Here is a 54986-nt window from a genome sequence, read left to right on the forward strand (position 1 = left end):
GCCGGGCGGTGGATGTGGCGGACGGGGGCGCGTCGTTCGGCCGCGCCCTGGCGGTCGCCGTGCGCGGTGTCGAAGGCCTGCGGGGTCGCGCCGGCCAGTCCGTAACGGCTCTGCCGCGCGGGCCCCGACCAGCGGCCGGGCACGGCGGCCGGGCTCACGGGAGTCCCGCCGGGGACGGCCGGACGGCGGGCGGTGCGCCGTCCGCGTTCCCGGGCCAGGCGTTCCAGGGCCGCCGACGCGAGCGACTGCCAGTGCGCCGTGCCCAGTTGCTCGAAGGCGGCGAGCGCCGCGCGCAGCCGGGCGGTCGCCTGGTCCCAGCGCCGCTCGTTGAGGTCGAGGACGCCCAGCGAGTGCAGCAGCGCCGCCTCGCCCAGCCGGTCACGGGTGCGGCGGACCGCCCACAGCGCGGTGGCGTGGCTCTCCCGCCAGTCCTCCCAGCGGTGTTGGGGTTCCGCGAGCGCCCCGATGGCGAGCGCCAGGTGCCAGCAGTGCGCGGTCTCGCCCGCCTCGGCGGCCTCGCGTACCGCGCCGGTCAGCGCCTTGCGCTCCTGTACGTACCAGCCCGCGGGATCGGTGGCGACCTCGTCGACCACCGAACGCTCCAGGCGTGAGCGGGTCGGGTCGCCGTGCTCGGCGAGCGGGACGCCGCCCAGCCGCAGCACCGCCTCGTCCGCCAGCGTCAGCCAGGCGCCGAGCATCCGCCGCCTTGCCTCGGGCCACGCCTCGCGCGCCTGCTCCGCCAGGCGTTCGGCCGCGAACAGCCGTACCAGGCCGCGCAGTCGGTAGCGCGCGGGACCCCGCTCGCCGTCGGCCACGTCCACCAGCCGGGCGTCCACCAGCGCCTCCAGCACGTCGCAGGCGGTGGCCGGGTCGACGTCCAGCAGCGGTGCGGCCGTCCACGCGGCGAAGTCCGCCTCGGGAAGCCCGCTGAGCCGGGCGAACAACACCCGTGCCAGGGACGGCAGCCGGTCGTGGGCGGCAGCGAGGGTGGCGCGGATGTCCAAGCCCTCGCAGGACAGTTCGTCCAGGCGCCGCGCCTCGTCGCGCAGCCGGTCGGTCAGCCGGCCCACGCTCCAGTGCGGCCGTGCCGACAGCCGCGCCGCCGCGATGCGCAGCGCCAGCGGCAGCCCGTCGCACAGCTCGACCAGGTCGATCGCCTCGCTCGGCTCGGCCGCGATCCGTTCCGCGCCCGCCATCGCGGCCAGCATCTCCACGCCCTCGTGGGCGCTGGGCACGTCCAACTCGACCACGGCGGTGCCCGAGGGACCCGACAGCCTGGCGCGGCTGGTCACCAGCAGGCGGCAGGTGGGCGTGCCCGGCACCAGCGCCCGCAGCTGACCCGCGTCGGCCACGTTCTCGACCACGATCAGGGTGCGGCGCTTGGCGATGGCGCTGCGGTAGAGCGCCGCCCTGCTGTCCAGGCCCTCGGGGATCGCGGCGGCCGTGAAGCCCAGCGCCCGCAGGAACCGCTCCAGCACCTCCGCGACCGGCTCGGGACCGGTCGCCCCGTGCGGCAGCTCCGCGTACAGCTGGCCGTCGGGGAAGGCGGCGGCCAGTTCGTGCGCGGTCTCGGCCGCGAACACCGACTTGCCCACCCCGGCCCGGCCGCTCACCACGGCGACCTGCATCGGCTCTCCGGACTCCACGTGGCCCGCCGGGTCCCCGGTGACCGTGCCCGCGAGGCTGCGGCACAGCCGCTCCAACGCGGCGTGGTCACCGGTGAAGTGCGCGACCCGTCCCGGCAGCATGCGCGGCACCGGCATCGGCGCCAGGGCCGTGGGGGCGGCGGGCGCCGCGGCCGGTTCGAGATCGGCGGAGCCGTTGAGGATCGCCAGGTGCAACCGGTGCAGCGCGGGCGAGGGTTCGAGCCCCAGCTCCTCCACGAACGTCCGGCGCACCGTGCGGTACGCGGCGAGCGCCTCCGCCTGCCGCCCGCACCGGTACAGCGCCAGCATCAACTGCCCGGCCGGACGCTCACGCAACGGGAACTCCGAGACCAGGGCCTTGATCTCGCCCAGCACCTCGTGGTGGAGCCCGAGCCGCAGTTCCGCGTCCAGGCACTCCTCCAGCACCTCGAAGCGGCGCTCGGCGGCCCCGACCAGCTTGGCCTGCACGACGTCGCTGTCCGCTCCCGACAGCGGCTCGCCGCTCCACAGCGCCAGCGCCTCGCGGAACGCGGCCCTGGCACCGGCCGCACGCCCGTCGGCCAGCGCCTGGCGGCCTCGTGCCACCAGGTCGTCGAAGTGGTGCAGGTCCAGCTCCCCGTGGGCCAGGTCGATGGTGTAGCCGAGCCCCTGCATGCGGATGCGATGACCGAGCCCGGCCCGCTCCAGACCGCGCCGCAGCGCGGAGACGGCTGTCTGGATCTGCGCCCGGGCGGTGGTCGGGGGAGTGCTGCCCCACACCGCGTGCACCATCGTCTCCAGCGGCACCGGGTGGTTGTCGCCGAGCAGCAGCAGCGCGAGCACGATCTGCTGGCGGCGGGCGGTCACGGCCACCGGTCTCGGCCCGCGTACCTCCAGCGCCCCGAGCACGCGGAACAGCGGGAGGCCGCCGGTCCGTTCGGGATCCGCACCCGGAGGGGTTCTTCGCGTGGCGTCGGGAGAAGCCGGGCCGGAGGAGGCCGGGTCCGGGAAGGCGGGGTCCGGGGAAGCGGTGCGCTCCGCGTCGCCGTTCCCTTCGCCCGCGGGCGCGCCGGGGCCCCCGGGGGGCGGTGCGGTGTGGGTCGCCATGTGCGTTCACCTTCCTGCTGTGTCGTGCCGGGGGACGCCGCGTTCACGGGCGGGGAGAGGGTGCGGTGCGGGGCAGGCGTGTTCAACGGATGCGGGCGGGCGGCGTCAGGGGCCGCCGTGCCCGCGTCAGACCAGGAGTTCGCGGGGTGCGGGATGGCCGAGGAACGCGGTCGGGCTGGCAGTGAGCCCGTACGCCCCGGCCTGGAAGACCGCGATGAGGTCGCCGACCCGCGCGGACGGCAGCTCGACCGCCTTGCCCAGCAGGTCCAGCGGGGTGCACAGGCAGCCGACGACGTCGACCGTCTCGGTCTCGGGTGGCGCGCCCGGTGCGCGGTGGGCGACGGCCATCGGGTAGTTGCGGCGGATGGCGCTACCGAAGTTGCCGGTGGCGGCGAGCTGGTGGTGCAGTCCGCCGTCGACCACGAGGAACGTGGTGCCGCGCGACTCCTTGCGGTCCACGACGCGGGTCAGGTACACGCCCGCCTCGCCGACGAGATGGCGGCCGAGTTCGATCACCACGCGGGCTTGCGGCAGGCGCGGGCGGATCGAGGTCTCCAGCAGTTCGGCCAGGTTCTCGCCGATCGGCGCCAGGTCCAGCGCCCGGTCGCGGCGCGCGTAGGGGATGCCGAAGCCGCCGCCGAGGTTGAGGTAGCGCACCGGGGCGGGCGCGAACCCGGCCAGCTTCAGCACCAGTTCGACGGTGGCCCGCTGGGCGGCGCGGATGCTGTCGGCGTCGAGGTTCTGGGAGCCGGCGAAGACGTGGAAGCCCAGGAAGTCCACCTCGGCGGTGGGGATCCGGCCCAGTAGTTCGGGCACCTGCTCGGAGTCCACGCCGAACTGCTGCGGTCCGCCGCCCAGCCGCATCCCCGAACCCCGCACCGCGAACGGCGGGTTGACGCGCAGCGCGACCCGGGCCCGTACGCCGAGCCGTCCCGCCACCTCCCGTACCCGTTCCAGCTCCAGGGCCGACTCCAGCTCGACGGTGACGCCCGCCGCGATCGCCTGTGTCAGCTCACCGGTCGTCTTGCCGGGTCCGGCGAAGCTGATGCGGGAGGCGGGCACGGTGGTGTCGAGCGCCCGCAGCAACTCGCCGCCGGACGCCACGTCCAGGCCGTCCATCAGCCCGGCCAGATGCGCCAGCAGGGCGGGCAGGGGATTGGCCTTCACCGCGTAACTCAGCTCCACGCCCTCCGGCAGCCCCGCCCGCACCCGCGCCACCCGGCGGGAGACCAGCGTGCGGTCGTAGACGAAGAACGGGGTGGACCCGGCGCGCGCCGCCAGCAGATCGGCCCGCACACCACCGATCGTGAGCGTGTCGCCGTCGAAGGGGAACGCGGTGGGATCGGGGTGCGGGAACGCCGTCCCGGTGACCGGGGCCACGACGCCCGCGACGCTAGTCGCACGCGCCGCCATCAGGCTTCCTCCCGTGTCCGGCATCAGCCCTCCTCCAGCGTCCGGCGCAGCCCGGCCCGGTCGAACTTGCCGTTCACCGACCGCGGCAGCCGGTCCAGCACCACCGTGCGCCGCGGCAGCATGAACGCGGGCAGGTCGGCGGCGAGCGCCCGTTGCAGCGTCGCGGTGTCGCAGGGACCGGACACCACCAGGACGACGTGCTGGCCGAGCCGTTCGTCCGGCAGGCCCAGCGCCACCGCCTCCGTCACCAGACCGGTGGCGTACACCGCCTCCTCGACGTCGGTGGGGCTGATCCGGTAGCCGGAGGACTTGATCATCTCGTCGGAGCGCCCGACGAAGTACAGGTAACCCTCCTCGTCGCGGTAGACGGTGTCCCCCGACCACACCGCGATCTCGCGCGGCGACCCGCCCCACGCCGCGTCCACGCCCGGCGGGCGGTGCTCCGCGGCGGCCGGGACCGGGCGGAAGCGCTCGGCCGTGCGCTCCGGGTCGTTCCAGTACCCCAGCGACACCAGCGCCCCGCGGTGCACCAGCTCACCGTGCTCGCCCGGCCCGCACGGGGTGCCGTCGGGGCGGACCACCAGCACCTCCGCGTTCGGGATCGCCCGGCCGATCGAATCCGGCCTGCGGTCGACCTGACCCGGGTCGAGATAGGTGGAGCGGAACGCCTCCGTCAGCCCGTACATCAGATACGGCGCCGCCTTCGGGAACAGCTCCCGCAACCGCTCCAGGGTGGCCCCCGGCATGCGGCCCCCGGTGTTGGCGAAGTACCGCAGCCGCGCGGCCGCCTCCGCCGGCCACTGCTGGCCGGCCAACTGCATCCACAGCGGCGGCACGCAGGTCAGCCCCGTCACCTGATGGCGTGCGCACAACCGCACCACGTCGGCCGGTACCAGGTAGTTGGTGAGCACCACGTGGGCGCCCGCCGCCAGCGCCGTCGTCAACTGGCTGAAACCGGCGTCGAAGCTGAGCGGCAACGCGGCCAGGATCGTGTCGTCCGCGGTGTGCCCCAGATAGCCCGCCACGCTGTCGGCCCCCGCGACCAGGTTGCGGTGCGAGAGCATCACGCCCTTGGGCGCGCCGGTGCTGCCGGAGGTGTAGAAGACGGCCGCCAGATCCGCGTCGACCACCGCCTCCGCCCCGGGCACCGGGCCGCAGCCGCCGCCGGTCAGCGTCTCCCAGCCGACCGTCCGCCACGGCAGGCCCGCCGAGGCCACCGTGCCGGTGTCACCGGCGACCACCACGTCCCGTACCGACGTCGTGGCGGGCAGCGCGGCGCGCACGGTCTCGTACCGCTCCGCCGTGGTCACCACCGTGACGGCCGCGCAGTCCGCCGTCACGTGTGCCAACTGCCGTGCCTTGAACAGCGGGTTGACGGGAACGAAGACTGCACCGGCCGCCGAGGCGGCGAGCATCGCGACGACGGTCTCGACGCGTTTCTCCGCGTAGACCGCGATCCGGTCGCCGCGCCGCACCCCGAGCCGGTGCAGCCCGGTCGCCGCCGCGGCCACCTCCTCGGCCAGCGCCGCGTAGCCCACGGTCCGGGACCTGAAGGTGAGCGCGGGCCGGTCCGGGGCGCCGCGCAGCACCAGCCGGTCCACCCTGGGGGCGAGCGCCTCCCGCGCCGGGCCGGGATCGCGGGTCAGGTCGCTGCCCGCGGCGCTCGCCCCTGCGCTCGGCGGGGCGCCGACCACCACGTCAGTCATTCAGGGCCACCTGCGGCGTCACGAACTCCTCGACCGCCGCCCACAGCGCGCCCACGGTGGAGAAGGTCTCCTCGGTCAGCAACTCGTCCGACAGCTCCACCCCGAAACCGTCCTCCAGGTCGGCGAGCAACTGCACGACGCCCATCGAGTCCAGGCCCAGGGCGGCCAGGTCGTCGTCCGCCCGCAGCTCGCCCCCCTCGGCGTACGGCAGATGGGGCAGCAGGGCGTCCTGGAAGGAGCGCGGTATGTCCATGGTCATCTCGTGAGTCCCTGTCCGTCGCGTCGGGTCGGCGCGAACCGGCCACCGGGGGCGACCGTCGCACCGGCCGTCCCGAGTCCTTCCGGAACGGCTCGCTGTCGGCTACGAATTCACAACCTCGCGCTCTCAACGCACCATCGTCACGCCATCGCCCTGCCCCGGCCGGGCCGTCCGCACCGGCCGCCCGGTCGCTTCCGGCCGCTCCACCGGGACGCGAGCGGGGCCCGTCGATAGCGCATCGATAGCGGCGCGGCCACCGGGCCGTCGGACCGGACAGCGCGACGGGCTCGCGGTGATGGCGGGCCCCAGCACGATGGGCCGTGTTCGCACCACGGCAGCTTGGTATTCCACAGGGGAGGCAGCCCATGACCAGCGCGAGCGCGCCGGTGCCGCAGGAGGCACGGGACTTCGGGGCGGCGACGATCGACGGCGGCCCGGACGACGGACCCGTCGCCGCCGTCTACCGGTACGCGGCCCGGCGGGGAGCACTGGACACCGCCGCTTTCGGCATCGTGGCCGAGGAGTTGGGCCTGACCGTGCCGGAGGTCTTCTGCGCGGCCACCCGGCTGGTCGAGCTCCATCTGCTGCGCACCCAGGAGGGCCAGGACGACGGCGGGGTGCTGCTCCCGCTGGACTCGCGCTCGGCCGCGGCCCTGCTGGTCTCCCCGATCGAACGGGCCATCTTCCAGCAGCGCGAACTCGCCGACCGGCTGCGGGACCGGATCGCGTCCATCGCGGGAACGCCCGAGGGCGCGCCCGGCGCGGCCGACGCCGTCGAGGGGGTGGCCGAGATCCGCGGCATGCTGAAGCTGGCCGCCGGAGCCTGCCGCACCGAGGCCGCGATGCTGCGCCCTGGACACGGGGACGACCCGGTGGTGGACGAGTTGTTCGACGCCTGCCACGGCTCGCTGGACCCCAGGGTGGGCGTACGGGTCGTCGCGCCGCACCGCGACCGGGCCGACTTCGGCTCGCGGGCCCGCGTGAAGCGGACCGCCGAGAGCGGCGCGTGGGTGCGCACCCTGCAACGCGTGCCGCAGACCGCCGTGGTCTTCGACCGCTCCCTCGCGGTGCTGGTCACGCTGCCGGAGGACGACGGGGTGCCGACCGCCCGTCAGGTGACCGACCCCGGTGTGGTGGCCTTCGTGATGGACGTCTTCGAGCTGCTGTGGGAGGGCGCGACCCCGTTCAGCGCCGAGGAGCACGGGTACGACGAGGGCATCGCCGACGACGTCCAGCAGTCGATCGCCCGGCTGATGGCACAGGGGCTGACCGACGAGGTGGTGGCCCGGCGGCTGGGCATGTCGGTGCGCACCTGCCGCCGCCACATCGCGGCGCTGCTGCGCAACCTCGACTCCGTCAGCCGCTTCCAGGCCGGCGTGCAGGCGGCGCAGCGGCTGGTGGCGGTGGTGGCCTGAGGCGCTCCGGCGCGCGGGACACGGCGAGAGGGTGCCGGGCGAGCCGCCCGGCACCCTCTCGCCGTCGTCCCGGGACCGGCTCATCCCACCGGGACCATCCGCCGGGCCAGCGCCGCCAGCGGCCGGGCACCGGTGAAGTCGGACACCTCCAGTCCCGTCCAGCCCGCGGCACGCAGTTCCGCCGCCACCCGCGGCAGCCGCAGCACCCGGCCGCCCGCTCCGGTGTATCCGCGTCCCGCGTCCACCGACGCCAGTCCGTTGACCCGGGCGACGACACCGGTGAGCGCGGTCAGGGAGGCGGGGTCGTCCGGGCGCTCGGGGGGATCGGCCGGCGCCCCGCCACGATCCGGTACGGGCGGGAACCCGGGCAGCGCCGTCATCGCGGCGAAGTCGAGGTCCGCCGTCCCGTCCCGGTGCGCCTGGAGCAGCCGCGCGTAGCCGCGCAGGAAGCGTTCGGCGTCGGACGCCTCCATCACCTCGGCCAGGCAGTCCAGCGCCACGGTCACGCCGTCGTCCCACTCGTGGACGCGCAGGTACGCGTCGGTCGCCGACCGCGCCCACGCCACCGGTTCCGCGTTGCGCACCAGCCGCTCCCTGCGGCTGCCGCACGAACGTCCGGCGTGCGTGAGGAAGTTGACCTCGGGTGCCGCCCGCAGCGTACGGCCGCGCCGCTCACCCTCCAGGGCCAGCGCCTCGATCACCTCGTCGTACGCGGCGTAGGCGTGCTGCTGGGCGAGGCGGGCCCGTTCGGCGACCCGGCGCACCACCTCGGAGAAGCGCGGCGTGCCGCCCAGGTCGACGCACACGAGCGCGGGGGAGAACATGCAGGTCAGCGCCGACGTCCTGGGCCCGGCGCCGCGATGGCTGGTCAGCTGGCGCAGCGCGATCCGCTCCTCGCCGCAGTACGCCGCCATGGTGACCGCGTACGCCGCCAGGTGCACCGCGGACGGCCACACGGCATGCCGCGCGGCGATCTCCCGTACCACGGGCAGCAGTTCGGGCGAGGTCAGCGAGACGCCGTACGCCACCGGCCCGCCGGAATCCACCTGCCCACCGGGCTCCGCGGGCCCGCACGACTGCGCAGGCCCACCGGAAGCAGTGGGCCGCTCTCCCGCGCCGCGAGGAACACGGCGGCGGGCGAACTGGTCGGCCGGGACCCGGGCGGCCTCCTCGCGCCAGTGCCGCAGCGCCGCTTCGCGTTCCGCCGCCGGGCGAGCCGCCTCCAGGGCCGCGAGGTCCGTGGGCTGGTGGGCGACCGCGGGCAGTCGCGCGGGACGGCCCGCGACGGCGGCGGTCAGCAGCTCCTCGAACTCGCCCTTGAAGACCTCCAGGCTGCCGTCGTCGAACGCGACGTGGTTGAAGACCACGACCAGCCGCACCGGCACGCCCCCGGTCGTCACCGCGCACGCCCGCATCGGCCACTCGGTCGCCATGTCGAACTCGGTGCCGGCCAGCTCGGCCACCACCGCGGCGGGCCCGGCGGTGCCGTCCGCATCGGTGCTCGCCACCCGCAGTGGCAACGGGCCCGGCGGCTGCACCCGTTGGCGCGGCCAGGGCAGCGCGTCGGCGTCGTAGACCGTGCGCAGCGTCTCGTGCCGCAGCACCAGGTGGTCCAGGACCGCCCGCAGCCGGGACAGCGACAGCCCCTCCGGCAACGGGCAGTTGGCGACGATGTGCGCGTCGTGCCGGGCCCCGGGCGGCACCTGGTGGTAGCGCAGCCAGTGGTAGCGCTGCCCCCAGCACAGCTCGGAACTCCTCACCTCGGGCATCCCGCCCCTCCCTCCGGTCCGCGGTCAGGTACGAGCATCCCGCCGGAACGGAAAAAGGCGCAGCGTTGCGCGATGGCACAATCCGGGCGGTCAAAAGCTGACACCGGGAAGGGCTCCGTAAAACCGCGCACCGGGTTGACGCGGCATTCCCCGATCCGTGAATCTCCTGGTGTCGGAGAAATTCGGGTCCGACTCCCGCGACTCCGGCCGGAGTTCGGGACATCTTTCGATGACCAGGAGTGGTTCATGTCGAAGATCGCCGCCAAGGAAGCCAGCAAGATCGCGTCCAAGGTCGCCGCCAAGTCGGCGAGCAAGTCCGCCTCGAAGGTGGCCTCGAAGGCCGCGAGCAAGGCCGCCAGCAAGGTGGCGTCCAAGGTGGCCGTGAAGGAGGCCAGCAAGGTCGCGTCGAAGGCCGCGTCCAAGGCTGCCTCCAAGGCCGCGTCGAAGGTGGCCTCCAAGGTCGCCGCCAAGTCGGCCTCCAAGGTCGCGTCGAAGGTCGCCGCCAAGAGCGCGTCCAAGGTCGCCTCGAAGGTCGCCTGATTCACCGTCGGTGTGGCGCCGGACCGCGCACGCGGAAAAACGCGGCCGGCGCCACGCCGAAATCCGGAATTCACCAGGAAGGACCATCCGATGGAACGCGCGGAAGTCATCGAGCACCTGCGGAACTCGCTTTCCGTGGTGCTGGACCGGCCGCTGCCGGAGTTCAATGCGGAAACGCGGATCCTGGAGGACCTGGGGCTGGACTCCATGCGTTTCATCGAACTCCTCATGAGCCTCGAGGACACGATCGGCCTGGAAGTGGACCCGGAATCCCTCGAACCCGAGGTGTTCCGCGACGCCGGCTCCCTCGCCGACTACATCAGGACCCGGCTGGACCCGGCCCACGCCTCCGCCTGAGGCGCCGGGACCGCGTCACGCTCCCTCACCAAGGACGGAACCGACCATGCGCGACACGATCGCACGATGCGAGACGACCGCCCACGCGGAAGGACTCGCGGCCGGTCTGACGCAGGCGCTCGCCGCCGCGCGGGACGGCTTCAGCCCCCCGGGCCGCGTCGCCGCGCTGCCCGCCGACCGGGTCCCGCCCGGCGCCGCGGCGGTGCGCAACCGGCTCGCCGAGCGCGAGGGCATCGGCTGCTTCGTCTGGCCCGGCCGCGAGGCGGAACGACCCCATCACGTCCGGCCCGGCCACGAGACCGAACGACCGCATCACGACGGCGCGTCGGACGACACGACGACGGAGTTCGCCGTGCTGCTCGGCGCGGTCCGGCTCGGCGCGACCCGGCGACTGCTCGAACACGCCGTCACCCACCTGTCCGGCCGCACCGTCGGCGGCGAACCGACGCTGCGCAAGCAACTCGTCCTGGGCACCGTCGCCGACGTGATGACCGGTGTCGAGGCCGCCCGCCACGCCCTGCTGACCGGCGCGAGCGTGCCGGACGCGGTGGCCGACACCCACGAACGGCTCACGGAACTCGACTGGGAGACCACCAAACTGCTCGGCGCCAGCGGCTATCTGGCCGACGGCCCGGCCCGCACGGCCCACGTCTCCCGCCTGCTGGCCGACTGCTGGGTGGCCGCGCCGGGAGGCACCCCGTGACCGGCACCGTACTGCGAGGAGCACCGATGACCGAGCTCGACGCCCCTTTGCGGGAGTTGCGGGGCATGTGCCGCGAGGCGGCGCGCGACCTGCGCACCCGGGCCCTGGCCGTCGACGCCGACCCCGCCGACGTCGAACGCCACCTCGACTCGCCCACGCTCACCCTGATCCGGGTGGCCAGCACGCCCAAGCGCTTCCGGGCCGACGGCTCGGTGGACGACGGCGGATACTCCGGCAGCTGTCTGGCCCGGGTGATCGCCGGGGTCGAACTCGCCCGTGGCGACGCCGGGTTGATCTGCGCCAACACCGGCCCGTCGCTGGCCGGAGTGGCCGTCGACGCGCTCGGCAGCGAGGCGCAGCAGGAGGCGTTCTACGACGCCATCGCCGACGGCCGCACCTGGACCTTCTTCGGCATGACGGAACCGGACCGCGGCAGCGACGCCACCGCTATGGAGACCCGGCTGGAGGCGGCCCCCGACCCGGCCGACGGCATGCTGCTGACCGGCGCCAAGCGCTACGTCGGCAACGCCTCACGCGGCCGGATCGGCGTGGTCTTCGCCCGCACCGGCCGCACCGCGCTGTCCGTCCGCGGCGCCGTCGTCCGCATACCCGCCGCGGGGTACGAGGCCACGCCGCTGGACATGATCGGGCTGCGCGGCGCCCGGATCTGCGCGATCGACCTGAACGGGGTACGGGTGCCCCGCGAGGACGTGCTCGGCGCCCACCTGCCCGCCTCCCGGCGCGGCCTGTGGGGCATCGGCCGCACCTTCAACGTCATGCGCACCCAGATCGCCTCCATGGCCCTGGGCGTCGCCCTCGCCGCCCGCGACCTCGTGCGCGAGGAGCGCCCCGGGTGGAGCGGCCACGAACGGGTCTCCGCCCGACTGGATGCGGCGCTCGCCCTGCTCCACGACGCAGCCGTCCAGGTCGACCACGACCCCGACGCCCGGCGCCCGCCGTCCGTCGCCAAGCTGCACATCACCGACCTCGCGGTGCGCACCACCCGCTGGGCCGCGCACGCCCTCGGGCCCGGCGCGATGCTGGAGCACCCACTGCTGGAGAAGTGGTGTCGTGACGTCGCCGCGTTCGAGTTCATGGACGGCACCAGCAACATCCAGCGCCTCCACATCACCCACGACGTCGCCACCCGCGCGACGGCACCACGGCCGTCGGCCGGCCGCGTGACGACCCCGACCGCCGACCGCGTGACGGCACCTCAGGGGGCGGCATGACCGCCGCCGCCGCACCCTCGTGCCGCCGGGTCGAGGCGCGCGAGTCGTGGCCGCACTCCTGGGCGGCCCGCCCGCCGCGCGACGAGGACCACGCCGCGCTGCTCGCCCTGTTCACCGAGCCGGACTTCCACTTCCGCACCCATCAGCCGGACCTGCTGCCCGAGTGGCAGGTGCTGGAGCTGATCGCCGAGGACCGCACCCACGTGCTGCTGGACGGCGGCGAGGTGGTGGGCCTCTACGCCTTCGAGGAGATGGGCGGCGACCACGCCGGACACGACCTGCTCCACCTGCGCCTGACCGCGCGGCTGCCGCTGACCGCGTGGACCTCCGCGTTCGAGGCGATCGTCGCGGGTGAGCTGTTCCACCGCGAACTGGTGCGACTGGAGCTGCGCGTGGGGCAGTTCGACGCCCGCGGACTCGACGCCGCCCGCACCTTCGGCCTCACCGAGGAAGGCACCCTCGCCCACCTCGTCGTCCACGACGGCGAGCGCGCCGGGTACGTCTTCTTCTCGCGGATCTGGGAGCCGTCATGAGACTGCGTGGATACCGCGGCGACGACCTGCCGCTGCTGAGCGGCCCGTGGCTGCCCGGCGAACTGCTGGGCCTGCCCGCCCCCGGCCGCCCCGCCCTGGCCCCCGAGGCCCGCTTCGCACCGCCCGCCGACACCTCCGTCGACCTGTGCGTGGCGCCGGAGGCCGGCTGCGTGCGCTACACCGAGCTGGACTGGGTCAACCGCCGCGCCCGGCTGGAGATCGGCGTACGGCCGGACGCCACCGACTCCGCCGCCGAACTGCTGCACGCCGCCCTCGTCCACGGCTTCCGCACGCTCAACCTGCACCGCGTCTACGGCTGGGTGACCCCGTACGCCGAGGACCGCACCGGACTGCTGGAGCACGCCGGGCTGCGCCTGGAGGCCGAACTCCCGCAGGCGCTCTGGCTCGACGGGCGCCCGGCGACCCGGCAGATCTGGGGGAGGGTCCACCATGGCTGACATCGCACGGCTGAGCCTGCCGCAGGCCGCCCGGTTGCTGGCGGCGACCGACCCGGCCGCCGCCCGCGGCTTCCTCGGCCTCGACCCCGTCACGCAGAACGGCGCCCTGCTGGTTAAGGAGATGACGCTGCGTCAGATCTCGGTGCACCAGGTCGGTGACGCGCTGTACGGCCACGCGCCCAACCCGCACCAGCCGCGCCAGGCGTTCGTGGCCGCCACCGAGGCCGATCCCACGGCGCTGCGCGCCTTCCTCGGCTACCTCGCCGCCTACCGACGCCACACCTCCTACGTGGCGCTGCTGCCCGAGGGATCCCCGGTCACCGCCGGGTTCGAGGCCGGCGGCTTCGTCCGCTCCGGCACCCTGCCCGACCACGCCTACCGCTCCGGCCGGTACGGCGACGTCGCGGTCTACTACGCGGCACGGGAGGACTGATGTCGTTCGTCACCGTCAGGCACTTCACCGAGGACGACGTGCCGACCCGCATCGCACTGCTGCGCGAGTCCCGCTTCCAGGCGAACCTCACCGACTTCGCCGTCGTCAGCTCCGACGACGACCTGACGGCAGGTCAGTTTCGGACCATCGCGGAGGAGCACGACACCAAGCGCATCCTCACCCTGTGCGCCCCCGGCGGCGAGACGGTCGGGTTCGCCTGGATCACCTCCATCGACTGGCGCGCCCAGACCTGCGAGCTGTCCTTCGGCGTCCTGCCGCGCTACCGCGGCGCGTTCGGCGCCAAGGCGGTCATCGCCGCCCACACCCACATCCGCCGCGAACTCAACATGCGCGTCGTCATCAACCAGGTGCTGGAGCACAACACCATGCTGGTCTCCGCCGGCGACCTCACCGACCGCCGCCGCGTGCGCTGCGCCTACGACTCGTACACCGTGGGGGAGTGGCGCACCGCCTGCTACTGGACCGAGACCCAGGAGGAGGCGCAGCGCACCCTGGACGCCCTCGACGAGCGTCGCCGCGAGATCGCCGAGCGCATCCGGGCCACGTCGGCGAAGGCGTCCGCGTCATGACCGGGCCCGCCGCGTCCGGCGGCTACCTGCGCCACCCCACCCTGCGGGGCGACACCGTCGTCTTCTGCTGCGAGGACGACCTGTGGACGGTGTCCGCCGACGGCGGCGCCGCGAGCCGCCTGACCGCCGACGGCGTCCCCGTCAGCCACCCGAGGCTCTCCCTGGACGGCACCCTGATCGCCTACGTCGGCACCCGCGAGGGCCCGCACGAGGTGTACGTGGTCCCGCTCGCGGGCGGCCCCGCGCGGCGGCTCACCCACCAGGCGGCCCGCTGCGCGGTCACCGGATGGCACCCGGTCACCGGCGAGATCGTCTACGCGAGCACTGCCGGGCAGCCCGAGGGCTTCGGCCACCGGCTCTTCGCGGTCGCCCCGGACGGAGGACCGCCCCGACTGCTGTACGAAGGCCCGGGCGCGGCACTGTCGTTCGGCCCGGGCGGCGGCGTGGTGTTGGGCCGCAGCATGGCCGACCCGGCCCGCCGCAAGCGCTATCTCGGCGGCGCGGCAGGCCAGTTGTGGACCGACACGGCGGGCAGCGGAGTCTTCGAACGCCTGCCGCTGCCCGGCGGCAACCCGGCCGATCCCTGCTGGGTGGGCGACCGGATCCACTTCACCGGCGACCACGAGGGCAACGGCGAGGTGTACTCCTGCCGCTCCGACGGCACCGACCTCGTCCGCCACACCGACCACGGCGACGCCTACGTGCGCGCGCTGTCCACCGACGGCAGACGGCTCGTCTACCAGTGCGCCGGCGCCCTCCACCTGCTCGACCCGGCGCTCGGCACCCCGCGCCGCGTCCCGGTGCGCCTCGCGGTCTCCGGCGCGCAGCACCGCCGCAGGATCGTCACCGCCGCGGGCTTCCTCGACCACGCGCGCCTGAGCCCCGACGCCGACCGGCTCGCGGTCGTGGCGCGCGGCAAGGCGTTCACCATGGCGCCGTGGTCCGGCCCGGTGCGGCGGCACGGTGTCGCGGAGGGCACCCGCTACCGGCTGCTGGAATGGCTGTCCGACGCCCGTCGCCTGGTCGCCGTCGCCGCGGACGAAGGCCCGGACGAGCGACTGGCGCTGCTGTCCGCCGAGGGCGGCGCCGAAGTGGCCGTGCTTCCGCTCGGCGGGCACGGCGTCGTCACCGCGCTGGCCGCCGCACCCGTCGGCGGGCGCATCGCCTTCACCACCAGCCGCCAGCAGTTGTGGCTGGTCGACGCCGACGACGCGGGCAGCGACCGCGCCGACGGCTGGCGCACGCCCCGGCTGCTGGACGCCAGCGCCCACGAACGCATCGAGGACCTCGCCTGGTCCCCGGACGGCCGCTGGCTCGCCTACGCCTTCCCCGGCACCGCCCGCACCACCGCCATCAAGGTCGCGGAAGCCGCCACGGGCCGCACCTTCCCCGTCACCGCACCGGTCCTGCGCGACACCCTGCCCGCCTTCGACCCGGCCGGCCGCTACCTGTACTTCGTCGGACAGCGCGACCTGACCCCCGAGCACGACCAGGTCGAGTTCGAGGTGGGCTTCCCGTTCGGCGCCCGCCCGTACGCCATCACCCTGCGCGCGGACGAACCCCCGCCGTTCACCGGCGCGTTCGGCCCCGAGCGCGAACCGGGGCCGGACGGCCGCGTCCAGGTGGAGATCGACGCCGAGGGCATCGAACGCCGCGTGGTGCCGTTTCCGGTCCGCGAGGGCCGCTACGCCGCCGTCGTCGGACTGCCCGAATCCGTCCTGCTGCTGACCGTGCCGGTCGCCGCGCCGGACCCGGCCAGACCGCGCGCCGTCCCCGAGGGCACCGTGGCGACGGTGGAACTCGACACCGGCGAGGTGACCGACGAATACCTGGGCCCGGTCGACGAGTTGAGCACCGACCCGGACGGCGAGCTGCTGCTCTACCGTCACGACCACCGGCTGCGCGTGGTCCGCGCCGGGGCACCCGCCGAGGCGCTGGCCGAGTACGACCACCCGCAGGCGCCGCCCGGACGCCAGACCGGCTGGATCGACCTGGAGCGGGTCACCGTGCCGTTCCGCCCGGCCGCCGAGTGGCGGCAGATGTTCCGGGAGGCGTGGCGGCTCCAGCGCGAGGGCTTCTGGAACGCGGCCATGTCCGGCGTCGACTGGCCGGCCGTGCACGACCGCTACCTGCCGGTGCTCGACCTGGTGGCCACCCGCTCCGAACTGTCCGACCTGCTCTGGGAGATGCAGGGCGAACTCGCCACCTCGCACGCCTACGAACGCGGCGGCGACTACGGGCTGCCCGAAGGCCACCAGCAGGGCTTCCTCGGCGTGGACTGGGACCCGGCGCAGGACGCGGACGACCACTGGCGCGTCGCCCGCGTCCTGCGCGGTGACCCGTGGGACCCCCGGGCCACCTCCCCGTTGGACCGTCCGGGCGTGTGCGTGCTGCCCGGCGACCGCATCGTCGCGGTCGACGGCCGCCCGGTCGGCGCCGCGGGCCCCGGCGAGCTGCTCACCGGTCTCGCCGACCGTGAGGTGGAGCTGACGGTACGGCGCGACGGCGCGGCCCCGCGCCGGATCGTGGTCCGGGCCGCCCGCGACGAGGCCCGCGCCCGCTATCTCGACTGGCTCGCCGCCAACGCCGCCCACGTCCACGACGCCTCGCACGGACGGCTCGGCTACCTCCACGTGCCCGACATGTTCCGCACCGGATACGCCGACTTCGTACGGCAGTTCCTCGCCGGACTCGACCGCGAGGGACTGGTGGTCGACGTGCGGTTCAACGGCGGCGGGCACGTCTCCCCGCTGCTGCTCGACCGGCTCGCCCGGCGCCGCGTCGGCGAGGAGCACGGCCGCTGGAGCGGCGCGCTGCCCTACCCGCTGGAGTCGCCGCGCGGACCGATGGCCGTACTCGTCAACGACCAGACCGGGTCCGACGGCGAGATCTTCGCCCACGCCTTCCGCGCCCGCCGCCTCGGCGCGCTCGTCGGGACCCGCACCTGGGGCGGCACGATCGCCACCTGGCCACGGCACGAACTCGTCGACGGCACGGTCACCACCCAGCCGGAGTTCTGCTACTCCTTCCGTGACGTCGGCGCGGGCCTGGAGAACCGTGGCGTCGAGCCCGACATCGAGGTCGACGTCCCTCCAGTGCGGTCCGGTCCCGGCGAGGACCCCCAACTCGCCGCAGCGGTCGCCCACTTGCTCGGTGTCCTCGCCACCCGCGACGAACCGGCGGCGGTCCCCCTCACCGTGGGCAGCCCCGGATGACGCCGACCACGGCCCCCGCGCCGCCGCTGGCGCGCCCGCGCCCGGGGGAGTGCCACGTGTGGACGCTCCCGGTGCGCCACCGCCCCGAATGGCTCGACGTGCTGACCGCCGCCGAACGCGCCCGTCTCGACACCCTCGGCGACGGCCCGGCCGCCGCGACCCACCTCACCTCGCGCGCGGTCCAGCGCCTGATCGGATCGGGCTACCTGGGCGTGCCGCCCGCCGAGATACGCATCGGCCGCCGGTGCGAACACTGCGGGGCCGGACACGGCCGCCCGCGCTGGACGGGCTCCACGCTCGACTACTCCGTCTCGCACGCCCGCGAATGGCTGGTGATGGCGGTCGTGGGCGACGGACGCGTAGGCGTCGACATCGACCGGCTCGACCCCGGCCAGAACCCCACCGCGCTGGCCGCGCACACCCTCACCGCCGCCGAGGCCCGCGACTTCGCGGCGCTGCCCGCCCACCGCAGGCCGCAGGCGTTCCTGACCGCGTGGACCCGCAAGGAGGCCGCGATGAAACTCACCGGCCACGGCCTGGCCGCGCCCCCGTCCCGCATCGACGTCACCGGCCCCACCGCGCACGCCCCCGCCGTCCCCGCCTGGCCCCGCGACCCCGTCCACCTGCGCCCCCTGCCCGCACCGCCCGGACACACGGCGGCCCTGGCGACCACGCACCCGGTCACGTCGATCAGCCCGTCGGGCCTGCCCTGGGCATGAAGGCGCGCGGACGCCCGCGCCCGGTAGATGGCCTCAGCCGGTCGGGCAACGCGGCGGCCACACCGAATTCGCCTGGCGGAGGCCGCCGTTGTCAGTGCCCTGCGGCAGGATCGGCGACGACACGGGGACGTACCCCGTGCGCGGCCGACCACTGGAGATCCTGATGACGTCGTACCCGACGCTGCCCGCCACCGCTCACGACGAGGTCGTGCTCGTCTGCGTGTGCTACGAGGACCACGCGCCCAAGTGGGGCGGTGTCCTGGAGCGCCTCGGCGCCGGGCCCGAGGACGCGACGATACCCCTGGACGGCGGCGTGACCCTGCGCGTCGCCCACGACGTGGCCTGGGACCAGGTGCCCGGCGGCGCCCTGCCCGCGCTGCTGCCCGTCGGGACCACCGCCGCGCCCGTCGTCGCCGTCGCGGACATCTCCGCCGTCTACGGCGATTCGGGCCTGTTGCTGGTCGACGCGCGGGACATGCCGGGCCGTGGCGTGCGGGTGGCCGACGGGCGGCTCGCCTCCGTGCTGCGTCAACTCGTCGAAGGCAAGCTGGAGTTCGCGGACCTCGTGCGCGGCATGGACCGGTGGGGTACGTACGAGGGCGACGGCGGGGACCAGGCCACGCCGACGCCGACCGACGTGGTGCGCACCGGCTTCCCGCCCCTTCCGGCCGCCGAGGACCTGACGTTGCTGGTGCGCACCGACTTCCACGACGAGGAGGGCTGGCGGGCGGTCCTGGACTCGGTCGCGGCCTACGACGACGAAGGAATCGACGACGAAGGGGACGAGGAGGAGGACGTCATCGCGCTGCGCGCCGTGGTCGTGGACGACCGCGCCTACGAAGGGCTGATGCCCGGTCAGGTGCCCGCGCTGGTGCCGGCGGGGCCCTCGACCGTCATGGTGGCCCTCGCCGACGCCGTCACGATGAGCGAACCCGACCGCCCGCTGTACGCCGTGGACCTGCACGACACCCCGGGCCAGGCGGCGCGCGTCGCTCTGGACGAGGCCGGCTCGATGGCGGCCAACCTGGAGATCGCCAACATGGACTTCGCCGACTTCGCCTGATCGCCGCCGGTCCCGGGCCCGCGGCGGACCTCACTTCTCGACGCCGACGCAGATCCCGTCGCAGTCGTAGAGCCAGTAGCTTCCGCAACCACCGTTGGTCACCGTGCAGTTGTCGTACTTGAAAGAGCACGGATTCCAGTTGTCGCACCAGTTGCTCTCGGTCGTGCAGGTGCACGTCTCGTCGGGGCTCACGGTGCCCTCGGTGCGGTCCGCGGGGCCGAGGGTGGCGAACAGGGCGCCGGCCTTCGCGGGACCGAAGGCGGCCAGCGCCTTCCGGTGGAACGCTTCGAGCCGTGCGCTCACGGCCGGGGTGCGCGGGATCGCGAGGACGGCCGGTGTCGACAGCATCGCCTTCGCCGAGTCCAGCACGGCCCGCTGGTCGCCCGTCACGTCGCGGGGCCGGTTGCGCTCCAGGTGTTCGGTCCAGCACTGGGCCCTGGCGTTCGTGGGCAGTTGGGCGTAGACGGCCCTGCGGTAGGCCATGGGGTAGGTGATGATGTCGTCGTAGCGTTGCGGCAGGTGGTCCTTGTTGCGGGCGGCCCAGGCGGCCGCGGTGGCGCAGCGTTGTTCGGCGATGGCCGGGGTACGGCCCAGCAGGACGACGCCCGCCGCGACCCCGGCGCCGACCGCCAGCTGGAGGAACCGGCCACGACCCAGGCCATCAACCGCCTCTCGTGAGACGGCTGTCGGAACGCGTCGGGCTTCCTGCCGCAGCCGCCCGAGCGCGCGCAGCACCCGCACACCGGTCCGCGCGCCCAGCCGCCGGGACAGCGGAACGAGCATCGCCGTCCCGTGCCAGGCCCGGACCTGATCCCCCGTCACCCGCAGCAGCGTCGGCGCCCACGGCGGCCGTGGCCCGAGGGCCTCTTCGCGCCACTCCCGCACCTGATGGTGGCTGAGCGGCAGAGCCTCCAGCCTGCCCGCACAGGCCCGGGTCACCGTGGCCGAGATCTCCCGGCAGGTGGCACACGAGGCGTCGAAGGACAGGACCCAGCGGTCCCCTGACTCATCCGGCATGGCAATCGTCCCTTCCGTCGTCGCGCAGTCGTCCCGTCATCGCGCAGCCGTCGCGGACCGTGTCCCGGACCGGACCGGCTACGAGTTCCAGCACAGCCCGTCACACGACTTGCTCCAGAACGATCCGCACCCGCTGCTCAGTGGGGAACAGGGGTGGTACTCGCACTGCGTCGCGTTGTCGCACCAGGAGTCGGCCACGCTGCACGTGCAGGTGTTCCGCGGGCTCACGACGCCGTCGGTCCCCTCGGCGGGGCCGAGGGTCGCGAACAGCGCCCCCGCTCGTGCCGCGCCGAAAGCGGCGACGGCCTCCCGGTGGAACGCCTCCAGCCTCGCGTCGGTGCGCGCCGCGCCGCCGTCGCCGTCGCCGAGAAACGCCGGTGCCGCGAGGATCGCCGCGGCCGAACCCATGACCGCACGCTGACGCGACGTCAACTCCGTTGTCCGGTAGCGCTTCAGGTGTTCGGTCCAGCACTGGGCCCTGGCGTTCGTGGGCAGTTGGGCGTAGACGGCCCTGCGGTAGGCCATGGGGTAGGTGATGATGTCGTCGTAGCGTTGCGGCAGGCGGTCCTTGTTGCGGGCGGCCCAGGCGGCCGCGGTGGCGCAGCGTTGTTCGGCGATGGCCGGGGTACGGCCCAGCAGCACCACGCCCGCCGCCACTCCGGCACCGGCCGCCAGCTGGAGGAACCGCCCGCGCCCCACTCCTGAGGCCGCCCGCCGGGATTCCTCGAACGGCACGCGTTTCGCGTCCTGACGGAGACGGCCGAGCGCCCGCAGGACGCTCACGCTGCGGCGCACCCCCAGTCGGCGGGCCAGCGGCGCGGCCATCCGCACACCCGTCCGCACCCGGGCGTCCGTGCCGCCGACCCGTAGCAGGGCCGGTCGGGACGGCTCCCCGTCCTTCTGTCGTCCCGCGAGCGTCCCGCGCACCTCGGGGTGCGACAGCGGCAGGGTCTCCAGGCGTCCCCCGCACGCCTCGGAGACGGCTGCGGAGATCTCCCCGCACGTCGCGCACGAACTGTCGAAGGCCAGAATCCAGCGCTCTTCCACGGCAACCTCCCGTACGTGCCGATGGCGTCGACCTGCTCTGGGCCGGCCGCTCCCAACGCGATTGTGGGAGGCCGCCGCCCCGGCCGCCTAGTAAAAATGCGAACAGGAACGACATTCCGCACGGGGGGTGTTGGGCGGTGCGGGCCCACCACGCGGCGGCTCGCGGTTCGATCCGGGCGGTGCGACGCGGCCGGGAACACGTGCTCTCGATCACGGCACCGTTTCCCGGTGTCGTGCGCGGGCAGCCGTACCGACGCCCCCCCGTTGACCGATCACACGACACGCGAACCCGCACGATGCCGGAAGAACACGACGCCAGAAGAAGGGGAGATCCATGCTGTTCCTCATGGTCGCGTTCCTGTTGCTGGGAGTGCTGCTCGGCGCCGTGACGCACCTGCCGCTCCCGGTGACGGCCGTCACCGCGGTCGTCATCCTCGGATGGCTCGCCGTCTACGGAGTACGCCACCGGCGGCACGCGGACGACCGGCGCTGAACCGACCCCCGCGCGGCGCGTGACGACCTCCGCGGCGCGCGTCCCGTCCGATGCGGTACGCGCATCCCATCCGACGCGTACGCGTCCCGTCCGACCCAAGGAGAGGAAGATGACGACCACCACCGCCCGACGAGGTGCCCGTGAGCGGGCCGCCCGCGACGCCTACGGCATGGCCGCCGCGTCGTTCATCCTCGGGCTCGTCGGCCTCCTGGTCTTCAACGTGTTCCTGGGCCCCGCCGCGGTGATCCTGGCCGCCCTCGCGCTCCACCGCGGTACCAGCCACCGCAACCGCGCCTACCTCGGCATGGCGCTGGGCGTCGCCGACGTGATCGTCTTCCTCGTCCTGACCGGCGCGCAGCACAACGTCACCTGGTCCTTCTGAACGAGGGGACCGGGACAGGAAGGGACTGCGCCGGACCCACCGTGGGCACATTGGGTGCATGAACGACAGCCGGGACACGGATGCCCACCAGACCGCGCCGGACCACCCCACGTCCGAGGCCGACCCCCGACCTCCCGCCCGCGCCTTCGTGCTCGGCGGAGGCGGTGCCCTCGGGGCACACCAGGTCGGCATGCTGAAGGCACTGCTGGAGGCCGGGATCCGGCCCGAACTGGTGGTGGGCACGTCCGTCGGAGCGATCAACGGCGTCGTGGTGGCCGCCGATCCCGCACCCTCCAGCGTCGCCCGGCTCGCCGATCTGTGGTCGGGCCTGGGCGACGCGGGCGTCTTCTCCGGCTCGCTGCTGGGACGGATCGGCACCGCCGTGCGCAGCGGAACGCACATCCACTCCGCCGAGCCATTGCGCACCCTGCTCACCTCCCACCTGCCCGTCGACCGCATCGAGGACCTGAGCGTGCCGTTCCAGTGCGTGGCGGCGAGCATCGAACGGGCCGCCGAGCACTGGTTCACCGAAGGGCCCGTCGCCGACGCCGTGCTCGCCTCCAGCGCGGTGCCGGGACTGCTTCCGCCGGTACGGGTGGACGAGGAACACTTCGTGGACGGCGGCCTCGTCAACAGCATCCCGGTCAGCCGCGCGGTGGCGCTCGGGGCACGGGAGATCTACGTGCTCCAGGTCGGCCGCATCGAGTCCCCGCTGAGCCCGCCGAGGCTGCCGTGGCAGGTCGCCATGGTCTCGTTCGAGATCGCCCGGCGCCACCGCTTCGCCCGCGACATGGCCGACCTGCCGCCCGAGGTGACGGTGCACGTGCTCCCGAGCGGCGCCCCGGCCGCCGAGGTCAACGGGACGTTGCAGCAACTGCGGTACAAGACGTTCGGCCAGACCGCCGAACGCATCGAACGCGCCTACGAGGCGTCGGCGCGCTACCTCGCCGGCCTCGGCCAGGACGGCGGCACGCGGTGACCGGGACCCGGGGCGACGGCATCGGCAGAGCCGTGGCCGCCGCGGTCCTCACCGGCATACGAAGGATCGTGACCGTCGCGGTGGAGCTGGCACTGATCCCGGTGGCGGCCGCCCTGCTGGTCGTGGTCACCGTGCTCACCGCACCGTTCTCCGCGCTGCGCGGCGGACGGTGGCGGCTGGTCAGGGTCTTCGCCTTCGCGGCGCTGTACCTCGTCGTGGACTTCGGCGGCTTCGTGAGGGCCGGACTGATCTGGCTGAGGTATCCGCCGCTCGCCCCCGAGGCCGTCGCCCGGCGCACGAACGCCACCTACGCCTTGCTGGACGGTTTGCTGCGGTTGCTGGTGGGCGTCTCCGAGCGGTTGTTCGGGCTGTCGTTGCGGGTGACACCTCCGGTGCGGGCCGTACCGGACGGCACCGCGCCCCTGATCGTCCTGGCCCGCCACGCCGGGCCCGGCGACTCGTTCCTCCTCGTCCATGTGCTGCTGTCGCGGGCCGAGACGCTGCCGCGGATCGTCCTGAAGCGGGTGCTGCGGCTGGACCCGTGCCTCGACGTGATCATGGGCAGGCTGCCCCACTGCTTCGTGCCCGCCCGCCGGGGAAGGACGACGGAGGACGCGATGGCCGACCTCGCCCGTGACATGCGCCCGGGCGACGCGCTCGTGATCTTCCCCGAAGGGGCCAACTACACCGAACGGCGGCACCGCCGGGCCATAGCGTCGCTGCGTCGCAGGAACGAAGCCCGTGCCGCCGCCCGGGCGGAGCGCCTTCACCACGTGCTGCCGCCGCACGCCACCGGCACGCTGGCGGCACTGGCGGCGGCGCCCGGGGCGGACGTGGTGTTCGTCGCCCACACGGGTCTCGACGCGATCGACTCGGTAAGCACGGCGTGGTCGGGCGTACCGCTGCGCGAACAGGTGCGGGCGCGGTGGTGGCGCGTTCCGGCGGCCGAGGTGCCACGGGACGACGAGGCGCGCAAGGAATGGCTCACGGCACAGTGGTCCCGCGTCGACAGGTGGATCGAGGGGCATTGAGCGAGGAGGCGCCGGGCACTCTCCCCGGCAACGCGCTGCGGCTGGGGGTCGACGACCCCCAGCCGCAGCAGTGCGTCACGGTCAGCGCTTGAGGGCGTCCTTGACGTGTTCGGCCGCCTGCTTCAGATCACCCCTGGCCTGTTCCGCCTTGCCCTCGACCTCCAACTCCTCGTCTCCGACCGCCTTGCCCGCGACCTCCTTGGCCTTGCCCTTCGCCTTGTCGACGCTGTTCTTCGTCTTGTCCCGACCGCTCAACGCAACCGTCTCCTCGTCAGACGCCAGGCCACCGGTCCGCGGGTCCGTCCAGGTTCGTGCCCGAACCCGTCATCCGCCCGCGGACGTTCACACAGGACGCGTACCCGGCGGAACCGCTGCCACGCGCGGCGTCACCGACCGATGCCGCCCGTCAGCGGGCCAACGACACCGCGAACGGCCGCAGGCCGTGTTGGCGTACGACGTGGGGGACCAGGAGGATCAGCGCCTCCGTGGCCCCGGCCGTGGTGACGTCGCCGAGGTCCTCGATCCACTCCTCGCGCCAGCCGAGGTCGCCGAGGAGCGACGCCACCGTCCTCTTGGCCTCCGTGTCGTCGCCGGACAGGAACGCGGTGGGCGGCGTGGTGAGCGCGCCGGGGTCGGTCACGACGGTGAAGAGCATGGTGTTGAGGGTCTTGACCACGTGGGTGCCGGGCAGCGCCCGCTGAAGGTGTTCCGCGAGGCTGGCGTCGGTGTGGAGCGGCCGCATCGTCGGTGCACCGGTCGTGGCGTTGGCGATGTCGACCAGGACCTTGCCTCTCAACTCTGCGCTCAATTCAGCCAGTTGGTCCAGCGCGACGTGGCCGGGGAGCGCGCTGATGACGATGTCGGACGTCCGGGCGGCGTCGCGCGGGCCGGTGTAGGTCGCCCCCGGAACGGCGTCGCGAGCGCCCGCCGCCGATTCCGGGGTGCGGGAGCCGATGACGACGGTGTGGCCGGCGGCGACGAGGGCGCGGCCGAGATCGCTGCCGACGCGCCCGGTGCCGAGGATGCCGATGGCTGCCATGGTGGGTCTCCTTCTGCGCGGTGACGGAACGGTTCGCTGGGGCGTGGGATTCAGGCGATCGACGCGAGCACGGCGGACGCCCGCGCGTGGAGTCCGGGCGCGCAGGCGACGAAGTCCGCGCGGCCGGGCGTCCAGGGCTCGCCGCCGTCCGCCCCGACCACGCCCTGGCCACCGGGCGCGTGACCCCGGAGCGCTACGCGGCGGCGCACCATGTCACCACCTCCCGGCGCGGACGCCTCAGCGACCCGGTCGACGCCGTCCTCGCGGCCCTGCCCCTCCCGTTCGGCCCGCGTGCCACCCACCTGTACCTCACTGGCACCACCGCTTCGACAACGACCGGGCCCACACGTGGCTGCGCGACCAGGCGTGCACAGAGGCCGCCAAGCTCTTCGCCGCGACGTAAGCCGGCAGGGGCAAGCGCCACACCTGTCACCGCGGGCAAGATCGTAAATCACTTGCCACCCCACGAATCGTGCCTCTACCGTGCCCGGGCCGCCCAAGCCGTGTCCCATGGCGAACCGTCACGCACCCTGAGGAACGACCGTGCCCGTACCGTTCGACGCCGAACTGCTCGCCGCCCACCGCGCCGCCGTCCAGGCAGACCCGGCGCCGATGAGCCTCGAACGGCTGGCGGAAGTCCGTGCCGAGGATGCCGCCGAGGTGCCGCACCTCGACGCACTCGGGCGTGGTGGCCGGTTCGCCGTCACCGAGCAGGCGGTGCCCGGCCCCGGCGGCGCCCCCGGTGCCACCCTGCTGATCTGCGTTCCCGTCGACGTGCCCGGACCACGGCCGACGCTGTACTACACGCACGGCGGTGGCATGTTCAGCGGCGACCACCGCGTCGGCCTCGACCCGCTGCTCGACATGGCGGAACGGTTCGGGGCCGCGCTGGTCTCGGTCGGCTACCGGCTCGCCCCCGAACACCCGCACCCCGCACCGATCGACGACGTCCACGCCGGTCTGCTGTGGATCACCGATCACGCGGCCGACCTCGGCCTCGACCCCGAACGGATCGTCGTCGCCGGTACGAGCGCCGGCGGCGGCCTCACCGCCGCGCTCGCGCTGACCGTACGCGACCAGGGCGGCCCCCGACTCCTCGGCCAGCTGCTCATGTGCCCGATGCTCGACGACCGCAACGACAGCGCGTCGTCGTGGCAGATGGACGGCCACGACATCTGGGACCGCGGCTGGAACGGCTTCGGCTGGAACGCCCTGCTCGGTGCCGCCCGAGGAGGCCCGGACGTGCCGCCCTACGCTGCGCCCGCCCGCGCCACCGACCTGTCCGGCCTGCCGCCCGCCTTCATCGACGTGGGTTCCGCCGAGTCCCTGCGCGACGAGGCCGTCGACTACGCCAACCGCGTCTGGCAGGCCGACGGCGAAGCCGAACTGCACGTCTGGTCAGGCGGATTCCACTGCTTCGACGTCATCGCCGCCGACGCCCGGATCAGCCGCGCCGCCCGCGAGGCCCGCGACTCCTGGCTCAACCGCCTGCTCACCACCGGCCGACCCGCCTGAGCGGAGGTGGCGGCACGAACCCTCAGTGCCGCCACCGGAAGGCGGGCCGATCCCGGTCGCGCGCCCGTCCCTTGAGGGGTGTCCCTTCAAGCCTTGAGGGGTGTCCCTTCAGGGGCACCCCTGTGGGGGCCGAGAGGCCGTTCGATTCCCGTTCGCGTCCGCCCGTTCCCTCGCCCTGCGGCTGGGCATGATGAGGGTGTGGAAGACCTGTATCGCGACGGATGGATCACGTGCACCGAGAGCGGCGTCGTGATCCGCTGGTACTACCTGTGGGGGAGCCGGACGATTCCCTACGCGACGATCCGCTCCGCCCGGCGCGTCCGGCTGACGCCGCTTCACGGCAGGGCGCGCGTCTGGGGCACGGCCAATCCCCGGTACTGGGCGAGCCTCGATCCCGGCAGGCCGCGCAAGGACACCGCGCTCATCCTGGACGTGGGCAAAGCCGTGCACCCGTTCATCACGCCGCAGGAAGTGCCGGAGGTCGAGCGGATCATCAGGGAACGGGCCGGACTGCCGGAGGCCACGGGGCCGGAGGTCGGACCCATCATCTGAGGCCGGGCGCGCCTCTCGAAGGACGAGCGGGCAGCCGCACCGAGGAGAGGGGGCAGGCCCTTGGGCCTTGCCCCTTCGATCCAGCAGTGACCGTGTGTCTACGGGTGCACCGTGGTATCTACGGGTGCACCGTGCCCTCACCCTTCTCCCGCGCCGCCTTCAGCGCGTCACCCTTGACCTCCTCGGCGCCCCGCTCCTGCGGCGTGGACTCGTCCTCGTCCGCCGTGCCCGCGGCCTCCTCAGCGGCGCGCACGGCCCGTTCGGAACCCGCCCGGGCCTTCCGTTCGGCACTCATCGCGCTCTCCCTTCCCTGCGGTCCGTGACGCGGGAACGCCTTGCCCCGTGCCTCGCCGCCAAACTCCCGGGGTGGGGCCGACCAGGGTGCGTCGAAGTTCACTCGTCCGTGCGATGCACACGGATTCGAACACGTGCTCTAATCAGGACATGGCCCCGTACACCTTTCCCGACGACCTCCTCCAAGCGCAGCGCGACTGGTACGCCGCCTACCGGGAGCTGGCCGGAGACCAGTCCTCCTCGCAGACCACGGTGCTGAGGCGGCGGCTCCAGCGCCTGTCGGTGCGGATCACCACGCACCCCTACTGGGCGAGCGCTCCCGGAAGCGTTCCGGCCGCGCGGGTGGCGCTCAAGGAGGCGGCGTGGAGTGAGGAGGTCGACTGCTGACGTCCACCGCTCGCCCCCCCGGGGATGACGTCCACCGGTTGCCCGCGGAAGCGGCCCGGACCGGCCGTCGCCCTCAGTCTGCGTACTCGTCGAGGTGTCCGGTTCCCGCCCATTCGGTGAGCGACAGGTGGTGGCCGTCGCCGTGCCAGCGGGTGACGGAGGCGTTGGGGACGGGCGGCAGGTCGTCCGGGACGGGCGCGCCGATCCCGGCCGTCACGTGCTGTACCGCGACGGCGATCGCGTCGTGCGCGACGAGCAGGATCCTCCGGCCCACCGCTGCCCGGTCCAGGTGGTGGAGGAGGTCGCGCACGCGCAGGACCACGTCGGCCAGCGACTCGCCGCCCGGGGGCCGGTAGAACCACTCGCCGAGCCGGGCGCGGCGTGCGGCCTCCTCGGGGGCGCGGGCGGCGATGGCGGCCGGCGGGTGCAGTTCGAACACGCCCATCTCGCGGTCGCGCAGACGCTGGTCGACCACGGCGTGCGGGAGGTCGCCGCCGCCGGTGCCGCTCGCGGCGGCCATCCGTTCCCAGGTCCGGCGAGCGCGTGCGTAGGGCGAGCAGACGACGAGTTGCGGCCGTTCGCCGGGATCCAGGCCGCCGAGCCAGCGGCCGAGCGCGTCCGCCTGCGTCAGGCCGAGGCCGGACAGCGGCACGTCCGCGTCGCGCCCTTCGAGCGGGGTCTGTTCCGTGCGAGTGCGTGCGGCGTCGGCGAAGGCGGCGTTCGCGGTGCTCTGGCCGTGGCGGACGACCGTCAGCCGGGTCAGGGTGAACGGAGCGGTCAACCCCGAAGCGGGGGTCGGCGGTCCGGCGGCGGGTTCCTGCATGGGCTGATCATCGCGGATGCACGGGCGGTTGCCCGGCAAGGTCCGGGGGCGGACGCCATGGACGAGCCCCGGCCCCCGCGTCGCCGCGCGCCCTCCCTCGGCAGGGCCGTTCCGGCCCATCACCTGCGCGGAACACGCCGACGTTCATAGTTGTCGTTTGACAACAGTAGCCGTCAGGCAAGAAAGTGGCTACGTGTGAACAAGTAGAGGAAGGGTTGGGGATGTTCCTGTCAGTGGGGTCGGCCCGTCGCGTCGCTCCACGTACGGAGCCGGACGTGCCGAGCGTGGGGCGTGCCGGTCAGGCGGAACGCGAGTCGGAGGACTGGTCTTCGTGGATGCGTGCCGCCGCGGTCCAGCAGAACGCCTCCAGTCCTTCCAGCAGTACGGAGCGCTTGTGGGCCGGCATCCGTGCGAAGAGCGCGGTGAGTTCCCGCTCGCGGCGGGCCCGCACCTCGGCGAGGAAGGCGCGGCCCGGCTTCGTGAGGTACAGGTGCACCTCGCGGCGGCTGTTGGGGCTGGGGGCGCGCTCCAGGAACCCGACGGCCTGGAGCCGGTCGCACAGCCTGCTGGCCGACGGAGGGGTGGAACCGAGGGTGTCGGCGAGGGTGCGCAGGTTGATGCCCTCGTTGTGCTCGAGGACGAAGAGCACGGGCAGCTGGGACGGCGACACCGGAGCGGTCGGGGTCTGTCCCCACACGGCCTCGAGCAGTTCGGCCGCCCGGGCCGTCAGGCGTGCCACCTCGTCGGGCTCGTGAGGCGGGGGCGAGGAGGTCACCGTCCCACTCTCGCAGGCTTCTCGGGTGATGTCAGCACGCGGTGTGGTGTCCGCGGTGCGGCACCCGGTTCGGACATGACCCGTTCGGTGGGCGAAGCATCGTCCCGCAAGCGTGATGCCTTCCTGGCAGAAGAAATGGCGTACCAAGTTCGTGAACAGATTCGTGCCCGCTGAGCGGGCCCTTCGGACCGCGGCTCCCGACCAGTTGCTCCAGGCGATCCGCGTCGTGCTGGCCCGGCAGTACGCGGCGAGCTCCGTGGAACTGTTCATGGCGGACTACGGGATGACCGTACTCCAACCGGTGCCGGTGCCGCCGTACGCGGCGGAGCCGCTGCCGATACACGGCACCCCGGCAGGCCGGGCCTTCGGGGCGCAGGAGCCGTTCGCCGAACCGGCCGACGGCGACGTGGAACGCCTCCACCTGCCGGTCACGGTGCGCGGTGACCGCCTCGGCGTGCTCACCGTGACGCTGCCCGCCGACCACGCGCGGCAGTCACTGGCCGAACTCGCCGAGATCGCCCAGATCCTCGCCCACGAGCTGGTCGTCGCCGGACGGCACACGGACGTCTACCTCCAGGCCCGGCGTCTGCACCGGCTCACCCTCGCGGCCGAGATGCAGTGGCAGCTGCTGCCGGGGCACTCGTGTGCGCAGCCGGAGTACGAGATCGGTGCCCAGCTGGAACCGGCGTACGCGATCTTCGGCGACAGCTTCGACTGGTCGTCCACGGCCGACCGCCTGCTGCTCTACGTCACCAACGGCATGGGGGAGGGCACCGAGGCGTCGCTGCTGACCAACCTGGCCGTCAACGCGCTGCGCAACGCGCGCCGCGCCGGCATCCCCCTCGCCGACCAGGCAGCCCTGGCCGACCAGGCGGTCTACGCGCACTACCAGGGCGCCGCCTATCTGTCCGTCCTCATGCTGGAGTTCGACCTGGCCACCGGACGGGTGCAGGCGGTCGACGCGGGCTCGCCGCGCATGCTGCGGCTGCGACGCGGCGGCGCGGTGGAACCGGTTTCCTTCGAAGCGCAGTTGCCGCTGGGCATGTTCGAGGAGACCGACTACGTCGCCCAGGAGTTCCAGGTGCACCCGGGGGACCGGCTGGTCGTCGTGAGCGACGGCGTCCACGAGGCGGCCTCCCCCGGCGGCGAACGCTACGGGGACCGGGCGCTCGCCCGGGCGATCACCGCGACCCGGCTGCTGCCCGCCGCCCAGGTGCCGCACGCGGTGCTGCGCCAACTCACCGGCCACCGCAGCAAGGTCGCTCCCGACGACGACGCGCTGGTGGTGTGCCTCGACTGGAACGGGCGCACTTCGTCAGGAAGTTGATGTCCTGTCAATTGTCAGCCCTCTTCGGCGCATTGTCGACGTGGCACCCCCACGCCGCGCCGCGTGTCGTCGCGGGATGGCGGCGCAGGGCGGTCTCGATGAGCGCGGGCGGAACGTAGGCCATGTCGAGTGCCCCCACGTCGGTGCCGGGGCGACGCCTGACCGTGACCGCGGGGGACGCCTGATCCGCGTTCCTCCGCACAGGTCGACCACGGCTTCCGGTGCGGCGCTCAACCGCTGGTGGCGAAGTCCTGGAGGCCGACCACCCGCAGCAGCCGCAGCCGCTCGTGACTCTCGCTCCCCGGGCGGGCGGTGAGCACCACCAGCCGTTGGGCGTGGTCGTCGCTGAGCAGCACTTCGCAGTCCAACTCCAGCAGCCCGACGACCGGATGGACGAACCGCTTGGTCGCGCGTCGCCGTACGGCCACCTCGTGCTCGTCCCACACCGCGACGAACTCCGGGCTTCGCTCGCGCAGTCGGCGCACCAGCGCGGTCACCCTCGGGTCGTCGGGCCGGGCCGCCGCGACCGCCCGCAGGTTGGCGACGTGCGCGCGGACGTGGTCGGCGCGGTCCTCGGGCGGCACGGCGTCGAGCGCTGCGGGATCGGTGAACAGGCGTACGAGCAGGTTGCGTTGGTGCGGCGGGCGGGACGCCGCGTCACCGGACAGCGCGACCGACATGGCGTTCTGCGCGAGGACGTCACCGGTGTCGCTGACCACCATGGCGGGCGTGTCGTCCAGCCGGTCGAGGATCAGCAGGAGCCCGGGTCGCACGTGATCCGTCGTCCGCCGGTCGCGGGGCGGTTCCTGTCCGGCCAGGTGGAACAGGTGGTCGCGTTCGTCGTCGGTGAGCCGCAGCCCGCGGGCCAGCGAGCCGAGGATCTGCCGGGACGGATACGGGCCGCGGGCCTGCTCCAGGCGGGTGTAGTAGTCCGCCGACATGTCCGCGAGCCGGGCCACCTCCTCGCGACGCAGTCCGGGCGTGCGCCGCCGGGGACCGCTGCTCAGGCCCACGTCCGCCGGGGCGAGGCGTTCGCGGCTGCGCCGCAGGAAGTCGGCGAGTCCGGCACGGTCGAGATCCACACCTCCAGCATGCGCCCGGGCGCGGACCGTATCCAGGGTCTGCCGATCCCTGGATCGCCCGGTCTCTCCCGCCGTGGCGGAGGCGGCCGCACGGTGGTGGTGAACGGGACCGGGACGATAAAGGAGCGACCGATGGTGATCCTGGTGACGGGTGCGACGGGACAGGTGGGCAGCCGGTTCGTGCCCCGGCTGCTGGACCGCGTGCCGGACGGCACGACCGTACGGGTGCTGGTGCGGGACGAGCGGCGGGCGGAACCGTTCGCCGCGCGGGGCGCCCAGGTCGCGGTGGGCGAGATGCGGGACCCCGCCGTGGTGCGCGCGGCGCTGAAGGGCGTGGACGCCGTGGTCAACATCGCGGCCGCCTTCCGCGGCGTGCCGGAGGAGGAGGCGTGGGAGGTGAACGCGCACGCCGCGCTCGCACTCGGCGAGGCCGCGGCCGAGGCGGGGGTGGGCCGGTTCGTCCAGGTCAGCACCAACCTCGTCTACGGTCTCGGCCGCGGCCGACCGCACGAGGAGGACGACGCCTCGCAGCCGGGCGGGCCGCTGTGGGGCGCCTACCCCGCGTCCAAGGCGGAGGCCGAACGGACCCTGCTCGCGCTGCACCGCGAGCGCGGACTCGACGTGCGCGTCGGGCGACTGGCGTTCGTCTACGGGGACGGCGACCCGCACCTGTCGCAGTCCACCCGCCTCGCCCAGCGGTGGCCGGGCTGCCGACGGCTCCAGATGGTGCACCACGCCGACGTGGCCCAGGGGTTGCTGCGGCTGCTGTTCACCGAGGGCATCGCGGGCCGGGCGTACAACATCGCCGACGAGGCGCCGTGCACCCTGGTCGAGTTGCACCAGCTCAACCACACGCCGGTACCGGACGGCCTCGGCACGCAGCTCGACGACGACCCGTGGTCCGGCATCGTCTCGGTCGAACGAGCGCGCCGCGAGCTGGGGTTCAGGCCGGTGTACCCGACGGTGTGGACGGCGCGCGAGGCGGGAGCGCTGTGAAAGCGGGGCCTGAGCCGAGCACACGGTACGCCGGAAAACCGGCCCCCGGGGTCTAGCGTGCGGTGTCGGCGAGCACCGCGGCCACTGACCGTTCGAGGTCCGCGGTGTGCGGCGGTGCGTGTTCCTTGCCGGCCAGCAGCAGGTGGGCCGCGCCGATCAGGGTCGGCGCGAGCGCGTCGGTGTCGGCGTCGGCCGCGAGCCGGCCCAGGTCCCGTTCGGCGACGAGGTAGGAGCGCACCATCCCGGTCGCCTCCGTCAGCACCGGGAGGCCGCCTCCGGTCGCCTCGCGGAGCCTGGTGCGCACCGCGTCGCGGGAGATCACCAGGCCGACCATGCCCAGCGTCACGGGCTCGAACAGGTCAGCCAAGGCGTGAGTGAGGTTGCCGACGACGCTGCCGGTGCCGGCGGACTCGCGCAGGACGGCGGCCCGGGCCTCGATCCCGGTGACGCGCGCCGCCACGAACTCGGTGAGGAAGCCGTCGAAGTCCGGGAAGTGCCGGTGCAGCAGGCCCTTGGACACTCCGGCCTCGGTGGTGACCGCCCGGCTGGTCAGCCCGTTCGCCCCGTCCCGCAGCAGGACCCGCTCCGCGGCGGCGAAGAGCTGCTCACGCGCGTCGCGCATGGCGATCCCGGTCGGCACCGCCCACCTCCCCCTCTGACCCCTCTGGCAAGGAACACGCGCACCCGTTGTAGAGTGGGCGACCGCCCATTTAGAGTGGGCGTATGCCCACTCTACCGTCGGCGCACGACGGGCGCCTCACCGGAACCGCACCCCACGCACTGCGTGCCGTGGCCGAGTCGTACGGCGCGGACACCGAACGGTACGACCGCACCCGGCCTCGCTACCCCGACGCCGTCGTACAGCGCGTCGTCGCCACCAGTCCGGGCCGCGACGTCCTCGACGTCGGGGCGGGCACCGGCATCGCCGGGCTGGCGTTCCAGGCCGCCGGATGCGCCGTGCTCGGGATCGAACCCGACGCGCGCATGGCCGAGTTCGCCCGCCGCAAGGGACTCGACGTCGAGGTCGCCAAGTTCGAGGACTGGGACCCGGCCGGTCGCACCTACGACGCGCTGATCTCCGGGACGGCCTGGCACTGGATCGACCCGGTGGCCGGAGCGGCCCGGGCGGCCGGGGTGCTGCGGCCGGGCGGTCGCCTGGCGGTGTTCTGGAACGCGTTCCGGCCCGCCCCCGAAGTCGCCGAGGCCTTCGCCGCCGTCTACGCCCGCGTACTGCCCGAATCGCCCCTCTACCGGCGCGGCATGGCGGGCCCCGGCGCCTACGCGAGTCTGATCACCCGGGCGTCCGACGGGCTCGGCCGGTCCGGCGCGTTCGGCGAGCCCGAGCAGTGGGAAGTCGCGTGGGACCGCGACTACACCCGCGAGGAGTGGCTCGACCAACTGCCCACGTTCGGCGGCCACGGCACGCTGCCGCCCGAGGACCTGGACGCGCTCCTCACCGGCATCGGCGAAGCCGTCGACGCGATGGGCGGACGCTTCACCATGCGCTATGCGACGGTGGTCCTGACGAGCACGCGCGCTTCCTGAACAGCGTCGGGCGGGCATGAAGGCGGTGACGGGAACGGCACGGGCGCGAGCCTCGATCGCTACGCCGCCGGTCCGGAATCGCCGACTTCGATGTACTCGAAGACCGATCCGTCGGGGTGGCGGGCGATCAGCCGGGCGCCGTTGGGGGCCGGGGCCGGACCGTCGAGAACCTGTCCGCCCGCGCCCTCGACGGCACTGACCACAGGTCCGAGTTCCCGCACCAGGACGGTCGCCACCCGGTCGCGGTACGCCTCGGTCGCGCCGCTGAGCAACAGGAACGGCCCGACGCGGGCCAGTTCGACGTCGCGAAAGGCGAAGCGGGTGACCTCCGTGTCCTGGGCCAGTTGCCGGTACAGGGGGATCGCCGCTTCGAGGTCCTCGACGAAGACGCGGGCGACGACACCGGTGATGTTGGGGAACGACATGTCCGTCCAACGACGGGGCCCCGCCGGTGTATGCCCGCCCGCGGCCCCACCCTCGCGGGGGAGAACCCGGCCCGGCGCTCAAGCCTCCGGGACCGGCTGCGGGACCGGCTGCGGGGCGGGCGGGCCCACGTACCGGGCCGCCGGTCGGATGATCTTGCTGTCCTCCGCCTGCTCGAGGATGTTCGCGCTCCACCCGACCGCGCGGGCCGCGGCGAACGTCGGCGTGAACATCTCCCGCGGCAGCCCGCTCAGCTCCATGACCACCCCCGCGTAGAACTCCACGTTGGTGTGCAGCTCCCTGCCGGGCTTGAGCTCGGCGAGTATGGCCTCCACGCGTTCCTCCACCGTGACGGCGAAGTCCACGAGCGGGCCGCCCATCTCCTGGGCGATGGCCTTGAGCATGCGTGAACGCGGGTCCTCGGTGCGGTAGACGGGGTGGCCGAATCCCATGATGCGGTCGCCCGCCAGTACGTGTTCGCGGATCCAGGGGTCGATGCGGTCCACCGTGCCGATGGCGTCGAGCGTGTCCAGGGCCCGGCTCGGCGCCCCGCCGTGCAACGGCCCCGAGAGGGCGCCGATCGCCCCCGCCAGGCAGCCGGCCAGGTCGGCGCCGGTGGACGCGATGACCCGAGCGGTGAACGTCGACGCGTTGAAACCGTGGTCCACGGTGGAGACCAGATACCGCTCGACGGCCCGTGCGCGAACGGCATCCGGTTCCGAACCCGTCACCATATAGAGGTAGTTGGCGGCGTACGGCAGGTCGGGCCGGGGCTCGACGGGCTCCAGACCGCGCCCGAGCCGGTGGAGCGCCGCGAGGAGTGTGGGCACGAGCGCGCAGGCGGTGACCGCGTCGTCCAGCCGCTGCCCGCGGTCGATGTCGTACAGCGGTTGGAACCCCGACGCGGCTCCGGCGAGCGAGAGCGCGGTGCGCAGTCCGGCGAGCGGACCGCCGGACGCTCCGGCGCGGGCTATGGCGGGAAGCACGTCACGGACGGCGGGCGGCAGGGACCGGGCCTCCGTCGTACGGGCGGTGAACGCGGCGCGCTGGGCGGCGTCCGGAAGCGTGCCGTGGAGCATCAGGTGCCAGACGTCCTCGAAGCCGCGGGTCTCCGCGAGGTCGACGGCCGAGTACTGGCGGTAGTGGTAGAAGCCCTCGGTGCCGCGGACGTCGCCCAGGGCGGTTTCGGCGACGACGACGCCTTTGAGGCCGCGGGGGACGTCGTGGGCGTGGATGGCGGGCGAGGCGGGCGAGGCGGGGGCGGTGGGAGCCGTGGAAGCCGTGGCGGTGGAAGCGGTGTCTGCCTGAGCGAGGGGGGTGGTGGGCATGATGAGAGGTCCTCCTTGAGGGTTGATTCGACTGTCCATTGTTGATGTAGTTCTTGTCAATGTTGATTAACGAGTGCACAGTCAACATTGACTTGAAGGTGGATGCATGGACTGATGCATACCGACACATTGATCAGGTGGGGCATGACATGACTGAGCAGCCGACGACGACGCACGACCGCGAGCCGCACGACCGCGAGCCGGGCCGCCGCCCGCCGCAGCGGCTCAGCACCAAAGAGGCCGCCGAACGCCTCGGCGTGAAGCCGGAGACGCTCTACGCCTACGTCAGCCGTGGCCTCCTGAGCAGCCACCGCCTCCAGGGCCGACGCGGATCCACCTTCGACGCCGAGGAGGTCGACGCCCTCGCCCACCGCGGCAGGAACGTACGCCCGGCGACCGGTGACGAGCCGCCCGCCACCCCCAGCGCCGTCTCCCTGCGCACCGGCATCACGTTGATCACCGACGACCACTACTACTTCCGGGGCGTTCCCGCCGTCGAACTCGCCCTGACCCGCGGCTACGAAGAGGCGGCCCACTGGCTGTGGACCGGGGAGGCGCGTCACGGCGTCCGGTTCACCGCACCCGAGGGTGCCCTCGCCGCGGCGGACCGGGCCGTCGCCGCCCTGCCCGCGTACAGCACGCTCACCGACCGGCTGCGCGTGGCCGCCGTCGCCGCTGCGGCAGCCGACCCGCTGCGGTTCGACCTCTCCCCGAGCACGGTCACGGGTGCGGCGGGCGGTCTGATCGCCACGCTGGTCGACGCGCTGCCGCTGGCCGGGAACAGGACGCGGCGGCCGAGCGGTGCGATCGCCCGCCGCCTGTGGTCCCGGTTGGCACCGCAGGCCGCCGACGACCCGTCGATCTCCGTACTGCAGACGGCACTGGTGCTGCTCATCGACCACGATCTGGCCGCCTCGACGCTGGCGGCGCGCGTCGCCGCGTCCGCGCGGGCCCACCCGTACGCGGTCGTCTCGGCGGCACTCGGCACGGTCGAGGGCCAACTGCACGGCGGCGCGAGTGGGTTGGCGCACCGGATGCTGAGCGAGGTGCTGCAACGCGGGAGCGCGGCGCCGGTGGTCTCGGACCACCTGCGCGCCGGGCGGCCGGTACCCGGGCTGGGCCATCGGCTCTACGCGGGCGAGGACCCGCGGGCGACGGCGCTGTTCGGGCTGCTGGAACGCGTTCCCCGGGCGGAACCGGTCCTGGCCGCCGCTCGCGACGTCGTCGCCGCGAGCGCCCGCGACGTGCCGGCGCACGCCAACGTCGACCTCGCGCTCGCCGTGCTGTCGGTCGCCACGGGGATGCCCGCCGAGGCCGGGGAGACCGTGTTCTCGGTGGCCCGTACGGCGGGCTGGATCGCGCACGCGTTGGAGGAGTACGCGGAGAGCCCCCTGCGGATGCGCCCGCGCGGCCGGTACGACGGCCCCATGCCACCTCAGCCGTTGCCGTAGACGTTCTCAGCCGTTGCCGTAGACCTTCGCGGTGGCCCGCGCGGGAGCGTCCGCGGGGGCCGCGCGCCCCGGCGCACCGACCGGTGGCCGGGCCGTCCGCTGCGCCGGTGGCCAAACTCCTGCCCGGAGATCGTCCTGAATCGGCCGGAACGGGGTACCCGTCCCCTGTCGGACGGCCAGGGCACGTACGCGGCCCGGCCGGCACGTACGAGAAGACGGGAGGTGATCGCCGTGGCGACCACTCAGCCGCGCACTGCCGGAGCCGTGAGGGAGCGGGATTCCCTGAGCCAGGAGCCGGTGGGCGAGCTGGTGCAGAGGGCCTCACAGCAGCTGACGGAGCTGGTGCGGGGCGAGATCAGGTTGGCACAGGCGGAGATGAAGGAGAAGGGCAAGCGGTACGGCAAGGGCGGAGGTCTCTTCGGCGGAGCCGGCCTTACCGGGTTCCTGGCCCTCGAAGCCCTGGTGGCAGCCGCCATCGCGGGCCTCGCGGTAGCGCTGCCGGTGTGGGCGTCCGCGTTGATCGTCACCGGCGTGCTCGCGGTGATCGCCGCGGTGATGGCGCTGACCGGGAAGAAGCAGGTCGGCCGGGCCGCCCCGCCGACCCCGGAGCAGGCGATCGAGAACGTCAAGGCCGACGTGGCCGAGATCAAGGAGAGTGCACACCGATGACTCAGCCGTCCCACGACGCACCGGCCTCCAACGATCCCGAGGACCTGCGCGCACAGGTCGAGCACTCCCGTGAGGAACTCGGGCAGACCGTCGCCGCCCTGGCCGCCAAGGCCGATGTCAAGGCCCGGGCGCAGGAGAAGGCGACCGCGGTGAAGGAACAGGTCGACGCGAAGACCGGGGAGATCAGGGAAGGCGCCACCCGGACCGTGCGCAAGGTGCGCGACAGGCTTCCGGAGCCGGTCAGGGGCAAGGCGTCCCGGGCTGGGCAGGCGGCGCGCGGCAATCGCGGCGCACTCCTGGTGGCGGGCACCGGCCTGGCAGCCGTCGTCTGGCTGGCCTGTCGGCGAAGGAGGGGGTGAGCCGGTGAAGGTCGCGAAGATCGCCTACAAGCCGGTCGGCCTGGTACTGGGCGCGGGCGGCGGGCTGGTCGCGAGCATCGTGTTCAAGCGGGTGTGGAAGATGCTCGGTCACGAGGAGGACGCGCCCGAGGCCACTGACGAGGAGCGCACCTGGCGCGAGATCCTGCTCGCCGCCGCCCTCCAGGGCGCGGTCTTCGCCGTCGTCAAGGCCGCCGTCCACCGCGCCGGCGCGACCGCCACACGCAACCTGACCGGCACCTGGCCGGACTGACCGCGTACGGCGCGTAGGCCTGCACGGCCCGTGCGGCGTGGACGGGAGGTGCGGGGTGAACGGCCCGACGGCCGTTCGCCCCGCACCTTTTCATGTGCGACACCCCTGATGCCATGGCTCCGCGAGACGGGCCGCGCATTCGAGCATCAGGGCGTGGACGAAGGCCTGGGGAAGGTTGCCGCGCATCTGGCGCTGGGCGACGTCGTACTCCTCCGAGAACAGACCCGGCGGTCCGCAGGCGGCGCGGTTGCGCTCGAACCAGCGGTACGCGGACGTCTCGTGGCCCTGCTGGTGCTCGGCCAGGGCGGTGACGAAGCCGCAGAGCAGGAAGGCGCCCTTGGCCGCGCCCAGGTGCCGGTCGTCATGGCGGAAGCGGTAGGCGAAGTGATCGTCCGTCAGCTGCTCGGTGTAGGCGTGCAGGGTGGCGACGGTACGTGGGTCGTCGGCGGGCAGGGCGCCCCGGATCGGGGGCAGGAGGAGGGCCCCGTCCAGACCGGGGTCGTCGGGGTCGGCCGTCAGGCCTTCAGCGCGTGGCCCGCGGCCAGCAGGGCGACGCGCCGCGGGGCGAACTGCGCGGCGCGTGCCGACAGCCGGTTGCCGAGCCCGGCGACGACGCTGGGCGGGGTGCGGCGCCGTTCCAGCGCGCGACGGGTCGCCGTGACGACGGCGGCCGGGGTGGCGGCGCGCCCGACCATCGCGTCCCGCGTGCCGACGACGTCGAAGAACTCGGTCTCGACCGGCCCCGGCGACACCGCCAGCACCCGCAGGCCCGACGCCCGGGTCTCGTACGCCAGCGCCTCGGTCAGGCTCAGCACGAACGCCTTCGTGGCGCCGTACACGGCCATGGCGGGGGTGGGCTGGTAGGCGGCCGTGCTCGCCACCGTCACCAGCGCGCCCCGGCCGTCGGCGACGAGTTGCGGCAGGAAGGCACGCGAGACGTCGGCCACGGCGCAGGTGTTGAGCTGGATCATGCGCGCTATCTGCTCCGGGTCCTGCTCGGCGAACGCGCCGTGGCTGCCGAACCCGGCGTTGTTGATCAGCGTCTGGACCGTCAGGCCCCGGGCCCGCAGCTCCTCTCGCAGTGCCGCGCCCGCCCCGGGACGTGCCAGGTCCGCGGCGACCGGGGTGGCGGTGACGCCGTACGCCTTCTCCAGTGCGGCGGCCAGGGTCCGAAGCCGGTCGAGGCGGCGGGCGACGAGTACGACGTCCGCGCCGCGCTCGGCCCACTGCCGGGCGAACTCCGCGCCCAGACCGGCGCTGGCGCCGGTGATCAGCGCCGAGGTTCCCTGATAGGACATGGTGGGCATGGGCGGTGGCTCCGCTTCCGTGGTCCGGGATGCCTGACACCGCCAATGTAGGCACGTGACATCATTGTAGTCAACCGACAACATCGAGGGAGGGGATCGTGGCCGAGGGCTCCTACCACCACGGCAACCTGAGGGCAGCGCTGCTGGAACGGGCGGAAGAGGTCCTGGCGCAGAGCGGTGTCGTCGGCCTGTCCCTGCGCGGACTGGCCCGCGACCTCGGAGTGAGCCACGCCGCGCCCACCCGCCACTTCCGGGACCGCCAGGCCGTCCTCGACGCCCTGGTGATCAGCGGCTTCACCGACCTCAACGAGCGCATGCGCGCCGTGGCGGACGCCCCGGAGCCGGTGGAAGCGAGGCTGACGGAACTCGGCCGGGCCTACGTGCGGTTCGCCCTCGACAGGTCCGCGCTGCTGGAGCAGATGTTCGCCGCGAAGCACGAGGGGGAGCCGACGGAGGAACTGCGCGGACTCAGCCACGAGAGCCTGGAGACCGCGGCCCGCCTGATCGCCGAGGCGCAGCGCGACGGCGTCGTCGGCCCCGGGGACCCCGTCCGCCTCGCGCAGGTGGCGTTCTCCACCGTGCACGGACTGACCGTGCTCGCGGTGGGCGGCATGCTCGACGACACCCCGGTCGAGGAGGCCGCCGAACTGGCCCTGGAGGTCCTCATGAACGGCCTTCGCGCCCAAAGGCGTTGACCATGCCGGTCCGGCACGTCTCAGGCGAGGTGCCGGACCCGTTCCGTCGACGTGGGCGCGTACGGTGGCCAGTCGTCGATGGAGCCGTTCGTGACGAACCGCGCGACGGCGCCGGCGAAGCGCAAGCCGAGGTCGCGTTCCGCGTCGCCGGGCCTGCCCAGCATCGGGCTGTCCGGGTACGCGTCGAAAGTGGTGAAGAGGAAGGGGAGTTCGGCGCAGTGGGTGGCGCCGAGGCCGTGGTCGTCCTGCGGCGGCCTGCGGTCGAACCGGTAGACGTACGTCACGTCGCCGCCCGACGCTTGATGGTCGGCGATTTCCATCGCGCCGTCGCGGAACATCTCGTCGGTCTCGACCGCGGTGAGGATCCCGGCCGGTGTCGCCCCCGGCAGCCGGGCCGCGCACTCCTCGTACACGGCCGCGGCCCGGCCGCCGATCCTGCCGGTCAGGAGGTCGAGCGCCCCCGCGGTCGTGAGGCCCTGAATCCGTGGGTCGGCCCCGAAGAAGGCCGTGGCCTCGTCGCGGGTCGTGCCGATCAGCAGGTCTTTACCCACCAGGGCGCCGTCCGCGACCGCGCGCCGCAACGAGCGGGGCACACCGGGACCGCCCAGCACCGGATGCATCGGCGGTGCGATGTCCCCGGGGCGCGCGACCCGCGTCGAGAGGCGACCGTAGGCGGACAGCAACTGCTCAACGGGCAGCGCGCGCAACGCCGTTGCCGCCTCCGCGTCGGACACGCCCAGCAAACTCAGATAGGCGTCGGCCCTCTCGGCGGCCTCGCCCGGGTCCTGGGGTTCGAGCCCCCATGGTCCGCTCTGCAACAGCACCCGGTGGACGAGTCCCGTCGTGCGCGGATCCACCGCCAGGGACAGGGCCGAGTACGCTCCGGCCGACTGCCCGCCGACCGTCACGCTCCCCGGGTCGCCCCCGAACGAGGCGATGGTCTCCCGCACCCAGCGCAGCGCGGCCGCCTGGTCCTGGGACCCCAGGTTCTCGGCGCCGAGTTGCGGCAGGTGCAGGTAACCCAGCGGTCCCAGGCGGTAGTTGGCGGTCACCACGACCATGTCGCCCAACGCGGCGAGGCGGCCCCCGTCGTACCAGTCCCAGCCCCCGGAACCACTGGTGAAACCGCCGCCGTGGAACCAGACCAGCACCGGGCGGGGCACGCCGTCCTCCAGCGCGGCCCGCGGAGTCCACACGTTGACGGTCAGGCAGCCGTCCTCGTCCCAGTCCGGCACACGGGGCCCCATCACCCGCTCCAGGCGCGAGGCGGCCTGCGGCACGGCCGGTCCGGAACGCACCGCCTCGCGCACACCGGACCACACCGGGTGCGGCCGCGGTGGCGCGAAACGCAGGTCGCCGACGGGTGACGCGGCGTAGGGCACGCCACGGAAGGCGATCACCGGGCCTTCGGCGGCCCCTCGGACCCTGCCTCGGCCCGTGTCCACGACTTCGTCCGCGCGACCCGTCATCGCATCCACCTCTCTTGTCCCGTTGAAAAATACGCCGGTACCGTGACGCGACGGACAGCGGCATCACCCGCCGACCCGCCGTCCGGGGGCACGTTCCCACGACCCGCCCACCTGTGGGGCTGCCGCCGAGGGGATCACCCGTGCGAGGCTGGGTCCGCCGCGACCACGGAGGATGGGCCGACGCATGGGTGAAGAGCGCGTGATCCACGGGTGCATGGGCCTCGGGGGCAGCTGGGACGACACGCCTTACGGCGCTGCGGACATCGCGGAGGCCGAGGCCGCCGTCGAAGCGGCGCTCGACAGCGGCATCACGGCCTTCGACCACGCCGACATCTACCGCAACGGCAAGGCGGAAGCGGTGTTCGGCGAAGTGCTCGCCCGGACGCCCGGACTGCGGCAACGCGTCGTCCTCCAGACCAAGTGCGGGATCCGGCTTCCCGACGGCGAACGGCCTGGCCTGTACGACCTGCGCGGCGACACCATCCTGCGGCGGGTGGCGGCAAGTCTCGACCGCCTGCGGACGGACTACGTGGACCTGCTGCTCCTGCACCGGCCCGACCCGCTGGCCGACCCCGAGGACGTCGCCCGCGCACTGACCTCGCTGCACCGCCAGAAGCTCGTGCGCGCATTCGGCGTCTCCAACATGAGTGGCCATCAGATCGCTTCGCTCCAGGCCTACTTGGACTTCCCGCTGGTCGTCGACCAACTGGAGATGAGCCTCCACCGGAGGGACTGGGTCGAGGCGGGCGTGCTCGTGAACACACCGCAAGCGGCGTCCGTGGGATTCCCCGCGGGGACGCTGGAACACTGCCGGGCCAACGGGATCCGTCTCCAGGCCTGGGGCGCCCTCGCCCAGGGCCGGTTCACCGGCCGGGAAGAGACCCCCACCGAGCGGGCCACGGCCCGGCTCGTCACGGCGCTGGCCGGGTCGAAGGGCACCACGCCGGAGACGATCCTGCTGTGGTGGCTCCAGAGGCACCCGGCGCGCATCGTCCCCGTCGTCGGCAGCGCCCGCCCCGAGCGCATCCGGGCCTGCGCCGACGCCGCGCGCCGGGAACCCGGGCTGAGCCACGAGGAGTGGTACGAGCTCTGGGTCACCGCACGCGGCGCCGCACTGCCCTAGTCCCCGGAAGCGCTCGCGCGCGCCCTGCGCCGGGCCAGCGCGTCGAGCAGGTTGCCCACGAGCCGTTCGGCGTCGGCGTCGGAACTGAGCGGCCGGCCCAGCAGCGCGTGCACGTAGACGGGGGCGAGGATCATCTCCAGCACGTCCTGGACGTCGAGTTCGGGCGTGCCGCCGGCGGTCAGCATCGCTTCGATCTGCCGGACGCGCGGCTCGGCGTACGGGCGCAGCCCGTCGAGGCCGCCCTCGTGGGAACGCGCCGCGCCGACGAGGGCCCGGGCGAAGACGAGGTTGACGCCTTCGCCGAGGTCCGCCATGAGACGGCGCGTGTACGCCAGCATGTCGGCCCGCAGGTCCCCGGTGACGGGCGGAGGCGAGCGGCGGCTCAGCTCCTCGAAGAGGGTGTCGAGGACGAGCCCCTCGGGATCGCGCCAGCGCCGGTAGATCGTCGCGGGGTGCACTCCGGACCGTTCGGCGACCTCGGCCACGGTGACCGTGCCGTCCGGGGAGGCGTCGAGCAGTGAGCGCACCGCCGCGTGGACCGCCTCGCGCGTCCTGGCGGAGCGCCCGCCCGGCCGGGTCGTCCCTGCTGCTTGCGTCATGCCCCCATGGTAGCCCTGTTATTGCGACACCCTCGCGTTAGTGTTGGCTGGAAATCGCCTAATGCGAATGACTCGCGTTAGGCGCGGGGCTGGTGTACGTTCTAAAGCGAGACATTCGCATTAGAAGAGGAGAGACGATGCCCCGGGTACTCGTGGTGGGTGGTGGGATCGCCGGCGACGCGGTCGCGCTCATGCTCGGACGCGCCGGATGGGAGGTCACCGTCGCGGAGATCGCGCCGCAGCTCCGTGGCGGAGGGCAGGCCGTGGACCTGCGCGGCGACTGCCGCGAGGTGCTCGCGAAGCTCGGCCTGCTCGACGAGGTCCTGTCCGTGCTTCTCTTCCAGCGTGGCGCGGCCTGGGTGGACCGCGACGGGCACCGGCTCGCGACGATGCCGGTGGAGGCGTTCAACGGCAACGGGTACGTCTCGAAGGAGGAGTTGCTGCGCTCCGACCTCGCCCGCGTCCTGCACGACGCGACGAACGCCCACGTCACGTACCTCTTCGGCGAGACCGTGGAGGAACTGGAGGACGCTCCGCACGGCGTGTCCGTGACGTTCCGCAACGCACCGCCCGCGGAGTTCGACCTCGTCATCGGCGCGGACGGCGCGCACTCGCGGGTCCGGCGGCTGCGCTTCGGCCCGGAGGAGACCTTCCGGCGTCCCCTCGGGCTCGCCCACGCCTGGTTCACCCTGGAGGAGACGCCGAAGACCCCCGGGATCGACGGCTGGTTCCTCACCCACAACGCTCCCGGATCCCGTGCCGCGTCGGTACGCCCGGGTCACCGCGGCGAGCAGGAAGTGGGACTCACCTTCCCCGCCACGACCCTGCCGCCGCGGCAGGACCGCGAAGCCCAGTTCGCCCTGCTGGACCGGGTGTTCGCGGACCTGGGATGGCGTACGCCGGAGTTCCTCGACGCCGCACGCCGCGCCCCCGACTTCGCCCTCGACACCCTCGACCAGATCCACGTCCCGAAGTGGCACGACGGCCGGGTCGTCCTGCTCGGCGACAGCGCCTGGTGCGCCAGTCCGCTCAGCGGCCTCGGCACCGCCCTGGCACTGCGCGGCGCCGAGGCGCTGGCCGATGCCATCGCCGACGCCGACGCGCTACGGATTCCGCACCGCCTCTCGGACGCGCTCACCGCGTTCGAGAGCGCGATGCGCCCGCGCGTCGACGCGGCGCAGCGGATGTTTCCCGGGCGCGTACGCCAGCACGCTCCGCGCACCGAACTCGGCATCCGCGCCGCCGCGTGGCTGATCCGCCAGGTGCAGAAGCCAGCGCTGGCGAAAGCCTTCGGCCGCCTGATGGGCGACCGCGGTCACTTGATGGACGACCGCGGTCACGCGCAATTGGCGTGACGGCGACGTGTGCCCGGCGAGACGGCCGCGGCGGGCCAGTTGAGTCACTCGATGGCGCACGGCAAGGTCGTCGGGGCGGACCGCAGCTCGCGTTCGAGCCCAGGGTGGCCGGTGCCCTGTACGTCCCGCCGCACGCCCGGGACGGCGGCGGCACGCCCACGGCCGTCGTCTACGACCCGGCGGACCCGGTCGACGCGATGGCCGAGGGGGCCCTGCGCTGGACCGTGGTCGACCTCGTCGCGAAGCGCGTCGTACCGTTCACCGTCGCCCTCGTCCCGCCGGCCGTCGGGGCGGCCGGGGCGCCGAGCCGGTACGGTGACCGGCGCGACGCCGTCCGCCGGGATCACACCGGCGGTGTACCTCCGAGGTATCACGCGGGTCAGCCTCAGGGCGCACCGCGAAATCCGTCCCCACGGTGACGGATCGCGGGCGGCGGGACGGAATGCTGGAAGCAGTCGTTCCCCCACCTCGCTTCCTGGAGATCCCCATGCGGCGCATGCCCGTCCTGGCCGTCAGCGGTGCCGTCGCCCTGGCCGGTCTGTGCGTGGGAACCGGGCAGGCCCCGGCCCTGCTCCGGCTGCTCAGCCACGAGCACGAGGCCAGCTACACCACCGGGGCCCAGGCCCTGCGACAGGACTCCGCGGACACCCCGCGATGGCTTCCCACCGACGCCCGCAACGTGCGCATCAAGTCCAAAGAGGCCCCCCAGCGCCCGCTCCACCTGGAGACCCGTCCCGCCCAGACCCTGATGCGGTTCGACCTCAGCGGTGGCCGCCTGCCCGCGACCTGCCGCCCCAACGCCCCGCATGGGGCCCCCGACGCCCTGTCCGCGCGGTGGTGGCCCAAGTCCGAGGCGCGGCACGCCACTTACAGCTGCTCGGGCTGGCGGGTCGCCTTCGACGGCCACACCGGCTACGCGTGGCACCCCAAGTCCGACGCGGCCTGAGCGCATCCCTCTCCCGAACCGGTGGCGCGCGATTCCGGCCTGAGCGAGCAGCCTGAGCGAGCGGCTTGAACGACCGGCGGTCGCGGGCTAGTCGCGGCTGAGCTGGCGGAGGTTGGTGCGGGCGAGTTCGACGATCTCGTCGCCCCGGCCGTTGAGGATGGTGCGAGTGGCGAAGAGGGTGAAGCCCTTGAGCTGCTCGTAGGTCAGCTTCGGCGGAAGGGACAGCTCCTGCCGCTGGGTGAGCACGTCCACGAGCGCGGGCCCGTCGTGCGCGAACGCGGCGCGCAGCGCGTCCTCCAGGTCACCGGCGCGTTCGACACGAGCCGCGAACAGGCCCGCCGCGCGGGCCTGTTCGGCGAAGTCGGGGTTCTGCAGGCCCGTGCCGTAGTTCACGACGCCCGCCGCCTTCATCTCCAACTCGACGAAGGACAGCGCCGAGTTGCTGAAGACCACGACCTTCACCGGCAGGTCCAGCTGGCGCAGCGTGAGCAACTCGCCCAGGAGCATGGCCAGTCCGCCGTCCCCGGCGAGCGCCACCACCTGGCGGCCGGGGTGGGCCGCCTGGATGCCGACGGCCTGCGGGAGCGCGTTGGCCATGGAGCCGTGGTTGAACGAACCGATGAGACGGCGCTGCCCGTTCATGCGCAGATAGCGCGCGGCCCACACGGTGGGGGTGCCGACGTCGGCGGTGAACGCTGCATCCGTCGTGGCGAGCCGGTCGATGGTGGCGGCGATGTGCTGGGGGTGCAGGGGCGATTCGGACGGCTTGGCCTGGGCGAGACCGTCGAGCCGGGCCCGCACCCGCTGGTAGTGGCCTGTCATGGTGCGGGCGAAGGAGTCGTCCGTACGCCGCTCCAGCAGCGGCAGCAACGCCTGCGCGGTGTCCCTGACCGTGCCCACCAGCGGAACGTCCACGGGCACACGGCGACCGATGTGCTCGCCGCGTACGTCGACCTGTACCACCGAGGCGTTCTCGGGATAGAACTCGCGGTAGGGGAAGTCGGTGCCGAGCATGAGCAGCGCGTCGCAGTGCTCCATGGCCCGATAGCCGGAGCTGTAGCCGATCAGCCCGGTCAGGCCGACGTCGTAGGGGTTGTCGTGCTCCAGGTATTCCTTGCCGCGCAGGGAGTGCACCATCGGCGCCTTCAGCGTGTCGGCCAGCGCCACCGCCTCGTCGTGGGCGTCGGCGCAGCCCGCTCCGGCCAGGATCGTCACCCGGCGCGCGGCGTTGAGCACCCGCGCGGCACGGTCGAGCGACGCGTCGTCCGGGATCGTGCGGGAGGCCGACCTGAACACCGGCCGCGGCTGCGCGCCCTTCGGCGACTCGGCCGGGAACAGCCCACCGGGGACGACCAGCACCGCCACCCCCTCGCGTTCCACCGCGTGACGCATGGCCGTCTGCAGCAGCCAGGGCACCTGCTCCGGGATGCTCGCCAGCTCGCAGTACACACTGCACTCGCGGAACAGCTCCTGCGGATGCGTCTCCTGGAAGTAGCCGCTGCCGATCTCCTCCTGCGGGATGTGCGCCGCGATCGCCAGCACCGGCACCCGGCTGCGCTGGGCGTCGAACAGTCCGTTGACCAGATGCAGGTTGCCGGGCCCGCAACTGCCCGCGCACACCGCCAGCCGCCCGGTCGTCCCGGCCTCGCCCGCGGCGGCGAACGCGGCGGCCTCCTCGTGCCGCACGTGACCCCAGGCGACGGTCCCGTCGCGCCGCAGGGCGTCGGTGAAGCCGTTGAGCGAGTCCCCCGGCAGGCCGTACACCCGCCGCACCCCGGACGCCCGGAGGGTGGCCACGATCAGGTCCGCGATGGTGCCGGCCATCCGTCCTCCCGGGTTGGGGCGACCTGTCCGCCGGAGACGCCGTGCCCGCGCCCCTGCCGGGTTCGCGCCGACGTGCCGACGCGCGCCGCGGCATCCGCGGCGCGCGCCACCAGCATGTCCCGCCCCGGCGCACGACGCACCCGGGGGAGCGGGATCCGGACCCACGGAGGGAGCCCCGGACCTCAGCGGACGGCCAGGTCGGCGGTCGCGGCCACCATCCGCCGTCCGGGGGCGTCGCGGCCGGGTCACGATCCGCCATCCGGGGACGTCCGCGGCCGAGCGGTGGTCCGTGGGCGTCCTGGTGCATCCGGGGGTCCCGTGGGGACGGAGGCCTACGGACGCAGTGTGTCCTTGCCCTTTTCCTTCGCCTCGCGGGAGTTCCCCAGCGCCTTCGCGGCCTCGCCCTTGGCGACCATCTTCTGGTTGCCGACCGCCTTGCCCATGGACGTCATCATCGCGCCCGCGGCCTGCTCGGCCTTCGCCCTGGCCATCTGTCCGGCACTCATCTGCGAGCCTCCTGTAGGTGTCGTCCGATGTGCCACACCACAACGCCTCACCGGACGAGGCGTCAGCAAACCTGAGCGACGCGGGAACCGCCGCAGGGACGCATCTGCCAGTGGCCGACCCCGCCCCGTGGACGCCGACGCCCGGCGGGGAGGAAGGTGGGACCCCGTCACCCGGTCGCCGCCCTCGCCGTTGTCACGACGGGCAGACGTCACGCATCGCCACGTGCGCGGCGCACGACCGCGAGCAGCTGGAGTGTGAGCCATGGCAGAGGACGACATCCGGGAATCACGTCCGCCCATGCGGTCCGTGGTGCGAGAGACGTACGGTCCGGCCGACCTGAGCGGCGAGCCGATCTTCGCCGGCGGGTTCATCAACTTCGGCTACTGGAGCGCCGCCGACCTCGTGGCACCCCTCGACGAGGCGGTACGGGTGCGCAGCCAGGAGGACCTCTACCGGCAGGTCCTCGGCACCGTCGGACCACTGGGGGAGCGGACGATCCTGGAGGTGGGGTGCGGGCTCGGGATGGGATGCGCGCTGGCGCTGCGGGAGTTCGCCCCCGCCGCGGTGACCGGCATGGACATCCACCCGGAACAGCTCAAGCGGGCCCGCGACACCCACGCCGGTCTGCTCGGCCGGGAGGCGGCCCGGCTGCGGTTCGCCCGGGGAGCCGCCGAGGACATGCCGTTCGCGGACGGCGAGTTCGGCGCCGTCATCAGTGTCGAGGCCGTGCAGCACTTCCCCGACCTGGACGCTTTCGCGGCGCAGACGTCGCGTGTGCTGCGGCCCGGCGGTCGGGTGGCGGTGGCCGGGTTCTTCACCGTGGACGACGCGCCCGGCAGGCCCGCGGAGCTGGCGGGCCTGCTGGAGACGTACGCGAACGGTCTGGACATCGCGCGTCCGGTGACGGCGCTCACGGACGCGCTGACGGCGGCCGGACTGGTCGACACCCGGGCCGAGTCGATCGGGCGGCACGTCTGGCCGGGATGGGATCTGTGGCTCTCCCGGTGGTGGGCTCCCGGCACCTGGCCGCGGAACTTCCTGCGGGCCTACGAGCAGCGGATCCTCGACTACTACCTCGTCACGGCCGCCCGGCGGGAGGACGGCGAGCGGCCGACGCCCCGGCGATGACGGGACCCGGCCTCACGCGTCGCCCGTATCGTCGCACAGGGCGCAGCGCTCGGTGCCGTCCCAGGCGGACCAGCCGAAGACCGCGGGGAGCAGCGGGCGGCCCTCCAACTCCTCGCGCACCGCGACCCGGTAGGCCCACACCGCGTCGATGTACGGGTGGTACGCGTCGTGGAAGGCGCGGGAGGACAGCCGCGCGCCCTGCGCGACCGCCGCGCGCAGCGCCCGGAGCTGTTCGAACATCCGCTGCCCTGCTGCCGCGACGGGAGCGCTCGCGTCGATGAAGAGCCGCTCGCGCACCTGGTAGACCCCGGCCTCGGCCAGCGCGTCCCGGGTGGCGCCGTCCAGCTCCGCGGTGGCCGCCCCCGACTGGGCCAGCTCGCGCAGCCGGGCGTGGGCGACGCCGGTGGCGGCGATGAAGTCGAGGTAGACCTCGCGCCGACGCGATCCGAGGCCCCGGTCGTCCTCGCCGCGGGCCCGCACCCGGTCCGCCAGCAGCGTCCCCGACATCGCGATGACCGCGCCGCCCAGCGTGGCGACGAGCGTCCCCCACTCCACCCGAACCCCCTGAGTCCCGCCCCTGCCCGCGCACGGCGGCCGGCCGTCAACGTACCGCCGATCATCCGGCGCGCCTACCGCGGATCGCCCGGCGCCACCTGGTGCGTACCGCCGGAGCGGGTGCCCTCCCGCCTGGTGCGCTCAGATGCGCACAGGAAGCAGCACTTGGCATCAACCTCAGGTCGATATGTCCGCATATAGGCGAGGTATTCGACCCCCTGCCCGGCTTTACCCGACCCGCTGGAGAGCCCACCCGAGTGAGGTGGTTATCATATGAGCACCGCCTAGCTCGAAAGATGAACCTGTGACTACCATCGTGGACTCGTTCACCAACTGGCAGAACCGCGAGGAGATCGCGGAGTCGATGATTCCGATCATCGGTAAGTTGCACCGGGAGCGGGACGTCACGGTCCTGCTGCACAGCCGCTCCCTGGTGAACAAGTCGGTGGTGAGCATCCTCAAAACCCACCGATTCGCCCGGCAGATCGCGGGTGAGGAGCTCTCGGTCACCGAGACCTGGCCCTTCCTCCAGGCCCTCACCACGCTCGACCTCGGCCCGTCCCAGATCGACCTCGGCATGCTCGCCGCGATGTACAAGAGCGACGAGCGCGGACTGTCGGTGGCGGAGTTCACCGCCGAGGCCGTCGCCGGCGCCACGGGTGAGAACAAGATCGAGCGCCGTGAGCCGCGCGACGTCGTCCTCTACGGCTTCGGCCGCATCGGCCGGCTCCTGGCCCGCTTGCTGATCGAGAAGGCCGGCTCCGGCAACGGTCTGCGCCTGCGCGCCATCGTCGTGCGCAAGGCCGCGGGACAGGACCTCGTCAAGCGGGCGTCGCTGCTGCGCCGCGACTCCATCCACGGCCAGTTCCAGGGCACGATCACGGTGGACGAGGCCGGCGGCAAGATCATCGCCAACGGCAACGAGATCCGGGTCATCTACTCCGACGACCCGACGACGGTGGACTACACGGCGTACGGCATCAAGGACGCCATCCTCATCGACAACACCGGCAGGTGGCGCGACCGCGAGGGCCTGTCGAAGCACCTGCGCCCCGGCATCGCCAAGGTCGTGCTGACCGCGCCCGGCAAGGGCGACGTCCCCAACATCGTGCACGGCGTCAACCACGACACGATCAAGCCGGACGAGCGCATCCTGTCCTGCGCCTCCTGCACCACCAACGCGATCGTCCCGCCGCTGAAGGCCATGGCCGACGAGTACGGCGTGCTGCGCGGCCACGTGGAGACCGTCCACTCGTTCACCAACGACCAGAACCTGCTGGACAACTACCACAAGTCCGACCGCCGTGGCCGTTCCGCGCCGCTCAACATGGTGATCACCGAGACCGGGGCCGCCTCCGCCGTCGCCAAGGCACTGCCCGACCTCGACGCGAAGATCACCGGCAGCTCGATCCGCGTCCCGGTCCCGGACGTCTCGATCGCCATCCTCAACCTCCAGCTGGCCCGCGAGACCACCCGCGAGGAGGTCCTCGACTACCTGCGCAACGTCTCGCTGACCTCGCCGCTCAAGCGCCAGATCGACTTCACCACCGCACCCGACGCGGTCTCCAGCGACTTCATCGGCTCGCGGCACGCCTCGATCGTGGACGCGGGGCCGACCAAGGTCGACGGCGACAACGCCATCCTCTACCTCTGGTACGACAACGAGTTCGGCTACTCCTGCCAGGTCGTCCGCGTCGTGCAGTACGTCTCCGGAGTGGAGTACCCGACCTTCCCGGTCCCGGCGCTCTGACCCCGCCGCGCACAACGACCGGACGCCGCCGTCTCCGCCAAGCGCTCACAACACGCTGCGCGCCGCCCACAACTCCCCGAAGAACCGGTGCTCGTTGACCCGGCGCAGCCAGGCGGCGCCGCTGCTGCCCCCGGTGCCGGGCTTGTTGCCGATGGTCCGCTCCACCACCAGCAGGTGCAGGGCCCGCCAGCGGGACATCGCCTCCGCGACGTCCATCAGTGCCTCCGCGAGCTGGAACACCTCGTCGGCCGGGCCCAGTTCGCGGTAGACGTCACGCCACGCCTGCTCGACGGTGGGGCAGTCGGGGCGCGGGCGGGCGGGATCGTGCCGCAGCGTGGCGGGGTCGATCGCGGCGCCCCGGCGGGCGAGCAGCGCCACCGCCGCGTCGTAGACGCTCCGCTCCTCCAGCGCCCGCCGCACCTGCTCGCTCACGTGCGGCACGCCCGTGTGCGGCGTGGTGAGCGAGGGCCGCTTGTTGCCCAGGACGAACTCCAGCATCCGGTACATGTACGACTGGAGTCCCGACGCGTCGCCGAGGTGGTCGCGGAAGGAGTTGAACTCCGAGGGCGACAGCGTGCCCAGCACGTCCCACGTGTTCACCAGCAGATCGGCGACCTTGCGCAGCCTGCGCAACGACCACACCGCCGCGCCCACCGCGTCCGCGTCGAGGTCGTCGCGGACCCGCCGCAGATCCTCGTACATCAGCTTGAACAGCAGCTCCTTGACCTGTCCGAGGACGTAGAAGGTCAGCTCGGCCGGAGCGCCGGAACGCGGCTGCTGGAGCGAGTGCAGGACGTCGACGCTCTGGTAGTCGATGTACGGGGTGCGGGCCCCGTCGAAGGTCAGCACCGGACAGCCCCCGGTGGCGGCCGCCCGCGCGGCCCGTTGCGCGTCGTCGAGCCGGCCGAGGTCGCGTACGCCCGCGTCGAGAGGGCCGTCGGCGTCGGGCCGTGGCCGCACGTCGTGGGATGTGGATTGCCGCATGGTCGTGACTTCCTCCGTGGGCGCGGGGACGCCCGGTCTCGTGTGGCCGGACTAGAGCGTGGCGGCGAACAGCGCGATCCGCCTGACACCCTCCCGTACGGTCTCGGTCTCGCCGCAGAACGCGAGCCGCAGCAGGCCGCGCGCCTCCGGCTCGTCGTCCACCGTCCGCACCTGCCCGGCGGCGTCGACCAGCGGCCGCAGCGCGAACCCGGGGCCCGCCGCCAGCGCCACGCCCTGCTCGGCCAGCAGCCGCGCGGCGAAGGTGTCCGCGTCCAGCCCGGTGGCCCGGCAGTCCAGCAGCGCGTACCAGCCGCCCGCGGGGAGCCGGGTGAGCAGCCCGGTGTCCAGGAGCGGCCGCACCGCGGTGTCCCTGGTGTGCCGGACCATCGCCTTGTTGGCGGCCAGGCACTCCGGCTCGCCCAGCGCGGCGATCCCGGCCAGTTGCACCGGCTCGGGCGGGCACATGATCGAGGCCTCCTGGACCGTGCGGACCGCGGCGGCGTGCCGCTCGTTGGGCGCCGTGACGTAGCCCAGCCGCCAGCCGGTCATGCCGTACCCCTTGGAGAAGGAGAAGGCGCTGAAGACGCGGCGCTCGTCCGGCGATACGTTTCGCTCCAGGCACGCCAACGAAGTGTGGTCCTCGTCGAACGCGAAATCCTCGTACGCCTCGTCGCTGATGACCGTCCAGCCGCGCGAGTGCGCGAGGTCCAGCAGGGCCAGCAGATGCCTCTCGTCGCAGACCGCGCCCGAGGGGTTGTTGGGGCTGTTGACCAGCAGGGTCCTGGGCCGGTCGCCGCCGATCCGGGCCAGCGCGTCGACGTCGGGCCGCAGGCGGTCGTCCAGGGGGTAGAACACCGGGCGCAGCCCCGTCAGCAGGCTCTGCTGGAGGTGGATCGGCCAGTGCACCGACGGCAGAAGGATCTCCGCGTCCGGGGCGGCCACCGCGTGCATCAGCGTCAGCAGGCCCTGCGTCGAGCCCGGGGTGACGAACACCAGATCGGCGTCGGTGTCGTGCCCGTTGCGGGTGGTGAGCTTGCGGACGAGGGCGGAACGCAGTTCGAGCAGTCCTTCCGCGGTGGTGTATCCGGTGCGGCCGTCACGCACCGCGGCGAGCACGGCGTCGGCGACGGCGGCGGGCGGACGGAACGCCGGTTCGCCCACGTGCAGCCCCAGCGCGGGCACGCCGTGCGTGGCCTCGTACTCGGTGACGGCGCGGAACACCTCGTGCACGCACGACGGGGGGATGTCCGCGACGGTGGGTCGCGCACTCGCCGCGCCGGGGGCCTGCGTGCTGATCATGGAAGGGAACTCCTGGGGAACTAGGTGGAGACGGTGTCGTACGGACGGGACGGGAGCCGCCGGTGCCTGAACGGTTCAGCTCGTCGCGGCCGGAGGCTCGGGCGCGCGTCCCGAGGCGGTGACGAAGAACCAGCACAGATCGGCCGCCGACGAGTCGTCCAGCATCTTCGTGAGCTCGTCGAGGGTGGCCCGGGACACGGCGCCGCGACGGCGCAGAATCGGGAGGTACTGCTCGAACGAACGTCGCCAGAATTCGTCCACCGGATCACCGATTCCAATGGTCAACGGTGTGAGCCGGACTTGAATGCCGGTCAGTCCGATCTCCTTGAGCAGTGCGGGGATACGGCGGGCCCAGTAGACGTCGGTACCCTGTCCACCCATCAATTGGGCGAGTGTGCGTACACCGGTTCGCAATGCGGGATGCGCGTCGTCGAGAGGGAGAATGTAGAATTCTCCGACAACCAGATGGCCGCCCGGCCGCACCCATGAGGCTGCTTTTCGTACGAGTTCGTCGCGCTGCGGG

General features: G+C 73.3%; 60 protein-coding genes (2 of these 60 cut by a window edge). 32 read left to right on the top strand and 28 right to left on the bottom strand.

Annotated elements, in window-relative coordinates; genetic code table 11:
• From K7472_RS10680 to K7472_RS10695, 4 genes are all read right to left on the bottom strand, one after another.
• Positions 1–2732 carry the 5' portion of an AfsR/SARP family transcriptional regulator gene (locus K7472_RS10680; protein ID WP_222976555.1) on the bottom strand. 49 nt of this gene lie to the left of the window's left edge, so only the first 2732 of its 2781 coding nucleotides appear in the window; the start codon lies at positions 2730–2732; its stop codon lies beyond the left edge, outside the window.
• Positions 2733–2858: 126 nt separating this feature from the next.
• On the bottom strand, positions 2859–4169 hold the full coding sequence (locus tag K7472_RS10685; protein WP_222976557.1) for a pyridoxal-dependent decarboxylase, exosortase A system-associated: 1311 nt from the start codon (positions 4167–4169) through the stop codon (positions 2859–2861).
• The gene (locus K7472_RS10690; protein ID WP_222976559.1) at positions 4169–5851 is read right to left on the bottom strand and encodes an acyl-CoA ligase (AMP-forming), exosortase A system-associated; all 1683 of its coding nucleotides are present in this window, start codon (positions 5849–5851) and stop codon (positions 4169–4171) included. Before K7472_RS10690 ends, K7472_RS10685 begins: the two co-directional genes overlap by 1 nt.
• Positions 5844–6110: a phosphopantetheine-binding protein gene (locus tag K7472_RS10695; protein ID WP_252395382.1), complete on the bottom strand. Its 267-nt coding sequence runs from the start codon at positions 6108–6110 to the stop codon at positions 5844–5846. The genes K7472_RS10690 and K7472_RS10695 overlap by 8 nt, the downstream gene beginning before the upstream one ends.
• Before the next feature lie 365 nt (positions 6111–6475).
• Here K7472_RS10695 and K7472_RS10700 point away from each other — a divergent pair, with 365 nt between their 5' ends.
• A complete protein-coding gene (locus tag K7472_RS10700) occupies positions 6476–7525 on the top strand; it encodes a helix-turn-helix transcriptional regulator (RefSeq protein WP_222976561.1) in 1050 nt (349 codons plus the stop codon).
• Positions 7526–7605: 80 nt separating this feature from the next.
• On the opposite strand, the gene K7472_RS33220 is transcribed toward K7472_RS10700, so the two are convergent.
• On the bottom strand, positions 7606–9294 hold the full coding sequence (locus tag K7472_RS33220) for a condensation domain-containing protein (protein WP_222976563.1): 1689 nt from the start codon (positions 9292–9294) through the stop codon (positions 7606–7608).
• 246 nt (positions 9295–9540) lie between these two features.
• On the opposite strand from K7472_RS33220, the gene K7472_RS10710 reads away from it, so the two are divergent.
• The 11 genes from K7472_RS10710 (at position 9541) to K7472_RS10760 (ending at position 19137) form a co-directional block, all read left to right on the top strand.
• Positions 9541–9834, top strand: a complete 294-nt coding sequence (locus K7472_RS10710) for a hypothetical protein (RefSeq protein ID WP_222976565.1) — start codon at positions 9541–9543, stop codon at positions 9832–9834.
• A 90-nt stretch (positions 9835–9924) separates the two neighbouring features.
• Positions 9925–10191 (top strand): acyl carrier protein, encoded by a 267-nt coding sequence (locus K7472_RS10715; protein ID WP_222976567.1) that lies wholly within the window; start codon positions 9925–9927, stop codon positions 10189–10191.
• A 46-nt stretch (positions 10192–10237) separates the two neighbouring features.
• Entirely contained in the window at positions 10238–10894 is a 657-nt protein-coding gene (locus K7472_RS10720) for an acyl-CoA dehydrogenase family protein (RefSeq protein ID WP_222976569.1), read from the top strand.
• Between the two features lie 26 nt (positions 10895–10920).
• A complete protein-coding gene (locus tag K7472_RS10725) occupies positions 10921–12126 on the top strand; it encodes an acyl-CoA dehydrogenase family protein (protein WP_222976571.1) in 1206 nt (401 codons plus the stop codon).
• Positions 12123–12659, top strand: coding sequence for a hypothetical protein (locus tag K7472_RS10730; RefSeq protein WP_222976573.1), 537 nt, complete (start codon positions 12123–12125; stop codon positions 12657–12659). Before K7472_RS10725 ends, K7472_RS10730 begins: the two co-directional genes overlap by 4 nt.
• Positions 12656–13117: a GNAT family N-acetyltransferase gene (locus tag K7472_RS10735; protein ID WP_222976575.1), complete on the top strand. Its 462-nt coding sequence runs from the start codon at positions 12656–12658 to the stop codon at positions 13115–13117. Before K7472_RS10730 ends, K7472_RS10735 begins: the two co-directional genes overlap by 4 nt.
• Complete coding sequence (locus K7472_RS10740; RefSeq protein WP_222976577.1) at positions 13110–13550, top strand: hypothetical protein; 441 nt, start codon at positions 13110–13112, stop codon at positions 13548–13550. The genes K7472_RS10735 and K7472_RS10740 overlap by 8 nt, the downstream gene beginning before the upstream one ends.
• Positions 13550–14140, top strand: a complete 591-nt coding sequence (locus tag K7472_RS10745) for a GNAT family N-acetyltransferase (protein ID WP_222976579.1) — start codon at positions 13550–13552, stop codon at positions 14138–14140. Before K7472_RS10740 ends, K7472_RS10745 begins: the two co-directional genes overlap by 1 nt.
• Positions 14137–17355 carry a S41 family peptidase gene (locus K7472_RS10750; protein ID WP_222976581.1) on the top strand — a complete coding sequence of 1073 codons (3219 nt, stop codon included), beginning with the start codon at positions 14137–14139 and terminating at the stop codon, positions 17353–17355. Before K7472_RS10745 ends, K7472_RS10750 begins: the two co-directional genes overlap by 4 nt.
• Complete coding sequence (locus tag K7472_RS10755) at positions 17352–18074, top strand: 4'-phosphopantetheinyl transferase family protein (protein WP_222976583.1); 723 nt, start codon at positions 17352–17354, stop codon at positions 18072–18074. Before K7472_RS10750 ends, K7472_RS10755 begins: the two co-directional genes overlap by 4 nt.
• 136 nt (positions 18075–18210) lie before the next feature.
• Positions 18211–19137 carry a DUF6924 domain-containing protein gene (locus K7472_RS10760; RefSeq protein ID WP_308013847.1) on the top strand — a complete coding sequence of 309 codons (927 nt, stop codon included), beginning with the start codon at positions 18211–18213 and terminating at the stop codon, positions 19135–19137.
• Between the two features lie 30 nt (positions 19138–19167).
• Here K7472_RS10760 and K7472_RS10765 read toward each other — a convergent pair whose 3' ends face one another.
• Both K7472_RS10765 and K7472_RS33400 read right to left on the bottom strand, forming a co-directional pair.
• On the bottom strand, positions 19168–20154 hold the full coding sequence (locus tag K7472_RS10765; protein ID WP_222976585.1) for a bacteriocin fulvocin C-related protein: 987 nt from the start codon (positions 20152–20154) through the stop codon (positions 19168–19170).
• Between the two features lie 78 nt (positions 20155–20232).
• Positions 20233–21201, bottom strand: a complete 969-nt coding sequence (locus tag K7472_RS33400) for a bacteriocin fulvocin C-related protein (RefSeq protein WP_222976587.1) — start codon at positions 21199–21201, stop codon at positions 20233–20235.
• Between the two features lie 271 nt (positions 21202–21472).
• Between K7472_RS33400 and K7472_RS10775 the strand changes: the two genes are divergently transcribed.
• From K7472_RS10775 to K7472_RS33405, 4 genes are all read left to right on the top strand, one after another.
• Entirely contained in the window at positions 21473–21694 is a 222-nt protein-coding gene (locus K7472_RS10775; protein ID WP_222976851.1) for a DUF3099 domain-containing protein, read from the top strand.
• Between the two features lie 109 nt (positions 21695–21803).
• Complete coding sequence (locus tag K7472_RS10780) at positions 21804–22076, top strand: DUF4190 domain-containing protein (RefSeq protein ID WP_222976589.1); 273 nt, start codon at positions 21804–21806, stop codon at positions 22074–22076.
• A 58-nt stretch (positions 22077–22134) separates the two neighbouring features.
• A complete protein-coding gene (locus K7472_RS10785) occupies positions 22135–23055 on the top strand; it encodes a patatin-like phospholipase family protein (protein WP_222976591.1) in 921 nt (306 codons plus the stop codon).
• Complete coding sequence (locus K7472_RS33405; RefSeq protein WP_222976593.1) at positions 23052–24086, top strand: 1-acyl-sn-glycerol-3-phosphate acyltransferase; 1035 nt, start codon at positions 23052–23054, stop codon at positions 24084–24086. Before K7472_RS10785 ends, K7472_RS33405 begins: the two co-directional genes overlap by 4 nt.
• 81 nt (positions 24087–24167) lie before the next feature.
• Here K7472_RS33405 and K7472_RS10795 read toward each other — a convergent pair whose 3' ends face one another.
• The 3 genes from K7472_RS10795 to K7472_RS33410 form a co-directional block, all read right to left on the bottom strand.
• The gene (locus K7472_RS10795; RefSeq protein ID WP_222976595.1) at positions 24168–24341 is read right to left on the bottom strand and encodes a CsbD family protein; all 174 of its coding nucleotides are present in this window, start codon (positions 24339–24341) and stop codon (positions 24168–24170) included.
• Positions 24342–24492: 151 nt separating this feature from the next.
• Positions 24493–25125, bottom strand: a complete 633-nt coding sequence (locus tag K7472_RS10800; RefSeq protein ID WP_222976597.1) for an NADPH-dependent F420 reductase — start codon at positions 25123–25125, stop codon at positions 24493–24495.
• A 50-nt stretch (positions 25126–25175) separates the two neighbouring features.
• Positions 25176–25427: a hypothetical protein gene (locus K7472_RS33410; protein WP_222976599.1), complete on the bottom strand. Its 252-nt coding sequence runs from the start codon at positions 25425–25427 to the stop codon at positions 25176–25178.
• Positions 25428–25668: 241 nt separating this feature from the next.
• On the opposite strand from K7472_RS33410, the gene K7472_RS10810 reads away from it, so the two are divergent.
• Together K7472_RS10810 and K7472_RS10815 are read left to right on the top strand one after the other, a co-directional pair.
• The gene (locus K7472_RS10810; RefSeq protein ID WP_308013848.1) at positions 25669–26640 is read left to right on the top strand and encodes an alpha/beta hydrolase; all 972 of its coding nucleotides are present in this window, start codon (positions 25669–25671) and stop codon (positions 26638–26640) included.
• A 198-nt stretch (positions 26641–26838) separates the two neighbouring features.
• Complete coding sequence (locus K7472_RS10815; protein ID WP_222976601.1) at positions 26839–27192, top strand: hypothetical protein; 354 nt, start codon at positions 26839–26841, stop codon at positions 27190–27192.
• 118 nt (positions 27193–27310) lie between these two features.
• Here the strand turns inward: K7472_RS10815 and K7472_RS10820 are convergent, their stop codons facing one another.
• Positions 27311–27487: a CsbD family protein gene (locus K7472_RS10820; protein ID WP_222976603.1), complete on the bottom strand. Its 177-nt coding sequence runs from the start codon at positions 27485–27487 to the stop codon at positions 27311–27313.
• Positions 27488–27636: 149 nt separating this feature from the next.
• Here K7472_RS10820 and K7472_RS10825 point away from each other — a divergent pair, with 149 nt between their 5' ends.
• A complete protein-coding gene (locus tag K7472_RS10825; protein WP_222976605.1) occupies positions 27637–27873 on the top strand; it encodes a DUF8825 domain-containing protein in 237 nt (78 codons plus the stop codon).
• A 73-nt stretch (positions 27874–27946) separates the two neighbouring features.
• Here K7472_RS10825 and K7472_RS10830 read toward each other — a convergent pair whose 3' ends face one another.
• Both K7472_RS10830 and K7472_RS32585 read right to left on the bottom strand, forming a co-directional pair.
• Positions 27947–28696, bottom strand: coding sequence for a histidine phosphatase family protein (locus tag K7472_RS10830; protein ID WP_222976607.1), 750 nt, complete (start codon positions 28694–28696; stop codon positions 27947–27949).
• Positions 28697–28994: 298 nt separating this feature from the next.
• Positions 28995–29471: a MarR family winged helix-turn-helix transcriptional regulator gene (locus tag K7472_RS32585; RefSeq protein ID WP_308013849.1), complete on the bottom strand. Its 477-nt coding sequence runs from the start codon at positions 29469–29471 to the stop codon at positions 28995–28997.
• A gap of 151 nt (positions 29472–29622) precedes the next feature.
• Here K7472_RS32585 and K7472_RS10840 point away from each other — a divergent pair, with 151 nt between their 5' ends.
• On the top strand, positions 29623–30798 hold the full coding sequence (locus K7472_RS10840; RefSeq protein ID WP_222976866.1) for a PP2C family protein-serine/threonine phosphatase: 1176 nt from the start codon (positions 29623–29625) through the stop codon (positions 30796–30798).
• A 230-nt stretch (positions 30799–31028) separates the two neighbouring features.
• Here K7472_RS10840 and K7472_RS10845 read toward each other — a convergent pair whose 3' ends face one another.
• Positions 31029–31880, bottom strand: coding sequence for a helix-turn-helix transcriptional regulator (locus K7472_RS10845; RefSeq protein WP_222976611.1), 852 nt, complete (start codon positions 31878–31880; stop codon positions 31029–31031).
• A 132-nt stretch (positions 31881–32012) separates the two neighbouring features.
• Between K7472_RS10845 and K7472_RS10850 the strand changes: the two genes are divergently transcribed.
• On the top strand, positions 32013–32876 hold the full coding sequence (locus tag K7472_RS10850; RefSeq protein WP_222976613.1) for an NAD-dependent epimerase/dehydratase family protein: 864 nt from the start codon (positions 32013–32015) through the stop codon (positions 32874–32876).
• 52 nt (positions 32877–32928) lie between these two features.
• Here K7472_RS10850 and K7472_RS10855 read toward each other — a convergent pair whose 3' ends face one another.
• Positions 32929–33516 carry a TetR/AcrR family transcriptional regulator gene (locus tag K7472_RS10855; protein ID WP_222976615.1) on the bottom strand — a complete coding sequence of 196 codons (588 nt, stop codon included), beginning with the start codon at positions 33514–33516 and terminating at the stop codon, positions 32929–32931.
• Positions 33517–33599: 83 nt separating this feature from the next.
• Between K7472_RS10855 and K7472_RS10860 the strand changes: the two genes are divergently transcribed.
• Positions 33600–34421, top strand: coding sequence for a class I SAM-dependent methyltransferase (locus K7472_RS10860; RefSeq protein WP_222976617.1), 822 nt, complete (start codon positions 33600–33602; stop codon positions 34419–34421).
• Positions 34422–34480: 59 nt separating this feature from the next.
• On the opposite strand, the gene K7472_RS10865 is transcribed toward K7472_RS10860, so the two are convergent.
• Positions 34481–34846 (bottom strand): VOC family protein, encoded by a 366-nt coding sequence (locus K7472_RS10865; RefSeq protein WP_222976619.1) that lies wholly within the window; start codon positions 34844–34846, stop codon positions 34481–34483.
• A gap of 78 nt (positions 34847–34924) precedes the next feature.
• Positions 34925–36172 carry a citrate synthase/methylcitrate synthase gene (locus K7472_RS10870; RefSeq protein WP_222976622.1) on the bottom strand — a complete coding sequence of 416 codons (1248 nt, stop codon included), beginning with the start codon at positions 36170–36172 and terminating at the stop codon, positions 34925–34927.
• Between the two features lie 149 nt (positions 36173–36321).
• Between K7472_RS10870 and K7472_RS10875 the strand changes: the two genes are divergently transcribed.
• From K7472_RS10875 to K7472_RS10890, 4 genes are all read left to right on the top strand, one after another.
• Positions 36322–37623: a citrate synthase gene (locus tag K7472_RS10875; protein ID WP_222976624.1), complete on the top strand. Its 1302-nt coding sequence runs from the start codon at positions 36322–36324 to the stop codon at positions 37621–37623.
• A 297-nt stretch (positions 37624–37920) separates the two neighbouring features.
• Positions 37921–38292 (top strand): phage holin family protein, encoded by a 372-nt coding sequence (locus K7472_RS10880; RefSeq protein WP_308013863.1) that lies wholly within the window; start codon positions 37921–37923, stop codon positions 38290–38292.
• Positions 38289–38651: a DUF3618 domain-containing protein gene (locus tag K7472_RS10885; protein ID WP_222976628.1), complete on the top strand. Its 363-nt coding sequence runs from the start codon at positions 38289–38291 to the stop codon at positions 38649–38651. The genes K7472_RS10880 and K7472_RS10885 overlap by 4 nt, the downstream gene beginning before the upstream one ends.
• Positions 38652–38655: 4 nt before the next feature.
• Positions 38656–38922 carry a DUF4235 domain-containing protein gene (locus K7472_RS10890; RefSeq protein WP_222976630.1) on the top strand — a complete coding sequence of 89 codons (267 nt, stop codon included), beginning with the start codon at positions 38656–38658 and terminating at the stop codon, positions 38920–38922.
• A 90-nt stretch (positions 38923–39012) separates the two neighbouring features.
• Here the strand turns inward: K7472_RS10890 and K7472_RS32590 are convergent, their stop codons facing one another.
• Together K7472_RS32590 and K7472_RS10895 are read right to left on the bottom strand one after the other, a co-directional pair.
• Positions 39013–39441, bottom strand: a complete 429-nt coding sequence (locus K7472_RS32590; protein ID WP_372457952.1) for a glycoside hydrolase family 15 protein — start codon at positions 39439–39441, stop codon at positions 39013–39015.
• On the bottom strand, positions 39438–40220 hold the full coding sequence (locus tag K7472_RS10895; RefSeq protein ID WP_308013850.1) for an SDR family NAD(P)-dependent oxidoreductase: 783 nt from the start codon (positions 40218–40220) through the stop codon (positions 39438–39440). The genes K7472_RS32590 and K7472_RS10895 overlap by 4 nt, the downstream gene beginning before the upstream one ends.
• Positions 40221–40327: 107 nt before the next feature.
• Between K7472_RS10895 and K7472_RS10900 the strand changes: the two genes are divergently transcribed.
• The gene (locus K7472_RS10900) at positions 40328–40924 is read left to right on the top strand and encodes a TetR/AcrR family transcriptional regulator (RefSeq protein WP_308013851.1); all 597 of its coding nucleotides are present in this window, start codon (positions 40328–40330) and stop codon (positions 40922–40924) included.
• A 20-nt stretch (positions 40925–40944) separates the two neighbouring features.
• Here the strand turns inward: K7472_RS10900 and K7472_RS10905 are convergent, their stop codons facing one another.
• Complete coding sequence (locus K7472_RS10905) at positions 40945–42393, bottom strand: carboxylesterase/lipase family protein (RefSeq protein WP_222976634.1); 1449 nt, start codon at positions 42391–42393, stop codon at positions 40945–40947.
• 184 nt (positions 42394–42577) lie between these two features.
• On the opposite strand from K7472_RS10905, the gene K7472_RS10910 reads away from it, so the two are divergent.
• Positions 42578–43516, top strand: coding sequence for an aldo/keto reductase (locus tag K7472_RS10910; RefSeq protein WP_252395383.1), 939 nt, complete (start codon positions 42578–42580; stop codon positions 43514–43516).
• Here K7472_RS10910 and K7472_RS10915 read toward each other — a convergent pair.
• Positions 43513–44115 carry a TetR/AcrR family transcriptional regulator gene (locus K7472_RS10915; protein ID WP_222976636.1) on the bottom strand — a complete coding sequence of 201 codons (603 nt, stop codon included), beginning with the start codon at positions 44113–44115 and terminating at the stop codon, positions 43513–43515. The two genes, K7472_RS10910 and K7472_RS10915, sit on opposite strands and share 4 nt — an antisense overlap.
• A 137-nt stretch (positions 44116–44252) precedes the next feature.
• On the opposite strand from K7472_RS10915, the gene K7472_RS10920 reads away from it, so the two are divergent.
• On the top strand, positions 44253–45470 hold the full coding sequence (locus K7472_RS10920) for an FAD-dependent monooxygenase (protein ID WP_222976638.1): 1218 nt from the start codon (positions 44253–44255) through the stop codon (positions 45468–45470).
• A 44-nt stretch (positions 45471–45514) separates the two neighbouring features.
• Here K7472_RS10920 and K7472_RS10925 read toward each other — a convergent pair whose 3' ends face one another.
• Positions 45515–45844 (bottom strand): hypothetical protein, encoded by a 330-nt coding sequence (locus K7472_RS10925; RefSeq protein WP_222976640.1) that lies wholly within the window; start codon positions 45842–45844, stop codon positions 45515–45517.
• Between the two features lie 113 nt (positions 45845–45957).
• On the opposite strand from K7472_RS10925, the gene K7472_RS10930 reads away from it, so the two are divergent.
• Positions 45958–46416 carry a hypothetical protein gene (locus K7472_RS10930; RefSeq protein WP_222976642.1) on the top strand — a complete coding sequence of 153 codons (459 nt, stop codon included), beginning with the start codon at positions 45958–45960 and terminating at the stop codon, positions 46414–46416.
• An 87-nt stretch (positions 46417–46503) separates the two neighbouring features.
• Here the strand turns inward: K7472_RS10930 and poxB are convergent, their stop codons facing one another.
• Both poxB and K7472_RS10940 read right to left on the bottom strand, forming a co-directional pair.
• Positions 46504–48240, bottom strand: a complete 1737-nt coding sequence (gene poxB / locus K7472_RS10935; protein ID WP_222976644.1) for a ubiquinone-dependent pyruvate dehydrogenase — start codon at positions 48238–48240, stop codon at positions 46504–46506.
• Between the two features lie 332 nt (positions 48241–48572).
• The gene (locus K7472_RS10940; protein ID WP_222976646.1) at positions 48573–48746 is read right to left on the bottom strand and encodes a CsbD family protein; all 174 of its coding nucleotides are present in this window, start codon (positions 48744–48746) and stop codon (positions 48573–48575) included.
• Positions 48747–49008: 262 nt separating this feature from the next.
• Here K7472_RS10940 and K7472_RS10945 point away from each other — a divergent pair, with 262 nt between their 5' ends.
• The gene (locus tag K7472_RS10945; protein ID WP_252395384.1) at positions 49009–49875 is read left to right on the top strand and encodes a class I SAM-dependent methyltransferase; all 867 of its coding nucleotides are present in this window, start codon (positions 49009–49011) and stop codon (positions 49873–49875) included.
• Positions 49876–49887: 12 nt separating this feature from the next.
• Here the strand turns inward: K7472_RS10945 and K7472_RS10950 are convergent, their stop codons facing one another.
• On the bottom strand, positions 49888–50430 hold the full coding sequence (locus tag K7472_RS10950) for a CchlQ (RefSeq protein WP_222976648.1): 543 nt from the start codon (positions 50428–50430) through the stop codon (positions 49888–49890).
• Positions 50431–50734: 304 nt separating this feature from the next.
• Between K7472_RS10950 and K7472_RS10955 the strand changes: the two genes are divergently transcribed.
• Entirely contained in the window at positions 50735–52180 is a 1446-nt protein-coding gene (locus K7472_RS10955; protein ID WP_222976650.1) for a glyceraldehyde-3-phosphate dehydrogenase, read from the top strand.
• Between the two features lie 45 nt (positions 52181–52225).
• Here the strand turns inward: K7472_RS10955 and K7472_RS10960 are convergent, their stop codons facing one another.
• From K7472_RS10960 to K7472_RS10970, 3 genes are all read right to left on the bottom strand, one after another.
• Complete coding sequence (locus tag K7472_RS10960) at positions 52226–53164, bottom strand: tryptophan 2,3-dioxygenase (protein ID WP_222976652.1); 939 nt, start codon at positions 53162–53164, stop codon at positions 52226–52228.
• Positions 53165–53215: 51 nt separating this feature from the next.
• Positions 53216–54463: a pyridoxal phosphate-dependent aminotransferase gene (locus tag K7472_RS10965; protein ID WP_222976654.1), complete on the bottom strand. Its 1248-nt coding sequence runs from the start codon at positions 54461–54463 to the stop codon at positions 53216–53218.
• 75 nt (positions 54464–54538) lie between these two features.
• On the bottom strand, positions 54539–54986 hold the 3' portion of the coding sequence (locus K7472_RS10970; RefSeq protein WP_222976656.1) for a class I SAM-dependent methyltransferase. Its footprint extends 356 nt past the window's final position; only the last 448 of its 804 coding nucleotides appear in the window; its start codon lies off the right edge, out of view — the gene reads right to left on this strand; the stop codon is at positions 54539–54541.

This window comes from Streptantibioticus parmotrematis (genome assembly GCF_019890615.1).
Classification (GTDB): Bacteria; Actinomycetota; Actinomycetes; order Streptomycetales; family Streptomycetaceae; genus Streptantibioticus_D; species Streptantibioticus_D parmotrematis.

What these genes read in the sequence shown, in the direction of transcription:
- K7472_RS10685 (WP_222976557.1), bottom strand. Translation starts at nt 4,169, where the DNA reads ATGCCGGACACGGGAGGAAGCCTGATGGCGGCGCGTGCGACTAGCGTC.
- K7472_RS10690 (WP_222976559.1), bottom strand. Translation starts at nt 5,851, where the DNA reads ATGACTGACGTGGTGGTCGGCGCCCCGCCGAGCGCAGGGGCGAGCGCC.
- K7472_RS10695 (WP_252395382.1), bottom strand. Translation starts at nt 6,110, where the DNA reads ATGACCATGGACATACCGCGCTCCTTCCAGGACGCCCTGCTGCCCCAT.
- K7472_RS10700 (WP_222976561.1), top strand. Translation starts at nt 6,476, where the DNA reads ATGACCAGCGCGAGCGCGCCGGTGCCGCAGGAGGCACGGGACTTCGGG.
- K7472_RS33220 (WP_222976563.1), bottom strand. Translation starts at nt 9,294, where the DNA reads ATGCCCGAGGTGAGGAGTTCCGAGCTGTGCTGGGGGCAGCGCTACCAC.
- K7472_RS10710 (WP_222976565.1), top strand. Translation starts at nt 9,541, where the DNA reads ATGTCGAAGATCGCCGCCAAGGAAGCCAGCAAGATCGCGTCCAAGGTC.
- K7472_RS10715 (WP_222976567.1), top strand. Translation starts at nt 9,925, where the DNA reads ATGGAACGCGCGGAAGTCATCGAGCACCTGCGGAACTCGCTTTCCGTG.
- K7472_RS10720 (WP_222976569.1), top strand. Translation starts at nt 10,238, where the DNA reads ATGCGCGACACGATCGCACGATGCGAGACGACCGCCCACGCGGAAGGA.
- K7472_RS10725 (WP_222976571.1), top strand. Translation starts at nt 10,921, where the DNA reads ATGACCGAGCTCGACGCCCCTTTGCGGGAGTTGCGGGGCATGTGCCGC.
- K7472_RS10730 (WP_222976573.1), top strand. Translation starts at nt 12,123, where the DNA reads ATGACCGCCGCCGCCGCACCCTCGTGCCGCCGGGTCGAGGCGCGCGAG.
- K7472_RS10735 (WP_222976575.1), top strand. Translation starts at nt 12,656, where the DNA reads ATGAGACTGCGTGGATACCGCGGCGACGACCTGCCGCTGCTGAGCGGC.
- K7472_RS10740 (WP_222976577.1), top strand. Translation starts at nt 13,110, where the DNA reads ATGGCTGACATCGCACGGCTGAGCCTGCCGCAGGCCGCCCGGTTGCTG.
- K7472_RS10745 (WP_222976579.1), top strand. Translation starts at nt 13,550, where the DNA reads ATGTCGTTCGTCACCGTCAGGCACTTCACCGAGGACGACGTGCCGACC.
- K7472_RS10750 (WP_222976581.1), top strand. Translation starts at nt 14,137, where the DNA reads ATGACCGGGCCCGCCGCGTCCGGCGGCTACCTGCGCCACCCCACCCTG.
- K7472_RS10755 (WP_222976583.1), top strand. Translation starts at nt 17,352, where the DNA reads ATGACGCCGACCACGGCCCCCGCGCCGCCGCTGGCGCGCCCGCGCCCG.
- K7472_RS10765 (WP_222976585.1), bottom strand. Translation starts at nt 20,154, where the DNA reads ATGCCGGATGAGTCAGGGGACCGCTGGGTCCTGTCCTTCGACGCCTCG.
- K7472_RS10780 (WP_222976589.1), top strand. Translation starts at nt 21,804, where the DNA reads ATGACGACCACCACCGCCCGACGAGGTGCCCGTGAGCGGGCCGCCCGC.
- K7472_RS10785 (WP_222976591.1), top strand. Translation starts at nt 22,135, where the DNA reads ATGAACGACAGCCGGGACACGGATGCCCACCAGACCGCGCCGGACCAC.
- K7472_RS10800 (WP_222976597.1), bottom strand. Translation starts at nt 25,125, where the DNA reads ATGGCAGCCATCGGCATCCTCGGCACCGGGCGCGTCGGCAGCGATCTC.
- K7472_RS10820 (WP_222976603.1), bottom strand. Translation starts at nt 27,487, where the DNA reads ATGAGTGCCGAACGGAAGGCCCGGGCGGGTTCCGAACGGGCCGTGCGC.
- K7472_RS10825 (WP_222976605.1), top strand. Translation starts at nt 27,637, where the DNA reads ATGGCCCCGTACACCTTTCCCGACGACCTCCTCCAAGCGCAGCGCGAC.
- K7472_RS10830 (WP_222976607.1), bottom strand. Translation starts at nt 28,696, where the DNA reads ATGCAGGAACCCGCCGCCGGACCGCCGACCCCCGCTTCGGGGTTGACC.
- K7472_RS10850 (WP_222976613.1), top strand. Translation starts at nt 32,013, where the DNA reads ATGGTGATCCTGGTGACGGGTGCGACGGGACAGGTGGGCAGCCGGTTC.
- K7472_RS10860 (WP_222976617.1), top strand. Translation starts at nt 33,600, where the DNA reads ATGCCCACTCTACCGTCGGCGCACGACGGGCGCCTCACCGGAACCGCA.
- K7472_RS10865 (WP_222976619.1), bottom strand. Translation starts at nt 34,846, where the DNA reads ATGTCGTTCCCCAACATCACCGGTGTCGTCGCCCGCGTCTTCGTCGAG.
- K7472_RS10870 (WP_222976622.1), bottom strand. Translation starts at nt 36,172, where the DNA reads ATGCCCACCACCCCCCTCGCTCAGGCAGACACCGCTTCCACCGCCACG.
- K7472_RS10875 (WP_222976624.1), top strand. Translation starts at nt 36,322, where the DNA reads ATGACTGAGCAGCCGACGACGACGCACGACCGCGAGCCGCACGACCGC.
- K7472_RS10885 (WP_222976628.1), top strand. Translation starts at nt 38,289, where the DNA reads ATGACTCAGCCGTCCCACGACGCACCGGCCTCCAACGATCCCGAGGAC.
- K7472_RS10895 (WP_308013850.1), bottom strand. Translation starts at nt 40,220, where the DNA reads ATGTCCTATCAGGGAACCTCGGCGCTGATCACCGGCGCCAGCGCCGGT.
- K7472_RS10905 (WP_222976634.1), bottom strand. Translation starts at nt 42,393, where the DNA reads ATGACGGGTCGCGCGGACGAAGTCGTGGACACGGGCCGAGGCAGGGTC.
- K7472_RS10910 (WP_252395383.1), top strand. Translation starts at nt 42,578, where the DNA reads ATGGGTGAAGAGCGCGTGATCCACGGGTGCATGGGCCTCGGGGGCAGC.
- K7472_RS10915 (WP_222976636.1), bottom strand. Translation starts at nt 44,115, where the DNA reads ATGACGCAAGCAGCAGGGACGACCCGGCCGGGCGGGCGCTCCGCCAGG.
- K7472_RS10920 (WP_222976638.1), top strand. Translation starts at nt 44,253, where the DNA reads ATGCCCCGGGTACTCGTGGTGGGTGGTGGGATCGCCGGCGACGCGGTC.
- K7472_RS10930 (WP_222976642.1), top strand. Translation starts at nt 45,958, where the DNA reads ATGCGGCGCATGCCCGTCCTGGCCGTCAGCGGTGCCGTCGCCCTGGCC.
- poxB (WP_222976644.1), bottom strand. Translation starts at nt 48,240, where the DNA reads ATGGCCGGCACCATCGCGGACCTGATCGTGGCCACCCTCCGGGCGTCC.
- K7472_RS10940 (WP_222976646.1), bottom strand. Translation starts at nt 48,746, where the DNA reads ATGAGTGCCGGACAGATGGCCAGGGCGAAGGCCGAGCAGGCCGCGGGC.
- K7472_RS10945 (WP_252395384.1), top strand. Translation starts at nt 49,009, where the DNA reads ATGGCAGAGGACGACATCCGGGAATCACGTCCGCCCATGCGGTCCGTG.
- K7472_RS10960 (WP_222976652.1), bottom strand. Translation starts at nt 53,164, where the DNA reads ATGCGGCAATCCACATCCCACGACGTGCGGCCACGGCCCGACGCCGAC.
- K7472_RS10965 (WP_222976654.1), bottom strand. Translation starts at nt 54,463, where the DNA reads ATGATCAGCACGCAGGCCCCCGGCGCGGCGAGTGCGCGACCCACCGTC.